The sequence below is a fragment of the Latilactobacillus sp. VITA-14 genome (genome assembly GCF_046580785.1).
GTDB lineage: Bacteria > Bacillota > Bacilli > Lactobacillales > Lactobacillaceae > Latilactobacillus > Latilactobacillus curvatus.
This window is the reverse complement of sequence record NZ_JBJKTM010000001.1, coordinates 171,622-212,533: the sequence shown is the minus strand read 5'-3', so window position 1 is coordinate 212,533 and position 40,912 is coordinate 171,622. Positions and strand designations below refer to the sequence as shown.

Here is a 40,912-nt window from a genome sequence, read left to right as displayed (position 1 = left end):
TGCTAGTGCGCCACGTTGAAAACGTGATAAAGTAGATGTACCCAAAGTAATCACTCCCTATATTGGTTGGAATTAGCTACTACCATTGTAAGTGATTGCTTTGGGCTTTTTAATTTCTGTTCGGATTAATTATAGAATTTGCCAAATTAAATTGAAATACAAAATTGATATCTATCAATAAAGGCTGAGCAATAGTGCTCGCCTTTTTATTTGGTTTCAACATTTGATAATCTCCATTTCCGTGGTAGTCTGTATATAAAGCATTATCAGATGGAGGTTAGGCAAACGTGGAAAATGGACGACTTAGACGTGCTAGTCAGTTTAATAAGACACGGTTTCGCTTTGTGGGCAAAGGGTTATTAGTTGGGGCGTTCACTGGATTGGTGGTCAGTTTATTTCGCTTAGCGATTGAAAAAGGACTGGCCTTTGTTATCACTATCTATCAAGGGTTAAATGCACACCCGTGGTATTGGGTGCCATTGGTTGGTGCCAATTTATTGATTGGCCTGCTTGTGGCACAATTATTAAAAAAGGAACCGAATATAAGTGGTTCGGGGATTCCACAAGTTGAAGGACAATTGGAAGGTGAGTTTGATTTCAATTGGTGGTCAATCCTGTGGCGTAAATTTGTTGGGGGCATTTTAAGTATTGCACCTGGCTTATTCTTGGGACGAGAAGGCCCATCGATTCAGCTGGGGGCTGCCGTTGGACAGGGGGTCGCCGCTAAGTTGTTAAATCGCGGTGCTGATCGTCGGATTTTAATCGCTAGTGGGGCTGCCGCGGGCTTATCGGCTGCGTTTAATGCACCAATTGCCGGGACCTTTTTCGTACTAGAAGAAATCTACCATAACTTTTCACCGTTAGTTTGGGTGACGTCGCTTGCTAGCGCAATTGCAGCGAACTTCATTTCATTAAATTTTTTTGGTTTGACACCGACATTACATATTACGTACTCCCAAAGTTTGCCAATTAATCAGTATTGGCATTTGTTGATACTTGGTGTCGTATTAGGACTGTTGGGATACGTTTATCAGAAGGTATTATTGTGGTTACCACAATTTTATGCGAAGCTCCCGCTGCCAAAAGCGTATACCGGATTAGTGCCATTATTATGTGTTTTGCCGATTGGTTATTTCTGGCCCGAAATTTTGGGTGGTGGCAATGGATTGATTGCACACCTTGGACAAAATTTACCGACAATCAGTGTGGTGGCCGGTCTATTCCTATTACGGTTTGTTTTTTCAATGATTTCATACGGTTCAGGATTACCTGGTGGGATTTTTCTACCGATTTTATCACTAGGAGCTTTAATCGGTGCCCTTTATGGACTCATAATGGTTCAACTTGGTTGGTTAGCACCAGTTTATGTTCCCAACTTAATTATTTTTGCGATGGGTGGTTACTTTGCCGGAATCGGGAAGGCGCCATTTACGGCCATTCTACTAGTGACCGAGATGGTAGGTTCGCTCGTGCACTTGATGCCATTAGCAATTTTATCGTTGGTGGCCTACATCGTCGTTGACTTAATGGGGGGCGCGCCAATTTACGCATCATTATTGCAACGCGCACTTGGCAAACCACATCGTAAGTTAGCAACATTCTCTGATCGCTTGGAGGTACCAGTGTTTGCGGGCGCACCGTTAGAGGATCGCCAAGTCCGTGAAGTGGACTGGCCAAAGACATGTTTGTTAATCGCGATTGTTCGTGGCGAATCCGAACTGATTCCGCATGGTGATACGTTGATCCGTGCTGGTGACACGTTGATTGTGTTAACGGATCATCAGCTACGGGCGACGGTGCGGCGGCAAATTGAAGACGCTGCCCAAGCCTTGCGAAATACGGATGAGAATCTCGTGAAATAATCGATAAAAAAGTGGTGATTAACTACTTTTTATGCTAAAGTATTAAAAGACAGTGTAGATAGAAAGGTAGGGAATTAGGTTGGAAAATCTTATCCTGAACTTATTATTAATCGATTCAATCTTGATTGTGATCGCAGTCATGATGCAACCAAGTAAACAACAGGATGCTTTGAGTGCGTTATCAGGTGGTTCTGGTGATTTATTCGGCAAGCAAAAGGCCCGTGGTTTCGAAGCTTTCATGCAGAAAGTAACCGTTGTTTTAGGGGCTTTATTCTTCGTCTTTGCATTAGCTTTAGTGTACTTATCATCACACTAATACATGTGAGACGGGTCGAATTCTAATAAGAACGTTGATGCGGTCTCCTGTTGAATGGCAGGAGACCTTTTTAAATGAATTCAAGCAGTAAGGACTTTGGGGGTGAGCGCGTGTCTTATCGGTTGCCGCAACCGTTTTATTTTGACGGTGGTTCAGTCGGGGTTGTGTTGTTACATGCTTATACAGGTAGTGCTAATGATGTCCGTATGATGGGCCGCTTTTTGGAGAAAAATCAGCTGGCGGTTAGTGCACCACAGTTTGCAGGGCATGCAACGGCTGATCCAACCGAGATTTTAACGCGCGGTTCTGTCGATGCATGGTGGGCCGATACGGTGGCTGCGATTGAGCAGTTATCCGCGGCTAACAAACAACCGTTATTTGTTTTCGGATTGTCATTAGGCGGATTGTTTGCCATGCGGGCATTAGAAGAACTATCACAAGTTTGTGGTGGTGGGATTTTTAGTGCGCCAGTACTCGAAGGACCGACTGCTAAATTGACGCCGCTCTTTGGCCAATATGCTAATCGAATTATGCAGTTAATGGGCGTCCCAGCTGCGCAACAGACAGCACGTTTGGCGACTATTAATCAGCAATTACCACAACAACTTGCATCAATTGATATTTTCAGTCGACAAGTTGTGGCTGACTTGAAGCAAATCGGAGATAAACCGGTCTTCATCGGCCAAGGCGGACAAGATCAAGTTATTGATCCAACGCAAGCCCAAGTCTTACATCAGCAATTAACGCAACAAAACATAACAGTTGATTATCATTGGTATCCACAAGCCGGCCACGTCATTACGGTCGATAGTGCGCATCACCAATTAGAAACAGATGTCCTAGAATTTATAAACCGTTTTAAGAAATGAGAAAGAGGTGTTGATGTGACACAAGTTGAACAGATGAAAGCAGCTATTCTTGCAATTTTTGAAGCAGATGCAACGCAACAATTAAACGTATCCGAAATTAGTGAACGAATCGGCGTTGCCGGTTCACAAGGGTTCAAAGACCTAGTGAAAGTATTAGCAGAATTAGAAGGGGATAAGACATTGAATATGGACGATGCCGGTAAGTTCAGATTACCAGCCAGCAACCGCCTTGTTGAAGGGGTCTTCCATGCTAACGATCGTGGCTTTGGCTTCGTTTCAATCGTTGATAAGGAACCCAATGATCCAGATATCTTTATCGCCCCACCCAATACGAATTTTGCGATGAATGGTGACACGGTTGAAGTGGCCATCATTAAAGAAGCCGAAGAAAACAGCCGCCGCGGTCCTGAAGGAAAAGTGGCGAAAGTGATTACGCGGGGGATTGAAGAAATCGTCGGCGAATTCATGCCTTATTCAGATATCCAAAAAGGAAAAACAGGCTGGATTGGATACATCCAAAGTCATGCCAAAAAATTAAGTAATTACCGAATTTATTTAACGGATAATGGGTTACATCCACAAAAGGGTGACATGGTCCAAGTTGACGTTACCGGTTACCCAAGTGTTGAGGCGCCAGGTCAAATGCTGGGGATTGCCAAACAAGTACTTGGTAACAAGAATGATCCCGGCGTTGACGTTTTATCAATCGTGTATCAACATGATATTAAGACGGACTTCCCAGAAGAAGTTCGGCTTCAATCAGAAGCGATTCCAGATACGGTTTTAGAATCTGATAAACTAGGTCGTAAAGATTTAACGGATCAAGACGTTGTGACAATTGACGGCGACGATTCTAAAGATTTTGATGATGCAGTTAACGTTAAAAAGTTGGCAAACGGCAACTACTACTTAGGGGTCCACATTGCTGACGTGAGTTACTACGTCACTGAAGGTTCACCATTAGACGTTGAAGCCTTAGAACGTGGGACTAGTACTTATTTAACTGATCGTGTGATTCCAATGTTGCCATTCCGCTTATCAAACGGGATTTGCTCATTAAATCCAGACGTTGAACGCCTTGCTTTAACGTGTGAAATGGAAATCAATGAACACGGCGTGGTAGTGGATCACAAGATTTTCCCAAGTGTGATTAAGTCAACAGCGCGGATGACATACAAAAACGTCAATAAGATCTTAACAGATCAAGATGCTGACTTACGGGCGCAATACGAACGGCTCGTGCCAATGTTTGAAACGATGTCAGAATTACATGCAATTCTCTTGAAGAAGCGTCATAACCGTGGTGCAATTGATTTCGAAGAAGACGAAGCTAAGATTATCGTTGATGAAAATGGCAAGGCCATCGACATCGAATTACGCCAACGCGGTCTTTCAGAACGCATGATTGAATCATTTATGTTGGCTGCTAATGAAACGGTTGCAGAACATTACAGTACTGCTAATGCACCTTTCTTATACCGGATTCATGAAACACCAGATGCTGATAAGATGAAGAATTTCTTTGAATTTATCACGGCTTATGGGATTCAAGCACACGGTTCAAGTAAGAAAGTGACGCCAATGATGCTCCAAGAAGTCTTGACGCAAATTGAAGGTCAACCTGAACAACCGATTATTACAACGATGTTATTAAGAAGTATGCAACAAGCACATTATTCTGATGAATCCCTTGGTCACTTTGGTTTGGGTGCGGAATTCTACACGCATTTCACGTCTCCAATCCGTCGTTACCCTGATTTGATGGTTCATCGTTTGGTTCATAGTTATGCCACAAATGGGATGACGATTGAAGAAAAAGAAAAATGGGCACCTAAGTTACAACCAATCGCAGAACAAACATCCCTTGAAGAACGTCGCTCAATCGATACTGAACGGGAAGTCGTTGATCTTAAAAAGGCTGAATACATGCTTGATAAGGTCGGTAATGAATACGACGCTGTGATTAGTTCTGTTACCAGCTTTGGGATGTTTATCGCATTACCAAGCACGGTTGAAGGCCTCGTCCACATCTCACAGATGAAAGATGACTACTATAGCTTTGTTGAAAGCCAATTAGCCCTTGTCGGTGAAAGAACGCATAAGATGTTCCGCATTGGCCAACCAGTACGGGTCAAGGTCGCGAATGTTGATTTAGATGCCCACTCAGTGGACTTTGAATTATTAGCCGGTGAAGAAGTGCCATTGGCTTCGGCTGAAATCTTAAGCAAGATTGAAGCACGACCAAAGCGTCCAGCACGCCCACGTGATCATGAAAAAGGCGGTCAACGTCGTGGTGATCAAAAGAAAAATAATCATCCAAGACGCCCAGCTGCGAACAAGGACTCACAAAAACGTACTTTTAAAAAGTAGGTGATTGAATGGCAAAGAAACATCCTCAAAAACCAGCAAATTTAATTGCACAGAATAAAAAAGCTGGTCACGATTATAATATTTTGGAAACATTCGAAGCAGGCTTAGTGCTCACCGGTACCGAGATTAAATCGGTCCGTAAGGGCAAAATCAACTTACGTGATGGGTTCGCCCGCGTCCGTAAAGGAGAAGCCTATCTCGAAAATGTCCATATTAGCCCTTATGAACAAGGCAACCAGTTTAATCATGACCCATTGCGCAACCGGAAGCTATTGTTGCACAAGAAGGAAATTACCAAGATTGGTGCTTTAACGAAGAATAAGGGGATTACGATTGTGCCGTTACGGGTTTATTTGAAACACGGCTTTGCCAAAGTTTTAATCGGCGTTGGTGAAGGGAAACGGGAATACGATAAGCGCGAAACACTGAAACGAAAAGAACAAGATCGTGAAATGGCCCGCGCAGTTCGGATTAAAGGTTAGTCCTTTAATTAAAATCTAAGTATAAAGTCAAAAAGCTATCACAAAATTTACTTTTGTGGTAGCTTTTTCTATTGGAAGTATTTGGTTTGTTGGCGGTTACAAGTGGGTTTTTATTACGCAAAAATTATAAATGTCTTCAAACTGTAATATAACGTCATTAATCTGCAATCTTCTTGCGGGGATTGTTGCGTATAATCAAGTTTGAGTTATGAATGGAGGAGTTTAACAAGATGCGATTTAGAAAACTAGCGTTAGCTGTTGTTACCTGTTTAGTTGCAATGGTTACGATGGGCACATCTGTTAGTGCTGCCAGTTTGAGCGAATTACAAGCCCAAGAAAGCAGTACCCAAAAAAGTATTGATGATACAAATTCGAAGATTCAAGCCACTTTAACGAGCGTGAATGCGAAGTATCAAGAAATTAATGCCTTAAAGGAAAAGATTAAGGATAACGAAAAAAATATCGAACAAGCACAAACGCTTTTGAAAAAGCAACAAGCCACTTTAGCAAAACGTAAAAGCTATGCTAAGGAACGCTTGCAATCACTTCAACGAACAGCCGATGACCGCAACGTTGTCAACTCACTATTGTCAGCTGATTCTTTGAGTGATTTCTTCAACCGGGCTTACACATTGACGGTTCTTCAAAGTGCTGACAACCATAATATGGATGAATTAGCACAAAGTTACCGTGATACACAAGCCATTCAAGATAAGTTACAAGCTAGCAAGACAGAACTTGATGAACAACGAAGCAGTTTGGATCAACAATCTGTCGAACTGGAACAACAAGTGGCTGGCTTAAAGAATAATTTAAGTCAAAGCCAAGCGGATCTTGCAAAAATTGCTAAAGAAAAAGCAGAAGAACAAGCACGTGAAGAAGCTGAAGCCAAAGCGGCTGAAGCAGCTAAAAAAGCGGCCGACGAAGCAGCACAAGCGCCAATTGCACCAGTTGTGGACACAAATGCCCAGCAAGCCGATTTAGCAAGCGCTGCTGATGGCAAGGCCGGACAAGCGATTCAAGTGCAAGCAACGGCTTATTCAACTGCCGAACCTGGTTTGAGCCATTTTAGTGCAACTGGAATTGAGTTAACTAAAAACCCAAATTGTATCGCCGTTGATCCTAGTGTCATTCCATTAGGCTCACTTGTTTTGGTACCTGGTTACGGGTATGCAATTGCTGGTGACACGGGTAGCGCGATTAAAGGTCACATTATTGATGTTCATTTTCCAACTGTTGCGGCATGTAAGAGTTGGGGTCGTCGTCATATTACAATCACAATTATTAAGTAATTTTAAATACAGCCTTTTTTGAGGCTGTATTTTTTACTTCGTGGATTGTTTTTGTAAAATAAATAATAAATTACCTTTAATAAAGGTTGTCAGGGCAACTCATAATGAACGTTGTTGATGATTATTAGTGAAAGTTAGTTGAAATATATAATTTAATACTATAGACTATTTGTATTGCTTTAAATCGAAGCACGGTTAAGATTAGCTGACTAAGTATTATTTAGATCGGCTATCTTAGAAAACGGAAGAATTGAAGTACTGAATAGTGTGAGTATGAAACTTATCGATGGTTAACTATTGATACTGAAAGTTTCAGCATGTAGGAGGAATAGAAATGGATATGAGTAATAACACCGATTTACTCGGTAGCACATCAGCAGATTTTATGGAATTCGCAGGTTTATACCGGTGGTTGATTAACAATCTTAGCGAATCAATGAGTCGTGAAAGCCAAAAATACGGTTTATCTTTCGACCAATTTTTAGTGATGCACGAGATTCAAAATGCGAATAATGAAACAACTAACAGTGCATTGGCAGATAAGATGCAAGTGAGTCGTTCAGCGATTTCACGTCAATGTCGTTCATTACGTAAGATGGCTTTTATCGCAGAACAATCTGATGAAAATGACCAACGCATTCGTCGTGTTCATTTGACGGAAAAGGGTTTGGAAGTTTATCGTCATCTCTTGTTCTATTACGTAGACTTGTACAAAGATTTACAAAATGAAATCGGCCAAGATACTGTTGGCGCAACAATCGACCAAAGCAAAAAAATCTTTGGTCGCATGGCATCAATGAACATGGATCGCCCAGAAGCAAAATAAACGTTAAAAAAGGCCGCAACCATTTGTTGCGGCCTTTTTTTGTGCGATTAGCAACGGTCGCGCATAATGACGCGCGTCACTTTCTTTGTTAGAATAGAGCTAGTCACTTTACGAATGTAGGAGGAACAACATGGGTTCTCAAAAAAAATTATTATTAGTCGACGGCAATAGTGTTGCATTTCGTGCTTTTTTTGCAATGCACCAAGCTTTAGACCATTTCACCAATCAGGCAGGACTGCACACTAATGCGATTTATGCTTTCAAGAATATGTTGGATATTATTCTGAAAAAGATTGAACCAACACACGTGTTAGTTGCTTTTGATGCGGGCAAAACCACTTTTAGAACCGAACAATTTGCCGACTACAAAGGGGGCCGTTCAAAAACGCCACCTGAATTAACGGAACAATTTCCTTATATTAGAGAACTCTTAACAGCATATGGTATTCAGTCTTATGAACTCGCTAATTTCGAAGCGGACGATATCATTGGTACACTTGCTAAACAAGCAGAAGCTGATGGTTTCACGGTCGATATCGTCACTGGTGATCGCGATTTAACTCAATTGACGACTAGTCAGACAACCGTTAACATCACTGTTAAAGGGGTCAATGAAATTGAAGCGTATACCCCTGAACACGTTCAAGAAAAACTCGGTTTAGAACCAAGCCAAATTATCGATTTAAAAGGATTGATGGGCGATACCTCTGATAATTATCCCGGGGTGACAAAGGTCGGGGAAAAGACTGCGCTTAAATTGATTACGGAATTTGGAAACATTGAAGGTGTTTATGAACATGTCGATGAAATGAAAAAGAGTAAATTGAAAGAACATTTGATTGAAGATCGCGACCTAGCTTTCACGAGTAAGACACTGGCAACCATTAAACGTGACGCGCCAATTACGATTGGCTTAGACGATGTGGTGTACAACGGACCTGATATGGCAGCTTTGGTTGCTTTTTACCAAGAAATGAACTTCAAGTCGTTTCTAAATCAATTAGATGTTGCACCAGTTGAACCCACGGCTACTGAAGACTATCAATTTACAGTATTAACCCTTGATAACATCGCCGATGTCGTGACAACCACTGAAAACGTTGCGTTTGGCATCGAAATGTTAACCGACAATTACCATACAGCAGACTTGATTGGCTTTTACATTGGCCGACCAGACCACTGGTATGTCAGCGACGACGTAACACTCTTGACAGAATCGGTTTTAAAAACGTGGTTAGAAGATGCTAAACGTCCGAAAGCAGTTTTTGACGTGAAACGCAATCAGGTTGCGGTGAATCGCTTAGGGATTCACTTAGCGGGGGTTCAATTTGACTTACTATTAGCGTCTTATTTGTTGAATACAACGAATAACAGTAATGATCTTGGAACGGTTGCAAATTTACATCAGTATCAAAATGTCCAAACAGATGAAGCTGTTTATGGCAAGGGGGCTAAACGCGCAGTCCCTGTCGATCCAACCGTGCTTTATCAACATCTGATTCAAAAAGCAGCAGCTATTTACAAATTAGCACCACAATTGACAGAACAATTAAAAAAACATCAACAATTCGATTTATTCACGGATATGGAATTGCCATTAGCGCTAGTTTTAGCGGATATGGAAATCACCGGGATTCGAGTTGATGCAAGTCGCCTACAACAAATGGGGGGCGAGTTCAGTCAAACGCTGAAGATTTTGGAAGAAAAGATTTATGCGGAAGCTGGCGAAACGTTTAACATCAATTCGCCTAAGCAACTGGGCGTCATTCTATTCGAAAAGATGGGGTTACCAGTGATTAAGAAGACCAAGACCGGCTATTCAACGGCGGTGGATGTCTTGGAACAACTTAAAAAAGACGCACCAATTGTCCAAACCATCTTGGATTATCGCCAAATCGCTAAGATTCAGTCAACGTATGTCGAAGGATTATTGAAGTCAATTCATCAAGATAATAAGGTGCATACGCGTTACTTGCAAACCTTAACGCAGACTGGTCGCTTGTCATCGGTTGATCCCAACTTACAAAATATTCCAGTCCGTCTAGCGGAAGGCCGTAAGATTCGCCAAGCGTTTGTTCCAAGTCAACCGGGTTGGCAGATGTTTGCTTCTGATTACTCCCAAATTGAATTACGAGTTTTAGCCCACATTTCGGGGGATGCCAATATGCAAGAGGCATTCAAGGAAGACCGCGATATCCATGCGAATACTGCGATGAAGATTTTTGGCTTATCGAGCGCTGATGAAGTGACACCAGATATGCGGCGCCAAGCGAAAGCAACTAATTTCGGGATTGTTTACGGGATTAGTGACTATGGCTTATCACAAAATATTGGGATCACAAGGGCTGAAGCTAAACGCTTTATTGAAGCGTATTTTGAACAGTATCCAGGTGTTCATCAATTCATGCAAGATATCGTGAAGAAGGCGCGCGAAGAAGGCTACGTTGAAACGCTCTTCCATCGGCGTCGCTATTTACCAGATATTCACGCTAAAAACTTCAATTTGCGCTCATTTGCAGAACGCACGGCAATGAATACCCCAATTCAAGGGAGTGCCGCTGATATTATTAAGATGGCAATGATCTTGATGCAAGCGGAACTGAAGAAGGCAGGATTACAAGCCAAGATGCTTTTACAAGTACATGATGAATTGATTTTTGAAGCACCAGAATCAGAAATACCAATGTTAGAAAAATTAGTACCAAGTGTCATGGATTCTGCGGTTTCATTAGCGGTGCCGCTGAAAGTTGAAAGTGGCTTTGGACCAACTTGGTACGATATTAAGAAATAAGGGGACACACAATGCCAGAATTACCAGAAGTTGAAAATGTGCGCCGCGGATTGGAACAATTAGTGGTCGGTAAGACGGTTCAAGCAATTGAGATTCGCTGGTCGAAAATTATCAGTAATCCAGACGATGTTTTTGTTGAAGGTCTTGTTGGACGCCAAATTATCGGTGTTGATCGACGCGGTAAGTATTTATTGATTCGTTTCGATCAAAACTTAACTGTTGTGAGTCATTTGCGGATGGAAGGCAAATACGAAGTTGATGATCAATCTGTACCAATGACTAAGCACACGCATGTGATTTGGACATTTACAGATGGACAACAGTTACGTTATCTTGATTCACGTAAGTTTGGCCGAATGTTATTAATTGAAACGGGTCAAGAAAACACTGTTTCTGGATTGAAGGACTTAGGGGTTGAACCAACCCCAACAACGTTTAAGAAAACCGCCTTCTATCAGGCGTTACAGAAACATAAAAAAGCGATTAAACCACTGTTGCTGGATCAAAAAATTGTAACGGGTCTTGGGAATATCTATGTGGACGAAACGTTGTGGTTGAGCCAGATTCACCCAGAAACACCGGCGAATTTATTGACGAAAGCTGAAACAGATCGTTTGCATGATGAAATCATCACAGAGTTAGAACTGGCAACCAATAACGGTGGGACAACAGTCAATACGTTCTTAAACGCGGCGGGTCACGCTGGGGCCTTTCAGGATATGTTGCACGTCTATGGTAAGAAAGGGCAACCGTGTGATCGGTGCCAGACTCCGATTGAGAAAATTAAAGTAGCACAGCGTGGCACGCATTTCTGTCCGCGGTGTCAGATTAAGAGAGAAGCGGTTCAATGACGTATTTTCTAGGTTTAACGGGTGGCATTGCCAGTGGGAAGTCGACTGTTGCGGCATTGTTTAAAGAACAGGGAATCCCGGTGATTGATGCTGATCAAGTTGCTCATCAGGTATTAGCGACTAATAAATCGGTACAGGCACAATTGCAAGCAGCCTTTGGCGAAGCAGTTGTCAAAAATGGTCAAGTTGATCGGCCTATGTTGGGCCAGCAAGTCTTCGGTAACCTAGAGGCTTTGACTCAGTTAAATGCGATTACTGGGCCCGCTATTTTGACAGCCATTAAACAACAGATGCAAGCAGCAGATGCACCGCTGGTTGTGTTGGATGTGCCACTGTTATATGAACAACACTACGAGCAATATTGCGATGGTGTTGCAGTTGTCTACGTTGAACGTAAAACACAATTGCAACGTTTGATGGCACGTAACCAATTGACTATAGAACAGGCAAATGCGCGAATTGATAGTCAAAGTGATTTGGCGACCAAAAAAGCGCGAGCGGATTTCGTGATTGATAATCAAGGCACACCTGCAATGTTGCGGCAACGTGTTTTGGCGTTGTTACAACAGTTGTGTCATAACAAGTAATACAAGCGGTCGAACAGATTATTCTGTTCGACCGCTTTTTTGTTTGGAAAAGGCGAAATGCCTTGAGACTGATACATTTTTTGTTTAGCCTGCTTGCCTGGCATGTTATACTACTGTTATACTAATTGTTTTAAAATTGGATTGAATTTGAAACGAATTAATCAAAAGATAAGAAGGTGTCATTATGCTATGTCCACATTGTCATCAGAATAGTTCGCGGGTAATTGATAGTCGTCCCACGGATGAAGGGCGAGTGATTCGTCGTCGCCGTGAGTGTGAGAATTGTCGTTTCCGGTTTACAACGTTCGAACGAGTGGAACAAACCCCATTGTTGGTAATCAAGAAAAACGGAACGCGCGAAGAATTCAACCGTGATAAATTATTGCGCGGGCTAATTCGTGCTGCTGAAAAACGCCCCGTTACAATGGAGCAAATGACTGAAGTAGTTGATGAAGTTGAGAATAAGATTCGCTCATTGGGTGAAAACGAAGTCTCTTCACAAGCCGTCGGAGAATATGTGATGCGCTTGTTACCAGATATTGATCAGATTGCCTACATTCGCTTTGCCAGTGTTTATCGCGAATTCAAGGATATGAATGTCTTTATGAGTGAATTACAAGAAATGATGAATAAAGAAAAGACGAAGAAATCGAATTAAGGAAGAGGGGTTAGCCGATGTCAGATGCATTTGATTTTTTGAGTCCAAAAGACGGCTTTTCAGTGACAAAAGCTAACTATTTGACCGATTTCGATCAAACAGTCGTCACTTACTTATATCAACCATTGATGGGGGCTGTTGCTTACAGTCTCTATCTTTTGTTATGGAGTCAAACCAAGAAAGAAACGGAACAACATTTTCAAACACATGCGACTTTGTTAAATCTGTTGAGTGTTGATTTACCTGCTTTTTATGACAGCCGCAGCAAATTGGAAGCACTTGGTTTAATGCGGACGTATCAAAAAAATGAGGGAACTGGCCGCAAGTTGGTGTATGAACTGTATGCGCCATTGCAACCACAAGCTTTTTTTAACGATGATTTGTTAAGTGTGGCATTGTTCGAAGCGGTCCGCGAAACACGGTTTGTGGAACTCCGTGACTATTTCAAGCTACGACCGGTTTACGCCAAGGATTATCAAGAGGTCACTAAGAATTTCTTGACCGTTTTCCATGTGCAAAACGATTTATTGACGACCGCGCCAAGCAGTGTGGCTGAAACTAAGGCAATGTATCAACAAAAAGCAGCTAGCACACCGCAGTTTACCTCGGTTGAGTTGCGGACTTTTGATTGGGACCTATTACAAGATGCAACGGCGCAATACCAGATTGATACGGATCAAATTCTCAAAAATGAACAGGGCTTGTTTAATCTCCATTATTTCTATGGTCTAGATGAGATGGACTTAGCGCGTTTGATTGGCTTGACGATGAATGTTGCTGACAGTACGATTAATATGGCAGCGCTCGAACAGAACGTCTTGAACAATTACACACGACGTCAGAGTAACCGGCAAACGCCAGCTGCTACAACAACGCAAAAACCGTTAGCCGAGTTACAAAAAGAATGGCAAAAAGCCGGCTTTAACGAACAGGAATTGCAGTGGCTAACAGAAAGTCAGGGCTACTTGCCAGTTGATTATCTCGAATACTTGAAACAAAAGAACCACGGCTTTGTCGCTAAAAATGAAATCCGGGCGTTAAAGGACTTGCAAAACCGCTATATCTTTAACAATGATGTGCTCAATATTTTGGTCGTTTATATCATTACGCAATATGATGGGCTCACTCAGGCGCTAGTCGATCGGATTGCGAACCAGTGGGCTCAACAAGGGGTTAAGACGGCAGCGGATGCGATTTTGCAGATTCGCGATTTCCAAACCAAACAGACGGCAAAGGTGCAAAACAATCGCCAAACGCGTTATCAGAACAAAACTAAAAAAGAACCAGTACCTAAATGGGCTAAACCAGATTATCAAGCGCCAAAAGAAACAACCACACCTGAGCATCAGCATGAACTAGAAGTGGCGTTGAAAAAAATTCGTGAGGGGCGGGAATCGTAATGGAAAATATGGGTAAAGATTTGACGGATTACATGAATCGGCAAAAGTTAAACCAACAGTTTAATAAATTGGTCGAAGATGCCTTGAACGATTCCGATGTCCAAGCATTTATACAAGCTAACAAAGACCGCTTATCACAAGAAACGGTCACGCGTAGTGCCGCTAAAATTTACGAATACGTCATCGAAAAGAAGAAGTTAGCTAATGGGCAAACCACTTTGGCACCAGGTTATGCGCCAAAGTTAGTCTTAAATAACCATTTTATCGATGTCAGTTATGAGCCTACGGCAAGTTTATTACAAGAGCGCGAACAAGCTGCCTTGCATGCACGAGTGAAGTCAATTAATATGCCGCGCGATATTGAACAGGCCAAGATTGATTCATACGATCCAACCAATCGATTTGACGCATTGATCAAAGCTACCGCGTTTATCGGGGCTTATCGGCAAGCACCCCATGATTTTCACCAAGCCTTGTACCTTAGCGGGCAATTCGGGGTTGGCAAGACTTACTTGTTAGGTGCGATTGCCAACGAACTGGCGTTATCCGGGTTTGAAACCACGTTGATTCATTTCCCGACATTTGCAGTGGAGATGAAGAATGCAATTGGGCAAAACAATGTGTTAGAAAAGGTTAACGTGATAAAAAAAGCACCGATTCTGATGATTGATGATATCGGTGCTGATGCAATGAGTGCGTGGGTTCGGGATGAAGTACTTGGCATTATTTTGCAATATCGAATGCAAGAACAACTCGCCACCTTCTTCAGTTCAAACTTCACAATGACTGAATTAGAGACGCATTTGACAACTAGCAACCAAGGAGACGAACCGGTTAAAGCGGCCCGCATCATGCAACGTGTGCGCTATTTAGCGCAAGAAATTGAAGTTGGTGGTCAAAATCGCCGCTTACAACCTTAGTAATTTAGGCTTGCTAAAAAAGCAATTAAGTGTTTTAATAGAATCAATCAATGATGAAAGACACCTTTTAAATGAACCATCGCAGAGAGAAAAACATAGCTGAAAGTTTTTCACCCCCATTTAATTGACCACTTTCAAAGGCAATACAACTGATCGGGTCGTTTCCGTTATAGACGCTTAAAGTTGGAGAACCAAATGTTGGGGTCTCAATCTGGGTGGAACCGCGAAATTAATTCGTCCCTGAGCTGCACAATTCGTGCGTCTCAGGGACTTTTTTTATTGTTGATGACAAATTAGAAGGAGTGAATAGTAATGGCAGAGATTCAATTAACTTTTCCAGATGGTGCCCAAAAGGCATTTGAACAAGCAACAAGTCTTTTAGATGTTGCTAAATCAATTAGTACAAGCTTAGCTAAAAAGGCAATTGCCGGTAAATTGAACGGTGAATTAGTTGATTTACAGCAACCAATTTTAGAAGATGGGGCAATTGAAATCATCACTAAAGACGACAAAGCAACCGATTTGATGGCAATTTGGAATACGGCAGCCTTTGTTTTAGCTGCAACGTTGAACCGTGCTTATCCCGAGATGCAATTCGGCGAAGTACATGCAACTGAAGATGGCTTCTTCTATGATACCGAAAACGAAGCTGGTCAAGTAGCTGTGACCGACTTACCAGACATTGAAAAAGCAATGAGCAAGTTAATCCAAGCTGGCGGGGCAATCGAACGTGTCAGCTTAGACAAAGCTGCTGCTAAAACACTATTTGCTGGGCAAACTTACAAATTAGCATTATTAGATGAAATGGAAACAGACCAAGTCTTAGTTTACAAATTAGGCGATTTTGCTGATTTTGGGTTAGCACCAATGCTAGCTAAAGTGAGCGACGTTAAGGTCTTTGAACTCTTATCGGTTGCCGGCGCTTATTGGCAAGGTAAATCAAGTAATAAGATGTTACAACGGATTTACGGAACAGCTTACAACAAACAAGCTGACTTAGATGCTGACTTACAGCGTCGTCAAGAAGCTAAAGAACGTGATCACCGTGTGATTGGGAACCAATTAGACTTATTCTTTGTTGATCCTAAGGTTGGTGCGGGCTTGCCTTATTGGTTGCCAAATGGTGCTACCATCCGACGTTCAATCGAACGGTACATCATTGATAAAGAAGTTGCCAATGGTTATGAACATGTTTACACACCAATTCTAGCGAACTTAGATTTGTACAAACAATCAGGTCACTGGGATCACTACCGTGAGGACATGTTCCCACCAATGGATATGGGTGATGGCGAAATGCTTGAATTACGCCCAATGAACTGCCCATCACATATCCAAGTTTACAAACACCACCCACGTTCATATCGTGAATTACCAATTCGGTTAGCTGAACTAGGGATGATGCACCGCTATGAAAAATCAGGTGCGCTTTCAGGGTTACAACGGGTGCGTGAAATGACTTTAAATGATGGACATACATTCGTTCGTCCTGACCAAATTCAAGATGAATTCAAGTCAATTTTGAAATTAATGATTGAAGTGTACTCAGACTTCAATATCAACGATTATACATTCCGTTTGAGCTACCGCGATCCTGCTAATACCGAAAAGTACTATGCTGATGATGAAATGTGGAACAAAGCACAAACGATGTTAAAAGGTGCTATGGATGATCTTGGTTTAGATTACGTTGAAGCTGAAGGCGAAGCTGCTTTCTACGGTCCTAAGTTGGATGTTCAAACGAAGACAGCTATGGGCAATGAAGAAACACTTTCAACAATCCAATTAGACTTCATGTTGCCAGAACGGTTTGAATTACAATATGTTGGCGAAGATGGCGAAATGCACCGTCCAGTTATGATTCACCGTGGTTTAGTATCAACGATGGAACGTTTCACAGCTTACTTAACAGAAATCTACAAGGGCGCTTTCCCAACATGGTTAGCACCAACTCAAGCTGTGATTATTCCCGTTAAGAATGAATTACATTATGATTATGCAAAGAACGTCAAAGATGCGATGATCAAACATGGTTTACGTGTGCGCATTGATGATCGTAATGAAAAGATGGGTTATAAGATTCGTGAAGCCCAAACAAGCAAGATTCCTTATACATTAGTTGTTGGGGATCAAGAAGTTGCTGACGCAACGGTTTCTGTCCGTAAATACGGTGAAGAAAACGCTGCTGAAGAAGCTTCAGATATGTTTGTAGGTGCAATCGTTGCTGAAGTTGGTAACTACAGTCGCGATGGTAAAGATCACAAAACAATCAACCTATAAGCGGTTATTAAAACGTCCGAAATGTTATTTTGACATTTCGGACGTTTTTTTGTTTTTTTAATTGCGCACAACTAAAAAAGCGGTATAATAAATATGTAAACGATTCCAATCGTTGATTAATGGGAGGCGTTATTATGACGACAGAAAAATATCAAGCAGGTTCAGCAGAGCAACCATTGGACATTATTAACCTCTATGACTTGGAAAAAGAAGCCGGCGAAGTTGTTCCCAAGGGTGGCTTTGGGTATATTTACAGTGGCGCGGGTGATCTTTATACCATTAACGAAAATATTACGGCATTTAATCACAAATACATCGCACCACGGGTTTTACAAGATATCGAAAATCCAGATACAACTACCGAAATCTTTGGCGATCACTTAACATCACCAATCATTATGGCACCTGTTGCAGCTCATAAGTTAGTGAATACTAAAGGGGAAGCGGCAACCGCTAAAGGCGTGGCTGATTACGGTTCAATCTTAACCATGAGTTCATTTGCGTCAGCAAGTATCGATGATATGGCAACCGCAGCAGATGGCGCACCGCAATGGTTCCAACTCTATATGAGTAAGGACAACGATATCAATCGTAAGATTTTAGACGAAGCGATGGCGCATAACGTTAAAGCGATTGTCTTAACAGCTGATGCCACAGTTGGTGGTAACCGCGAAACCGATAAACGCAATCATTTTACATTCCCAGTCGGGTTACCAATCGTTGAAGCTTACCAAACAGGTGTGGGCCAAACAATGGATGCCGTCTACAAATCAGCTAAACAACGTTTGAACCCTAAAGATGTTGAATTCATTTCTGAATACACACATTTACCAGTCTTTGTTAAAGGGATTCAAACAGCAGAAGACGTTGAAATTGCACTTCAAGCCGGTGCTAAAGGGATTTGGGTATCCAACCACGGTGGTCGTCAATTAGACGGTGGCCCTGCAGCCTTTGATTCATTACACGTCGTTGCTAAGGCAGTTAATAAACGGGTACCAATCGTCTTTGATAGTGGTGTGCGTCGTGGTCAACACGTCTTTAAAGCATTGGCTGAAGGGGCAGACATCGTTGCAATTGGGCGCCCAGTCATTTACGGATTAGCACTTGGCGGTGCACAAGGGGTACAAAGTGTCTTTAACTACTTGCAAAAAGAATTAGAATTAGTCATGCAATTAGCTGGTACACACAACATTGACGAAGTAAAAGCCACGCACTTAGTGGACAATCATTACGGCAACTAAGTACACGTAAATTTAAATGCGGGATTTCCTTGACTTTAAATTCCTAACCGAGTATACTTATTTTCGTTGAGAAATAAAGCAGAAGTTCCCGCTTCTCGCCTTAGTAGACACTTGATGTCTCTGGGCTGATAGTTTCTAATTCGGACGAACTAAGTAACCGAACAAGCGGGCCTTTCTGTTATGAGAGGGCCGCTTTTTTTATTACTTAGCTGCATTTTCTCTCTAAACTTTATGGAGGTGAAGAGTCATAGCAAAAGATTTGATGGTTAACGATGGTATTCGTGCACGAGAATTGCGTTTGATTGCTCAAGATGGCGAACAACTTGGTATTAAGAGTACTCAAGATGCAATTGCATTAGCTGATCAAGCTAATATGGATGTTGTTTTGGTTTCACCAAACGCAAAACCACCCGTTGCTCGTATTATGGACTATGGTAAGTACCGTTTCGAGCTTCAAAAGAAACAACGTGACGCTCGTAAGAAGCAGAAAACCATTAACCTCAAAGAGGTTCGTCTTAGTCCCACAATTGAACAAAATGATTTTAATACTAAGTTGAACAATGCACGTAAGTTCCTTGGCAAAGGCGATAAAGTGAAAGCTTCTATTCGTTTCAAGGGGCGCGCAATTACGCATAAAGAAATTGGGCAACGTGTATTGGAAAGACTTGCTAAAGAAACAGAGGACATCGCTAAAGTTACAGCACGTCCTAAAATGGATGGCCGTAGCATGTTCTTAATGTTAGAACCGCTAAAGGACCAAAAATAAAAAGTCTGTTTCTGATTTATTAGGAGGAAATATCATGCCAAAATTTAAGACACACCGTGCTTCAGCAAAACGTTTTAAACGTACAGGTAATGGCGGCCTAAAACGCAGCCACGCCTACACAAGTCACCGTTTCCACGGCAAGACTAAGAAACAACGTCGTCAATTAAGAAAATCTGGAATGGTTTCAAATAGCGATATGAGACGTATCCGTCAAATGTTATCAGGCCTTAAATAAGCCATAGCATTTTCGGATTCAAGCAAAAATTAGATCAGTACAGCAACGCTTTGACGTTGTTTGTTATTCAAGGAGGAAATTCTTATGCCACGTGTTAAAGGTGGAACAGTGACGCGCAAACGTCGTAAAAAGATTTTAAAATTAGCCAAGGGTTATCGCGGCGCTAAACATTTATTATTCAAATCAGCAAATACTCAAGTAATGGTTTCATACCGTTATGCATTCCGTGATCGTCGTCAACGTAAACGTGACTTCCGTAAGTTATGGATTGCTCGTATCAATGCTGCTGCTCGTATGAACAACATCTCATACAGCCAATTAATGCACGGTTTAAGAGTCGCTGAAATCGACATGAACCGTAAGATGTTAGCTGACTTAGCTGTTAACGATGCTGCTGCATTTACATCAGTTGTTGAAGCTGCTAAAGATGCATTAAACAAATAATTAAAGATCAAAAAAAGAGTCTGGGACAAAACTTCGTTTTGTTCTAGACTCTTTCTTTTATCATTATAAAATTAGTGGCTAATAACAATCTTACCTGGGGCATGATGACTCTCAAGGAGCTTGTGGCCTTCAATAATGCCTTCCAAAGTAAATGGGAGCGTCTTGAAGACGGTATTGTGTAGTAAACCTTGATCGATCAATTCATTTAAATCTTGTAAGGCGGTTAAATCTGCATAATCCTTACGCGGATAGACAGATTGGTAATTGATGTCAGCGCGTTGTTGATCGTCTGTTGGTAAGATGGTCGTTGAAGTGAATGTGCCACCTGGTGCAACTAAGTTATTGAGGCGTTCAGTTGATTCTGGATCGCGACTTAAGTTGATACCGATTTTAGCGGTCTGCGCAAGTCGTTCGAAGTCAGATGGCTGATCATAAGCAATTACTTCTTGGACACCGAATGAGCGCAGATAGTCTAGGTTAGCACTATTGGCAATTGCAATCACGTTTAAATGAGCTGCTAAGCTTAATTGAACGAGTAAACTACCAACGGCACCACTGGCACCCATAATAGCGATTGTATCGCCGTGTTTAAAGTTTGTGAAGTGCATCAGCGTATTGTAAGCAGTGATGCCGGCACTGGGTAAACCGGCTGCTTCAGCGATACTCATGCTGGCTGGCTTACGGAGAATCTTCGCAGTACTAGCCGTTACGTATTCGCTATAAGCACCCATTGATCGGTGATTGATGACGATTTCGCCAACGCGGTAATCATCGACGTCAGCACCAAGTTCAACGATTTCACCAACCACATCTGTACCAGGAAAGATTGGGAAGGGTAATGGGCGCACTGAATCTTGTGAACCATTCCGTAGTGCAACATCGTATGGATTCAATCCAGCAGCGAGCACTTTAATGAGGACTTGGTTGTCCTTTGGAGTTGGTTGAGGCTGATCGAAACGTTCGAAAACGTCAGGGCCGCCAAAGTGATTAAAACCGAATTTTTCCATAACAAACACATCCTCTCAATTTCTTTAAACGTACCAGAGTTGGGGCTAAAAGTCGATTAGTTTGACTTATGGATTTAAATGGATTAGGAATTAGTTGGAAATTATGGAAATTAACCGCGTAAAGGTGCAATTTGGTGTCAAATACCCTATAATTAATCAGTGACTAGATTAAAAAGAAGTGCGTCAGTAGACGGTTATATTTCGAGGACTAGCCTAGTCTGGCGAATGACCAACTTGTTGGTCGTTTGACGGACGTCGCTAGCCGCAGAAATATGCCTACTGAGACACGTTAGAAAAGAAGTGCGTTCAAACCTGGTATACTCCGAGCACTAGCCTAACAAGGCGAATGGCTGCTGCAAGCAATCGTTTGACTTGTGTCGCTAGGCACAGGAATATGGTTTGAAAAGCACGTTAAAGAAAAGAAGTGCGTCATCCACGGTTAGCTTCCGAGCATTTGCCTAACTTAGCGAGTTGGCGCTGCAAGCGCCGATCTGATAAGTGTAGCAAAGCGCAAGAAGCTGTTGATGAAAGCACATTAAAGTCGAGGGGACAGTACATGCTAAAGAATTTCAAGCCAACTTGGATGGTCAATGCCATCTACGACTTAACACCAGAACAACTTAAGGCAAAAGGGATTAAGGCCGTTTTAACAGATTTAGATAATACGTTAATTGCGTGGAATAACCCCGATGGCACACCACAGTTAAAAGCTTGGTTAGCACAGATGCAAGCTGCCGAAATCACCGTGATGGTTGTTTCAAATAACAACCATGATCGCGTGCAACGCGCGCTCAGTGAATTGCAATTACCATTCATTGCTCGGGCGAACAAGCCATTGGCAACTGGGATTACCAAAGCGAAGAAGCAGCTTGGCCTTTCGCGACATGAAGTGGTGATGGTTGGCGATCAATTGATTACCGATATGCATGCCGGTAATGTGGCTGGCGTCCGGACGATATTGGTCAAACCCATTATTGACAGTGATGCCTGGAATACATCGATTAATCGATTCTTTGAAAAATATATTATGCAACAACTACTAAAAAAACACGCAGATTTAACTTGGCGGGAGGATTTAAATGACTGAAACACAACAAACTGAGGAAGAACTATTTTGTATTGGCTGTGGCGCTCGCATCCAAACAACGGACAAAGAAGCACTCGGCTATACGCCCAATTCAGCGCTTAAAAAAGGCTTGGAAACGGGTCAATTGTATTGCCAACGTTGTTTTAGATTACGACACTACAACGAAATCAGTGATATCAAATTAAATGATGATGATTTCTTAGCCTTATTGAACCAAATTGGCGACAGTGACGCGTTGATCGTAAACGTCGTCGATATCTTCGATTTTAATGGGAGTTTAATTCCAGGGTTACATCGTTTTATCGGCGATAACCCCGTGATTTTAGTGGGGAATAAGGTTGATATCTTACCATCTGCTCTTAACCCAAATAAAGTGATCAATTGGATTCAAAAAGAAGCGAAAGAACATGGCTTACATCCGGTTGAAACGATGTTGGTCAGTGCTAAAAAAGGGAATTCAGTTGATGAATTATTGGCCGTGATTGAACGCGAACGTAAAGGCCGCGATGTCTATGTTGTTGGGGTGACGAACGTTGGTAAATCAACGTTGATTAACCGCATTATCAAGCAAACTGGGATTTTAGATAGCGACGTGATTACGACGTCACAATTCCCAGGAACGACTTTAGATCGCATCGATATTCCATTGTATGAAGATGATCATGCATTGATTGATACACCAGGGATTATGCATGCCCAACAAATGGCGCATTATTTACATGATAAAGACTTACGGTTGATTGCGCCGCAAAAGCGGATTAAACCAAAAGTATACCAATTAAATGAACAACAAACATTGTTCTTGGGTGGGTTAGCTCGTTTTGATTTCATTCAAGGTGCACGGCATGGCTTTGTCGGTTATTTTGACAATGAACTTTACATTCACCGGACTAAACTTGAAAATGCAGATCAATTCTACGCTAAGCAATTAGGGGACATGCTACAGCCACCACATCCAGAAGATTTAGCTGATTTTCCAGAACTCCAACGGTATGAATTCTCAACAAAGCAAAAGAGTGATTTAGTGTTTGCTGGGTTAGGCTGGATTACGTTACCAGAAAATGTCGTGGTTGCGGGATATGCGCCTAAAGGTGTCTCAGTCATGATTCGGAAAGCATTAATTTAATTAGGGAAGGAAGTATCGCACGTGTTAACAGGCAAACAAAAACATTACTTACGCGGTTTAGCGCAAACCACTAAACCACTTTTTCAACTAGGCAAAAACGGCTTAAGCCAAACTTATTTCGAACAAATTGAAGAGGCCATCGAAAAACGAGAACTCGTTAAGATTAACTTGTTACAAACAACAGAAGTGACCGTTGATGAATTAGCCAACTTCTTAAAACAACATGACAGTCGCATCGAAATTGCGCAAAAAATTGGACGAACATTGGTGATTTATAAAGCTTCACGGAAAGAAAAATACCAAAAGATTTCAACGATTGTTACTAAGCTCGGACGCTAATAAGGCGGTGATCAGATGCAAAGTGCAACGCTAAAGCAGACAAATCATGTGACTGAACCGGACGTGTTGGTTGTAGAAGATGGCCATCGCTTGCAAGTCGGCATTATGGGGGGCACATTTAACCCGCCACACATCGGTCATTTAGTGATGGCAGAACAAGTTCGTAGCCAACTCGGTCTCGATAAAATTTTGTTTATGCCAGATGCCAATCCACCGCACGTTGATGAGAAAAAAACATTACTAGCAAAACACCGTGTTGCAATGGTAGAACGTGCCATCGCTGACAATTCGCATTTTGAACTCGATTTAACGGAGATTGAACGTGGCGGTGTCAGTTACACCTACGATACGATCGTGGCATTAAAACAACAACACCCTGAAATCGATTATTATTTCATCATTGGCGGTGATATGGTCGACTACTTGCCTACTTGGTATCGAATTGATGATTTAGTGCAGTTAGTCCAATTTGTTGGTGTTAAACGAACAGGGTATGCTCAACAAACGCCGTATCCAGTCTTATGGGTGGACGCACCGGTAATTGATGTCAGTTCAACGCAAATTCGCAATAAGATTCAACAAGGCTGTTCAGTGCGGTACTTGTTACCGGACCCAGTCTTTGAATACATTCAAAAAGAGGGCCTCTATCATGAGTGATTTTGTTTATCAAGAAAACATCGTGCCGTATACACGGGCTGAGTTAGTGGCTAAAGTTGCCGCTAACTTATCTGAAAGCCGATTTGAACATTGTTTGCGTGTGGAAGCCACCGCGATTCAATTAGCACAAAAAAATGGCGCAGATGTTGAACGCGCGGCAATTGCTGGTTTAGTGCATGACTATGCTAAGCAATTACCAGATGAAACGTTCATTGAAGCGATTAAAACGCAAGGCTTTGATCCAGAACTACTCAATTACGGTAATGCCATCTGGCACGGTGTTGTTGGTGCTTATTTCATTGAACGTGATTTAGAAATCCATGATGAAACGATTTTAAATGCTGTGCGTCGTCATACGATTGGTGCGCCAGAAATGACCTTGATTGATCAGATTTTATTTGTGGCGGATTTTGTCGAACCTGGGCGCAATTTTCCGGGCGCAGAAGCTGCTCGTGAGACAGCAATGGCTGATTTAGCAGCCGGCGTGCGGTATGAAATCTTAAATACATTGACCTTTTTAATTCAGGGCAAGAAGCAGATTTATCCGAAAACAATCGACACATACAATGCTTGGGTACCGACTCAAGCCAAATAAAGGAGAACTTTAGTGAAAAGTTTAGATATTTTAAAAATTGCTGTGCAAGCAGCTGATAGCAAACGAGCAGAAGACATCGTCGCAATGAACATGGAAGGCATCAGTTTATTAGCTGATTACTTCGTGATGTTAACTGGGACGTCAGAACGTCAATTAGGCGCAATTATTGACGCCATTGAAGACGCAGAAGAAGAAAATGGCGTTTTCGTAAAACACATCGAAGGTAAAAAGGGTTCACGTTGGATCTTGATGGACTTTGGCGATATCGTTATCAATGCCTTCATGCCAGAAGAACGTGCCTTATACAACCTTGAAAAACTTTGGGATCAAGCACCACTTGTTGATGTTTCCGAATGGTTGGATGAAGAATGATTTACCAAAGCTTTGCAACCGTCTATGACCGTTTGATGGATCATTCATTATATGGTCAATGGCGGGATTACACGTTGCAGACGTTACAAAATAAACATCGAGTCCTAGAACTAGCTTGTGGGGCTGGTGATTTAGCCATCTTGCTAAAACAAGCAGGGCTAGAGGTTGTCGGCTTAGATTTATCGGCCGAGATGTTGAGTATCGCTTCTGAAAAGGCGTCTGAAGCCGAGGTCGAGTTACCTTTATTACAAGGCGACATGCTTGACTTAGGCGAAATTGGGACGTTTGAAGCGGTCACTTGTTTTGACGACTCGATCTGTTACATGCCAGATTTAGCGCATGTCCAACAAGTTTTTGAACAAGTTTATCGAACTTTAGAGCCAGGTGGTCAATTTCTATTTGATGCCCATTCACTTTATCAAATGGATGAGCTTTTCCCAGGTTTTATGTATAACGATAAGACGGCAGAAACGGCCTTCATGTGGACGAGTTACGCAGGTGAAGTACCACATTCAGTTGAACATGATCTCAGCTTTTTTATCTGGGATGACGAGATTGACGGTTATCAAGAACTTAATGAATTACACCATGAACGAACTTATCCGGTGGTAGATTATGTTGCAGCATTAGAAGCTGCTGGGTTCAAGAATGTATCAGTCAGTGCTGATTTTGGCCAAGAAGCCGTTCAAGAAGATAGTGTGCGTTGGTTCTTTAGCGCAGTGAAATAGGCGGAGGACGCATGAGAATTACGGGGATTATTGCGGAATATAATCCGCTACATAATGGACATCGGTATCAATTGCAACAGGCGCGGGCAGCTTCGCACGCAGATTTAGTGATTGTCTGCATGAGCGGTAACTATGTGCAAAGAGGTGAACCCGCGATTTTGGACAAATGGACGCGCGCACAACTTGCTTTGAGCAATGGTGCTGATATGGTCGTCGAATTGCCATTTGCCAGTGCTGTCCAACCTGCAGACCGTTTTGCTGATGGGGCCGTCAAGTTATTGGCGGCGCTTGGTTGTCAGACCTTAGCGTTTGGCAGTGAATATCCAACGTTTGACTATCAGCAAGTCGGGCAACAGATTTTAGCTTTAAAGGCCAAGTCACAGACGTTTATTGATTATCAAAAAACTTATGCGACGCAGCTCAATGAGTTTTATCAAGCAGAATTAAATTTAAATTTAGATCAACCCAATCACCTCTTAGGGGTCAGTTATGCGGTTGCCAACGCGCAACTTGAAGTGCCAATGCAGTTGCTTGCGATTAAGCGTGAGCAGGCACAACACGGCGATCAAACGATTGGCGCGGGACAATTTGCTAGTGCCAGTGCTATCCGACAGGCGGCAACAAAGGGTGATGACTGGGCACAGTTAGCCCCAGTGATGCCGCATTCGACTTTAACAGCGCTCCAGACTCAATCGCATCTGGATTGGGACCAACTATGGCCGCTATTGAAATACCGAATTGAAAGTACACCCCTTGCCCAACTTCGGCAGATTTATCAGATGTCAGAGGGCTTGGAGTACCGTTTCAAAAGGGTGATTCATTCAGTCAATCGGTATGCCGAGTTGTTACAGGCACTTAAAACAAAGCGATATACTTATGCACGCTTGAAACGGGTTTGTTTATACGTCCTGTTGAATATTCAACAAACGGATATTGAACAATCATTAGCGCAGCGGCCCATCCATTTGCTTGGCTTTAACCAAGTCGGCCAGGCGCATTTGCACACGTTGAAAAAAACGCTCGATCAACCACTTATCAGTAAGGTCTCAGCTAAATTGGGTGCCGAAGAGGGCCCACTGGGGTTAGAGGTGCGAGTTGATCGATTACAAGAACAGTTTGGCTGGCAATCACAGAATTTTGCCCGCCAACCGATTTTTAACCAAAGAAAGGATGACGAGCATTGTTAAAATGGACAGTCCAATCATTATTAAAACATCGTGATCATCCATTGATGTTTAAAGAAACATTGATGTTAAAAGAAAGTTTACAAAAAAGAGAAGCTGATGTCCTAGATGCTACACCATTTGTAGTAGACGGTGAATTAACGGTTGACCAGCGCGCTGTAATTGCACGCGTACATGTGGTCGGGACATTAACAGTGCCTTCAACGCGGAGTTTAGATCCAGTAGCCTTGCCAATGGATTTTGAATTCACTGAAATCTACGTTGATCCAGAAGACGAGCAGTTGGGACGATTTACGGACGAAGATATTTTGTTCCCAATCGAAGGCGAAGCCCTAGAGCTACAGGTAGCTGTTGAAGATCACATTCTCTTGCACATTCCAAGTCACATCCTAACACCAGAAGAAGAACAAGATGATGTGATGCCAGCCGGACAGTCGTGGTCAGTCATTTCTGAAGAAGCCTATGCTAAGCAACAGGCTGAAGAAGAAACGGCACCCAATCCTGAATTTGCTAAGCTTAAACAATTATTAGAAGAACAAAACAATGACGCCGACTAAGTTTGGCGTTTTTTTATACCCAATTTGTTAAATGGACCGGACCAAATTAGTTAAAATGCTTTTATTTAAAGCGTAATTCTGCTAACATAAACACAGTAGACGCGTTGTCGTTTTGATAGTCAACAACGCTTAAATTTAGAAATCATTTAGGAGGCCTTTTACATGAGTCAACCACAAATCGGTGTCATCGGGATGGCAGTTATGGGCAAGAACTTAGCATTAAACATTGAAAGTCGCGGTTACACCGTTGCGATTTATAACCGAACAGGTGCTAAGACAGAAGCAGTGATGCAAGATCACAGCGAAAAGAAATTGGTACCAAGCTATACAATTGAAGAATTTGTTCAATCATTAGAAAAACCACGGCGAATCATCTTAATGGTTAAAGCCGGCGCTGGTACAGATGCTGTCATCAACGAATTGTTACCTTTATTAGATAAAGGTGATATTTTAATCGATGGCGGGAACACCTTCTTTGGCGATACAATTCGTCGGAATGCTGAACTAGATAAGTCAGGCATTAACTTTATCGGAATGGGTGTTTCTGGTGGTGAATTAGGCGCATTAGAAGGCCCTTCAATGATGCCAGGCGGTCAAAAAGAAGCTTATGAATTAGTTGCACCAATCTTAGAACAAATGTCAGCAAAGGCTGAAGATGGCCAACCATGTGTCACATACATCGGGCCAAACGGTGCTGGTCACTATGTTAAGATGGTCCACAACGGGATCGAATATGGTGATATGGAACTCATCTCAGAAAGTTATAATTTATTGAGAAACGTTGTTGGTTTATCTGTTGAAGAAATCGCTGATGTCTTCAAAGAATGGAACCACGGCGAATTAGACAGTTATTTAATGGAAATCACAGCGGACATCTTAACGCGAAAAGATGATTTAGAAACGGATAAACCAATTGTCGACGTCATCTTAGATGCTGCTGGTAACAAAGGAACTGGTAAGTGGAGTTCACAAAGCGCCCTTGAATTGGGTGTGCCACAATCATTGATTACAGAATCTGTTTATGCACGTTATATTTCAGCAATGAAAGACGAACGGGTGGCTGCAAGCAAGATTTTACCAGCCCCAACCGTTGCTAAATTAACAGAAGATAAAAAAGAATTAATCGAAAAGATTCGCCAAGCATTGTACTTCAGCAAGATCATGAGCTATGCGCAAGGCTTTGAACAAATGCGGGTTGCTTCAGATCAATATGACTGGTCATTAAACTATGGCGAAATCGCTAAGATCTGGCGTGAAGGCTGTATCATTCGGGCCCGTTTCTTACAAAAGATTACGGATGCCTTTGATAAAAAAGCTGATTTAAACAACTTATTGTTGGATGATTACTTCTTAGATATTACAAAGAATTATCAAGGCGCTGTTCGTGACGTAGCTGCAATGGCCATCCAACAAGGTGTGCCAGCACCTGGTTTCTCAGCTGCTATCACATATTTTGATTCATATCGTTCAGAAGTATTACCAGCAAACTTAATCCAAGCACAACGCGATTACTTTGGTGCGCACACATACCAAAGAACAGACCGCGAAGGCACATTCCATTATACTTGGTATAAAGAACAATAGAGTGCGCAAGTAGACGGGGATGCGCTGAGGATTAGTGGAATATCGTAAATGAGCGGTGAAACCGATCGTTTGCGGTATGTAACTAACCGGAAGCGGATGTCTACTGGAGCACGTTTTAGTACAAGAGTGCTGACTATTGCATTTAGTCATTGAGCATTAATAAAAAATTGCCATTAATCCCGGTTTTAGGATTAATGGCAATTTTAGATTAAGCGGAAATGGCTTCGACGGGATGCGCGTTTTAAAATAGAGTGATGAGTCGAACGTTTTTGGCTTTGAGGATTAACAGAAAAATGATGCTTATGGTGGTTCTTAGCCATAAGCATCATTTTACGGTTAACCGGAAAAGACAGTTCGAGGAAGCACGTTTCTCTAAACACCCGAGCCGATTATTAAGGCGCAGGTGTTTTTTCGATTATTACCAAATTGCCATCAGATGAGAGTCAGATTAATTAGTTATTTAATTGGAACTATGCTAGAATGGAAAGGTAAGCCGATTTTGGCGCTTGAGGTTTCTTAGAGAATTCTTATCATTGATTAGAATTTAGAGAGTCCATTAAAAATTCTTTTTTGGGGAGTGACTAAATGAGTCGCATATTGATTATTGAAGATGAGAAAAATTTAGCTCGATTTGTGGAACTTGAATTAAAGCATGAGGGTTATGAGACAGAGGTCCATTTCAATGGGCGTACTGGTTTAGAAGCTGCCTTGAATGAAGAATGGGACGCGATTTTATTAGACTTGATGTTACCTGAATTAAACGGGTTAGAAGTCTGCCGTCGGGTCCGCCAAGTTAAGAATACGCCAATCATTATGATGACGGCTCGTGATTCAGTGATTGACCGTGTTTCTGGGTTAGATCATGGCGCAGACGATTATATCGTTAAGCCTTTTGCCATTGAAGAATTATTAGCGCGTTTACGGGCATTGCTACGGCGAATTGATATCGAAGGCGAACATAACGCTGCTAAACAAACGACGGTTACTTACCGTGATTTAACGGTTGAAAAAGAAAACCGAGTTGTTCGGCGTGGTGATGATGTGATTGAACTAACGAAACGTGAATATGAATTATTATTAACATTGATGGAAAACGTCAACGTTGTTTTGGCACGCGATGTCTTACTCAGCAAAGTTTGGGGTTACGATTCGGATGTTGAAACCAATGTTGTCGATGTTTATATCCGTTACTTACGAAATAAAATTGATCGTTCTGGCGAACAAAGTTACATTCAAACGGTTCGTGGAATGGGTTATGTGATGCGCTCGTGATGCAGGACGAAACGGTAGCATCGACAACAAATAAGGGTCGTAAAATATCGTTAAAGGTGAAATGGGCAGCTGCGGTTGGGTTGGCCATTTTTATCACCTTTGCGATTTTTTCAATTGTGATCTTTAGTAGTATCTCTAATATCTTGCTACACAGAGAAGTCGATAATGTACACGATACGGTGACCGTCGTACAAGCGAGATTGTCCAGCAATGGGCCACATCTTACAGAAGGCTTTGTCACCAATCAATTGGATCCGAACCGTCACAGCCCTAAAGCCATCTATCAAGATGCGGTTTTAACGCGGTTAGCACAACAGGATGTTACAGTTAAGATTTATGATGCAAACAAGAAGGGTTTGTTTGCATCGCGCGGGGCGATTGGTCCGTTTCCAAAAGGCGATACGGATACATTAAAACGCAAAGCTATTTTTGGTAAGATGCGGCTGATTGGCATTAGTCCGATTAAGACAAGTCAAAACCGTGTAATTGGTTATGTAGAGGTGGTCAATAACGTCCGTGATTATAACCACGCTATGACTGAATTAAGAATTGTGTTAGTTGTGGTTGTCTTTTTTGCTATGTTATTTAGTGCATTGATTGGCTATTTATTAGCCAACCAATTCTTGCGACCAATCGAAGTTATTAAAAAAACGATAGAAGCCATTAATTCAGAGCCTAATTCAGATGTCCGAATTCCTGAGACTGGGCATAGTCAAGATGAATTATCTGATCTGGTCAGTGCGTTTAATGGTATGTTGAATCGAATTCAGCATTATTTCGAACAGCAAGACCAGTTCGTCAGTGATGTTTCGCATGAGTTGCGGACACCAGTTGCGATTATTGAAGGGCATCTACAACTGCTCAATCGATGGGGGAAAGATGATCCAGAGGTACTGGAAGAATCTTTAGCGGCTTCGTTACAAGAAATCTTGCGGATGAAAAATTTAATTCAAGAAATGCTTGATTTAACACGGGCAGATAAAGTCGTGACTGAAGGAACGACTGAAGTGACCGATGTCGGGGAAGTTGTTCTTCAGAATTACCATAACTTCGAGATGTTATATCCAGAATTTAATTTTATGCTCGACAATGATTTGCACCAACCAGCGCTAGTGCATGTTAATCGAAATCACTTAGAACAAATTATGATTATTCTGTTGGATAATGCGATTAAATATTCAACGATACGTAAAGAAGTTCATATTGCCGTCGCTAGTGATGAGCGGTATGCGCAAGTGGCCGTGCAAGACTTTGGTGAAGGTATTTCGGAAGAAGATAAGAAGAAAGTCTTTCACCGGTTCTATCGCGTTGACAAAGCACGGAGTCGGGAAAAAGGTGGCAATGGATTGGGATTAGCAATTGCCCAACAACTCGTTGAAGGCTATGACGGGAATGTGTCGCTAGAAAGTAGCGTTGGCTACGGTTCTGTTTTTAGAGTTGAGTTACCACTGATTCGTGAAGTAGAACCAAAATCAGAAGAACCAGTTAATACGGATTAAAAAAGCGGTGCGCTTCAATCATCTAATTGATTGAGGCGCACCGCTTTTTTTGTTGGTTAAGCTTGTGGCTTATGCCGTTGCTTACCTGAGTTGCGTTTGCCAGCTACTTTAGGTGTAGCGACAGTTGGGTTGCTTGTTTCTGTTGGTGTTTCTGTGACGTCGGCAGCTGGTTTGACTGCTGCTTTTTGAGTGAACATTTCTTTTGTGACAACCGTGACGATTGGTTTTTCCTTAATTTCTTGATCGATCCGTTTTTTAACACGAGGCATGATGATGAATGTCGTGATTAATTGTTGAATCACCATGATAATCCCACCGGCTAAGAAATAAAGTGCTAAACCGGCTGGTGCAAATAACGAAATGAAGAATGTAATCGCAGGACTCATTAGGACGGTTGTTTGCATTTGTTTCTTTTGTTCAGCAGGCATCCCGACTAATGAAAGTGCACTTTGACCGACATATAAGAGGGTCGCAATCACAGTAATGATAATGTTTGGGCTCCCAAGACCGATCCCAAAGAAGTGGCTACTTGAAATTTCAGGTGAGTATTGGATGGCTTGATACAAACCAGAGAAGATTGGTAATTGAATTAATAAGGTTAAACAACCAAGACTTGGCATCATGCTTGAATCATTTTCCTTATAAACCTTCATCATCAACTGGCTAAGTTCAGCCTTTTCTTCAGGGGTTGTTGCCGCTTTTTGTTGTTCTTGGATAATATCTAATTGCGGTTTCAAGCGACGGGTCTTTTCTTGTTGGGCCGTCATCTTATTCGATTGGTTCAACATTAATGGGAGTAAAATCATCCGCACAACGAATGTGATGATGATAATTGCCCAGCCGTAACCATTGATGCCACCGAAAACATCAGCAATGCGTTCCATAATATGTTGGAGCGGCACGGCGATGTATTTATAGGATGAACCATAGATTAAGCCGGTTGGGACTTTGGGATGGCTGCTCATTTTTTGTGGAACACAGCCAGCGAGAAAGAATGTAACGGTCATTGTAAGCATCGCGAGTGTCGCGAAGCGTTTAGAATTTTTCATAAATTTAGCCCTTTCAAGATAAGTTTCAACAAGTGTAACTATACTTGAAGGGGCTAGGTTTTTCAACTGACAACCGAAAATTTATGACACGCTGACACATTTTCGAGCGGTGTTTGAATGACACGGTCGACGCGCCCACTAGGGGTGGGAGAAGCTTTGACAGCACCGATAAATTTTTCGAGTGCGTCTGCTGGGCCCATCGCAATAATTTTAACGGAGCCGTCGTCACGATTGGCAACGGTACCTGTGATATGGAGTTTATCGGCGACCAATTTGGTCATCCAGCGAAATCCGACGCCTTGCACGCGGCCATAGACTTCAAGTTGAATTGCATTTTGCATTGTCATCACCTCCTCTTCATTGTAAGCTGTTCAACCCGATTTGGCGATTAAAAAGCGACCCTTGATAGAATTTACCCACTAAGTCGCGTATAATAGAAAGTACTAAATAGACTGGAGCACAACATGGAATACATTCAATCGAATCAAAACACTAAAATTAAGGCGGCTAAGAAATTAACCGTTAAGAAAAACCAACGTAAAGAAAATACGTATCTACTAGAGGGCTGGCATTTAGTCCAAGAAGCAATCCAAAATAAGGCCGTCATCCGCCAAGTTTTCGCCACTGAAAAATATGTGGACGAACGCGCATTGCGCGGTCTTTACGATGAAACTTTTGAAATTGCACCAGAAGTGGCGCAACACTTGAGTGAAACTAAAGCACCCCAAGGCATTTTTGCCGTTGTTGAAATGTCTGAAACATCGGTACCAGAAAAATTAACGGGTCGTTACTTATTATTAGATGCTGTTCAAGATCCTGGTAATATCGGCACAATGATTCGGACAGCCGACGCAGCAGACTTTGCCGGCGTTGTTTTAGGCAATGGCAGTGTTGACTTGTATAATCCAAAACTCTTGCGGTCAATGCAAGGCAGTCACTTCCATTTACCAATTTATCAAGGTAACTTGATGGACTGGATGAAGAAATTCAATTCGCAAGACGTCCCAGTTTATGGAACGGAATTAAATCCAGAGGCCATCAGTTATCAAGATGTGCCTAAAGCAAATGACATGGCCTTGATTCTAGGTAATGAAGGGAACGGCGTGAATGAAAACGTCTTAGCAGCCACAACGCAAAATATTTACATCCCAATTCCAGGGAATGCTGAATCATTAAACGTGGCAGTCGCAGCTGGGATTTTAATGTTCAAGTTGATTGAAGCTTAATTCTTAATTTTTTCTAACAAACGTAACTTTTTAAGGCGTTTAACTTCTTTTTTGAACGAAAAGCTGTTATCCTTGTGGCAGAATTTGAATTTAAAAAATGTCAGGAGTCTTTGAATGAATTCAACAGCAAAATGGTACGATGACGCGGATTACATGGCTCTAATTGCCGATTTATTAGCTAAAGATGAAGTCCAAAAATTAGCGAACTATACGCAACATCATCATTCAGATCGTTTGGAACATTCGCTAAGCGTCTCTTATCGCAGTTATGAACTTGCCAAGAAGTGGCATCTTGATACGCGAGCAATTGCACGCGCGGGCTTATTACATGATTTATTCTATTATGACTGGCGTGATACGAAGTTCGATTTAGGCACACATGCTTATATCCATCCGCGCATTGCGCTTCGGAATGCCGAAAAATTAACAGAACTCTCACCTAAAGAAAAAGACATCATCGTTAAACACATGTGGGGCGCAACTGTTAGTCGTCCGAAATATAAGGAAAGTTACATTGTATCGATAGTCGATGATTATTGTGCTGTGACGGAATTTTGTACACCAATGTGGACGAAATTTAAACAAAAAGTTCTCCGCCAAACACCGGCAATTAACAAGTAAAGATGCTTCAAGCTGATAGGTTGCTTTTTGCAGCCTTTTTCAGTACACTTCTTATTAATAAGTGTGAGGTGAAAATAATGGTGATTGTAAAAGAAAACGCAAATGCTGACTGTTAAGAGGCCTTCCAACTGTGTCCTAAATTTGAAAAGACTTTTTCAATTTTAGGTAAGAAGTGGAACGGCCTGATTATCGATGTCCTATTAGAAAACGGGGCACAACGGTTTAAAAACTTAGTGCACAGTGTGCCTAAGTGCAGTGATCGCGTATTGGTTGAACGATTGAAGGAACTAGAACAAGAAGGCATTGTTGCGCGGATTACCAGTGATGATTCTGCGTTGATTGAATATCGATTGACCACTAAAGGTGAAGAATTAGCGCCAGTAATGGCTGCTATTCACGATTGGTCAAACGACTGGTATGCGACAGAAGCCTAGTTGCTAATTGCGGTTATTTACGTTAAAATACAATTATTAAACAAAGACGAAAAAGAGTAACCTAATCATTAGTTTTCAGGGAGAATAATCAGTTGACTGCAAGTTATTCAACTAAGTTTAGGTGAAGTTCACTTTCTGAGTTGACCATTGGTCCGGTATTGCCCGTTAGCGCAAACTTGAGTGTATGACTGGAATGGTCGTAAACTAGGGTGGTACCGCGAAGCTTCGTCCCTTTTTGAGGGACGGGCTTTTTTTGTTGAAAAAAATAAGGAGGAATTGCAATGTCATTAAAGGAACAATTAGAAAACTTACAGCAAAAGAGTCTGCAAGAAATTCAAAGAGTTGTTGATTTAGAGGCGTTAAATCAAATTCGAGTGGAAGTGCTCGGTAAAAAAGGACCGATTACAGAAGTTTTACGCGGCATGCGTGATTTAAGTAATGAAGAACGACCTAAGGTGGGGGCATTTGCTAATGAAATCAAGAGTGATTTGGCAGAAGCAATCGAAACCCGGAAGGCAGAATTAGAAGCCAAGAAGGCAGCAGCCCAACTGGCTCACGAAACATTAGATGTTACATTACCTGGCCAACCGGTCAAAAAAGGGACCCCGCATGTCTTAACTCAAGTGATTGATGATTTAGAAGATTTATTTATCGGAATGGGTTATCAAGTCGTTGCTGGCTATGAAGTGGAAGATGAAAAACATAACTTTGAAATGTTAAACATGCCAGCTAATCATCCAGCCCGTGATATGCAAGATACGTTCTATATTACTAATGATTTATTGATGCGCACGCACATGTCACCCAATGAAGCACGTGACTTGGAAAACCATGACTTTGCTAATGGTCCCATTAAGATGATTAGTCCCGGCCGTGTTTACCGCCGTGATACAGATGATGCAACGCATTCGCATCAATTCTATCAAATGGAAGGCCAAGTGATTGATAAAAACATTACAATGGCAGACTTAAAGGGAACCTTAGAATACACGATTCACCATATTTTTGGTGAAGACCGTGATTTACGTTTCCGGCCAAGTTACTTTCCATTCACGGAACCATCTGTTGAAGTGGATATTTCTTGTTTCCGTTGTGATGGTAAAGGCTGTAATGTCTGCAAGCAAACTGGCTGGATTGAAGTTTTAGGGGCTGGGATGACACATCCGAACGTCTTAAAAGCCGGCGGTGTCGACTCAGATGTCTATGGTGGATTCGCCTTTGGGCTCGGGGTTGATCGCTTTGCAATGTTGAAATATGGTGTGGATGATATCCGGAACTTCTACTTAAATGACGTTCGATTCTTAAATCAATTCACACAGGAGGGCTAGACCATGAAAGTTTCTTACAACTGGTTAAAAGATTATTTAGATTTGACAACTGCCCCAGAGGCATTGGCTGAAAAAATTACCCGAACAGGGATTGAAGTGGCTGATGTCGCGCAAAAGAGCGCGGGCTTGAAAAAAATTGTGGTGGGACATATTTTAAGTTGTGAACCCCATCCGGATTCTGATCACTTGAATGTTTGCCAAGTGGATGTTGGTGAAGATGAACCCTTCCAAATTGTTTGTGGTGCACCCAATGTCGCTGCTGGCCAATATGTAGTCGTTGCATTACCTAATTCTCGGATTGCTGACAACGTTAAGATTAAAAAAGGCAAGATGCGCGGCGTGGTTTCAATGGGGATGATTTGTGGCTTACAAGAAATTGGCTTTGCCGATAGCGTTGTGCCTAAGGAATATGTTGATGGCATCTTTGTCTTCCCAGAAGCAATTGAACCTGGGACAGAAGTTTATGAAGCACTTGGGATGACTGATTACATTATCGATCTTGACCTCACCGCTAACCGAGCCGATGCGCTTGGCATCCACGGTGTGGCCCATGAAGTGGCCGCCATTGAATCATTGACACCTCATTTTGAAGATATCGTAGTGACTGAAAGCAACGTTCAAACAGCTGATCAATTGACTGCTCAAGTTGCTGATGAACAATTAGCACCAAGTTATCACTTGCGTATGTTGCAAAACGTGACCGTCCAACCAAGTCCAATGTGGCTACAGACGCGTTTATGGAATGCTGGCATCCGCCCCATTAATAACCTTGTTGATGTGACGAACTACATGATGTTAACGTATGGGCAACCTTTACACGCGTTTGATGCGGATGCTCTAACGGGTGATCACAAACAAATCGAAGTTCGTTTAGCCAAGACGGGCGAAAAATTAACGACCCTTGATGAAGGCAAACATGACTTAACAAATGAAGATATCGTCATTACAGATGGTCATCAACCAATTGCGCTAGCAGGGGTCATGGGTGGTTTGAACTCACAAATTACTGCTGATACGAAAAATGTGATTATCGAAGCCGCAGTTTTTGCACCAACTGCAGTTCGTAAAACGGCTCAACGCCATAACTTGCGTTCAGATGCGTCATCACGGTTTGAAAAAGGCGTGAATGTTGCTGATGTTCAAACAGCCTTAGATGCTGCTGCTATGATGATGGCAGACCTTGGTAATGGGCAAGTGACTGCTGGTACAGTTAGCCCAACTAACTTAGTGCCAACTGACAAAGTGATTGAAATCGAAGCTGACCGGATTAATCGCGTCTTAGGCACAGAGATTGCAACGCAAACAATTGTTGAATTATTAGAACGATTTGGTTTTAGTGTGGTCAATACTGATAATCATTTAACAGTAACGATTCCATCACGGCGTTGGGATATTGAAATCCAAGCGGATATCATTGAAGAAGTCGCTCGTTTATACGGTTACGATAACTTACCAAGCACATTGCCAACTGGCGATATGACAACCGGGGCATTAACGACTGAACAAAAGGCACTCCGTAAAACCCGGCATACACTTGAAGGTGCTGGTTTAACGCAAGCAATTAGTTATGCATTAACGACCCCTGAAAAAGCGCGTCAATTTACGCTTGTTGATTCGGCGCTGACAGCACTTGATTGGCCAATGACGCAAGATCATGCGCACTTACGCATGAACTTGATTACTGGTTTATTGGACGATGCTGCTTACAATGTGGCACGTAAACAAACTGATCTTGCACTATACGAACAAGGACGGGTATTTTTAAAACAAGCAGACGACCAAGTTCGGCCAACAGAAATTGAATATGTGGCTGGCTTAATGAGTGGCAATCGCCAAATGAAGACTTGGCAAGCTGCCGCAGCACCAGTTGATTTCTACACAATCAAAGGTGTGGTTGAAATGTTGATGGCAAGTTACAACTTAGCGGATGCAATCAGTTATCAACCAACACAAGCTTATCCAGAAATGCATCCTGGCCGAACGGCAGCCATTTACGTTGGTGAACAACTGGTTGGATTTGTTGGTCAAATTCATCCAGCAGTTGCGAAAGCTAATCATTTAAAAGAAACTTATGTTTTCCAATTAGATTTAGCACAAATCCTAGCCTTGCCAACCCAAACAGTGATTGCTAAACCAGCACCTAAATTCCCTGAAGTAACGCGGGATATTGCAATTCAGGTGTCTGATCAAGTTTCAAATGCCGCAATTGTTGAAGCCATCAAAGCAAAGGGTGGCGCCCACTTAGTTTCAGTTGAACTTTTCGATGTTTACGCAGGGAGTCATATTGAGGCTGGTGAGAAGTCAATGGCTTACACCTTAACGTACCTCAATGAGGCAGCTACTTTAACAGAAGAAGAAGTTAACGCTGCTTTTGAAAAAGTAGTCGCTGAATTAGTTGCTACTTTTGATGCCAAAATCCGTTAATCTCGAATCTTTAATGCAATTTTTGAATAATTTGGTATAATGTTTTAAGGATTGTATTTAAAAGAGCAATTAGGAGGTCATCCTTTGAAGAAAGTTGATCAAAAGGAGCCAGTAAATCAAGAAAAAGCGGCACAATCATTGTACGAAGAACGCCGTGCAGAAAAAAAAGCAGCAAATAAAATTGTCTATTGGATTATCGGTATTCTATTAGCGCTTGTTGTCATTATTGGATTCATGGGATATCGCTACGTACAAGCATCTCTTAAACCATACGACACCAAAGCAAAACAAGAAATTACCGTGCGCATTCCCAACGGCTCAACGAATAAACAAATCGCTGCTATTTTGCAGGATAAAAAATTAATTCGAAGCGCGCCAGTCTTTAATTATTATGTGAAGACTCATAATTTCTCGGATTTCCAAGCCGGTTATCATGTGTTGAAACAATCAATGGGGTTAGATAAGATCATCTCTAACTTACAAAAAGAAGGCACACCAACCCGTCCTCGCGATGTGAAGGGCAAATTGTTAGTTAAAGAAGGGGTCACTTTAGAAGAAATTGCGGCCGAAGTTGGTAAACAAACAAAATTCTCTAAAGCAGCCTTCATCAAACAAGCGAATGATAAGCAATTCTTAGCAAGTTTAGAGAAGAAATACCCTGCATTATTGTCATCAACAATGGCTCAAAAGGATGTCCGCTATCACTTAGAAGGGTACCTTTTCCCAGCCACTTACGAAGTTTATAAAGATAGTACATTAAAAGAAATTATCACCGAAATGGTTTCAACGATGGATCAAAAAATGCAACCTTATTATGCAACCATTAAGGATAAGAAGTTAACCGTTCAACAAACGTTAACGCTAGCTTCATTGGTTGAACGTGAAGGGGTCACAGCCGTCGATCGCCAAAAGATTGCCGGTGTCTTCTTTAACCGTTTAGACATCGATATGCCAATTCAATCTGATATTTCAGTAATGTATGCATTAAATACCCACAAGACACACCTTTATAACAAAGATACTAAAGTCGATTCACCATATAACTTATATATCAATAAAGGTTATGGCCCAGGACCGTTTAACTCACCTAGTTTACAGTCTGTCACAGCCGTCTTGAATCCAGCTGATCGTGATCAAAATTATCTCTACTTTGTTGCTAACTTGAAGACAGGTAAAGTATATTACTCAAGAACCTTCGAACAACATAACGATACAACAGATTCGATTGAAGATTAGGTTCATTTAGGATTATCGAAGTCGACCGCCATTGGAGGTCGACTTCTGTTTGCCCAAAAAGAAGTTGAGAATAAAAGGAGCGTCCCATGTCCAGTCAAAAAAAAGCACCCATCATTATCGGCGTTACAGGCGGGTCCGGTAGCGGGAAAACAACCGTTAGCCAGGCTATCGCCCAAAAATTTGCGAATCACTCAGTGATGTTATTACCACAAGATGCGTATTACAAACGGCAAGATGTTCCGTTTGAACAACGCCAACAAACGAATTATGATCATCCAGATGCTTTTGACAACGATTTATTAATCGAACAAGCATCAATGTTAAAAAATCATCAAGCCATTGAACAACCGGTCTATGATTATAAAATTCATAATCGGACGGAGGAAATTCAACGGGT

The 40,912-nt window shown here is 41.9% G+C and carries 40 protein-coding genes and 2 other annotated features (1 of these 42 cut by a window edge); of the genes, 37 read left to right on the top strand and 3 right to left on the bottom strand.

Annotated features, from left to right (window positions below):
* Positions 1-287: 287 nt before the first annotated feature.
* The 18 genes from ACF1X7_RS01080 to rplT all read left to right on the top strand — a co-directional run bounded on the left by ACF1X7_RS01080 (position 288) and on the right by rplT (position 20,190).
* Entirely contained in the window at positions 288-1,862 is a 1,575-nt protein-coding gene (locus ACF1X7_RS01080) for a ClC family H(+)/Cl(-) exchange transporter (protein ID WP_039099397.1), read from the top strand.
* 79 nt (positions 1,863-1,941) lie between these two features.
* A complete protein-coding gene (secG, locus tag ACF1X7_RS01075) occupies positions 1,942-2,178 on the top strand; it encodes a preprotein translocase subunit SecG (RefSeq protein ID WP_004265318.1) in 237 nt (78 codons plus the stop codon).
* Between the two features lie 110 nt (positions 2,179-2,288).
* Positions 2,289-3,047, top strand: a complete 759-nt coding sequence (locus ACF1X7_RS01070; RefSeq protein WP_039099398.1) for an alpha/beta hydrolase — start codon at positions 2,289-2,291, stop codon at positions 3,045-3,047.
* Positions 3,048-3,062: 15 nt separating this feature from the next.
* Positions 3,063-5,417: a ribonuclease R gene (rnr, locus tag ACF1X7_RS01065; protein WP_039099396.1), complete on the top strand. Its 2,355-nt coding sequence runs from the start codon at positions 3,063-3,065 to the stop codon at positions 5,415-5,417.
* Between the two features lie 8 nt (positions 5,418-5,425).
* Positions 5,426-5,899 (top strand): SsrA-binding protein SmpB, encoded by a 474-nt coding sequence (gene smpB / locus ACF1X7_RS01060; RefSeq protein ID WP_004265281.1) that lies wholly within the window; start codon positions 5,426-5,428, stop codon positions 5,897-5,899.
* A gap of 230 nt (positions 5,900-6,129) precedes the next feature.
* The gene (locus ACF1X7_RS01055; protein WP_411162352.1) at positions 6,130-7,191 is read left to right on the top strand and encodes a 3D domain-containing protein; all 1,062 of its coding nucleotides are present in this window, start codon (positions 6,130-6,132) and stop codon (positions 7,189-7,191) included.
* A 334-nt stretch (positions 7,192-7,525) separates the two neighbouring features.
* Positions 7,526-8,017, top strand: a complete 492-nt coding sequence (locus tag ACF1X7_RS01050; RefSeq protein WP_004265346.1) for a transcriptional regulator, SarA/Rot family — start codon at positions 7,526-7,528, stop codon at positions 8,015-8,017.
* 130 nt (positions 8,018-8,147) lie between these two features.
* Positions 8,148-10,808 (top strand): DNA polymerase I, encoded by a 2,661-nt coding sequence (polA, locus tag ACF1X7_RS01045; RefSeq protein WP_039099394.1) that lies wholly within the window; start codon positions 8,148-8,150, stop codon positions 10,806-10,808.
* 11 nt (positions 10,809-10,819) lie between these two features.
* The gene (gene mutM / locus ACF1X7_RS01040; protein ID WP_004265356.1) at positions 10,820-11,659 is read left to right on the top strand and encodes a DNA-formamidopyrimidine glycosylase; all 840 of its coding nucleotides are present in this window, start codon (positions 10,820-10,822) and stop codon (positions 11,657-11,659) included.
* Complete coding sequence (coaE, locus tag ACF1X7_RS01035; RefSeq protein ID WP_039099393.1) at positions 11,656-12,246, top strand: dephospho-CoA kinase; 591 nt, start codon at positions 11,656-11,658, stop codon at positions 12,244-12,246. Before mutM ends, coaE begins: the two co-directional genes overlap by 4 nt.
* A gap of 184 nt (positions 12,247-12,430) precedes the next feature.
* Positions 12,431-12,904, top strand: a complete 474-nt coding sequence (nrdR, locus tag ACF1X7_RS01030; protein WP_039099004.1) for a transcriptional regulator NrdR — start codon at positions 12,431-12,433, stop codon at positions 12,902-12,904.
* Between the two features lie 17 nt (positions 12,905-12,921).
* A complete protein-coding gene (locus ACF1X7_RS01025) occupies positions 12,922-14,304 on the top strand; it encodes a replication initiation and membrane attachment family protein (RefSeq protein WP_004265267.1) in 1,383 nt (460 codons plus the stop codon).
* Positions 14,304-15,224 (top strand): primosomal protein DnaI, encoded by a 921-nt coding sequence (dnaI, locus tag ACF1X7_RS01020; RefSeq protein ID WP_004265316.1) that lies wholly within the window; start codon positions 14,304-14,306, stop codon positions 15,222-15,224. Before ACF1X7_RS01025 ends, dnaI begins: the two co-directional genes overlap by 1 nt.
* A 312-nt stretch (positions 15,225-15,536) precedes the next feature.
* Positions 15,537-17,504 (top strand): threonine--tRNA ligase, encoded by a 1,968-nt coding sequence (gene thrS / locus ACF1X7_RS01015; RefSeq protein ID WP_146954954.1) that lies wholly within the window; start codon positions 15,537-15,539, stop codon positions 17,502-17,504.
* A 134-nt stretch (positions 17,505-17,638) separates the two neighbouring features.
* A complete protein-coding gene (locus ACF1X7_RS01010) occupies positions 17,639-18,745 on the top strand; it encodes a lactate oxidase (RefSeq protein ID WP_065825451.1) in 1,107 nt (368 codons plus the stop codon).
* Between the two features lie 70 nt (positions 18,746-18,815).
* Positions 18,816-18,952, top strand: a sequence feature (ribosomal protein L20 leader region).
* A 55-nt stretch (positions 18,953-19,007) separates the two neighbouring features.
* Positions 19,008-19,511, top strand: coding sequence for a translation initiation factor IF-3 (gene infC, locus ACF1X7_RS01005; RefSeq protein WP_004265288.1), 504 nt, complete (start codon positions 19,008-19,010; stop codon positions 19,509-19,511).
* A 34-nt stretch (positions 19,512-19,545) separates the two neighbouring features.
* Positions 19,546-19,746 (top strand): 50S ribosomal protein L35, encoded by a 201-nt coding sequence (gene rpmI / locus ACF1X7_RS01000; RefSeq protein ID WP_004265303.1) that lies wholly within the window; start codon positions 19,546-19,548, stop codon positions 19,744-19,746.
* An 84-nt stretch (positions 19,747-19,830) separates the two neighbouring features.
* A complete protein-coding gene (gene rplT / locus ACF1X7_RS00995; RefSeq protein WP_039099011.1) occupies positions 19,831-20,190 on the top strand; it encodes a 50S ribosomal protein L20 in 360 nt (119 codons plus the stop codon).
* Positions 20,191-20,261: 71 nt separating this feature from the next.
* Here rplT and ACF1X7_RS00990 read toward each other — a convergent pair whose 3' ends face one another.
* Positions 20,262-21,197 carry an NADP-dependent oxidoreductase gene (locus ACF1X7_RS00990; RefSeq protein WP_035185948.1) on the bottom strand — a complete coding sequence of 312 codons (936 nt, stop codon included), beginning with the start codon at positions 21,195-21,197 and terminating at the stop codon, positions 20,262-20,264.
* A gap of 556 nt (positions 21,198-21,753) precedes the next feature.
* On the opposite strand from ACF1X7_RS00990, the gene ACF1X7_RS00985 reads away from it, so the two are divergent.
* The 12 genes from ACF1X7_RS00985 (at position 21,754) to ACF1X7_RS00930 (ending at position 32,197) form a co-directional block, all read left to right on the top strand.
* Positions 21,754-22,284: a YqeG family HAD IIIA-type phosphatase gene (locus ACF1X7_RS00985; RefSeq protein WP_039099012.1), complete on the top strand. Its 531-nt coding sequence runs from the start codon at positions 21,754-21,756 to the stop codon at positions 22,282-22,284.
* The gene (gene yqeH, locus ACF1X7_RS00980) at positions 22,277-23,410 is read left to right on the top strand and encodes a ribosome biogenesis GTPase YqeH (RefSeq protein WP_039099013.1); all 1,134 of its coding nucleotides are present in this window, start codon (positions 22,277-22,279) and stop codon (positions 23,408-23,410) included. Before ACF1X7_RS00985 ends, yqeH begins: the two co-directional genes overlap by 8 nt.
* 21 nt (positions 23,411-23,431) lie before the next feature.
* On the top strand, positions 23,432-23,749 hold the full coding sequence (locus tag ACF1X7_RS00975) for a YhbY family RNA-binding protein (protein ID WP_004265227.1): 318 nt from the start codon (positions 23,432-23,434) through the stop codon (positions 23,747-23,749).
* A 15-nt stretch (positions 23,750-23,764) separates the two neighbouring features.
* Positions 23,765-24,406 (top strand): nicotinate-nucleotide adenylyltransferase, encoded by a 642-nt coding sequence (locus tag ACF1X7_RS00970; RefSeq protein ID WP_064777352.1) that lies wholly within the window; start codon positions 23,765-23,767, stop codon positions 24,404-24,406.
* Positions 24,399-25,001 carry a bis(5'-nucleosyl)-tetraphosphatase (symmetrical) YqeK gene (yqeK, locus tag ACF1X7_RS00965; protein WP_004265192.1) on the top strand — a complete coding sequence of 201 codons (603 nt, stop codon included), beginning with the start codon at positions 24,399-24,401 and terminating at the stop codon, positions 24,999-25,001. Before ACF1X7_RS00970 ends, yqeK begins: the two co-directional genes overlap by 8 nt.
* 12 nt (positions 25,002-25,013) lie before the next feature.
* Positions 25,014-25,373 carry a ribosome silencing factor gene (gene rsfS / locus ACF1X7_RS00960; RefSeq protein WP_411162351.1) on the top strand — a complete coding sequence of 120 codons (360 nt, stop codon included), beginning with the start codon at positions 25,014-25,016 and terminating at the stop codon, positions 25,371-25,373.
* Positions 25,370-26,101, top strand: a complete 732-nt coding sequence (locus ACF1X7_RS00955; protein ID WP_004265190.1) for a class I SAM-dependent DNA methyltransferase — start codon at positions 25,370-25,372, stop codon at positions 26,099-26,101. Before rsfS ends, ACF1X7_RS00955 begins: the two co-directional genes overlap by 4 nt.
* 11 nt (positions 26,102-26,112) lie before the next feature.
* On the top strand, positions 26,113-27,288 hold the full coding sequence (locus ACF1X7_RS00950) for a nucleotidyltransferase (RefSeq protein ID WP_411162350.1): 1,176 nt from the start codon (positions 26,113-26,115) through the stop codon (positions 27,286-27,288).
* On the top strand, positions 27,282-27,842 hold the full coding sequence (locus tag ACF1X7_RS00945) for a DUF177 domain-containing protein (RefSeq protein WP_004265358.1): 561 nt from the start codon (positions 27,282-27,284) through the stop codon (positions 27,840-27,842). The genes ACF1X7_RS00950 and ACF1X7_RS00945 overlap by 7 nt, the downstream gene beginning before the upstream one ends.
* A gap of 162 nt (positions 27,843-28,004) precedes the next feature.
* Positions 28,005-29,426, top strand: a complete 1,422-nt coding sequence (gene gndA, locus ACF1X7_RS00940; RefSeq protein WP_056966059.1) for an NADP-dependent phosphogluconate dehydrogenase — start codon at positions 28,005-28,007, stop codon at positions 29,424-29,426.
* Positions 29,427-30,011: 585 nt separating this feature from the next.
* Positions 30,012-30,698, top strand: coding sequence for a response regulator transcription factor (locus ACF1X7_RS00935; protein ID WP_035185953.1), 687 nt, complete (start codon positions 30,012-30,014; stop codon positions 30,696-30,698).
* Complete coding sequence (locus ACF1X7_RS00930; protein ID WP_064777350.1) at positions 30,698-32,197, top strand: HAMP domain-containing histidine kinase; 1,500 nt, start codon at positions 30,698-30,700, stop codon at positions 32,195-32,197. Before ACF1X7_RS00935 ends, ACF1X7_RS00930 begins: the two co-directional genes overlap by 1 nt.
* A gap of 56 nt (positions 32,198-32,253) precedes the next feature.
* Here ACF1X7_RS00930 and yidC read toward each other — a convergent pair whose 3' ends face one another.
* Entirely contained in the window at positions 32,254-33,246 is a 993-nt protein-coding gene (gene yidC / locus ACF1X7_RS00925) for a membrane protein insertase YidC (protein ID WP_004265351.1), read from the bottom strand.
* A gap of 62 nt (positions 33,247-33,308) precedes the next feature.
* Positions 33,309-33,587, bottom strand: a complete 279-nt coding sequence (locus ACF1X7_RS00920) for an acylphosphatase (RefSeq protein WP_054644053.1) — start codon at positions 33,585-33,587, stop codon at positions 33,309-33,311.
* A 123-nt stretch (positions 33,588-33,710) separates the two neighbouring features.
* Between ACF1X7_RS00920 and ACF1X7_RS00915 the strand changes: the two genes are divergently transcribed.
* From ACF1X7_RS00915 to udk, 7 genes are all read left to right on the top strand, one after another.
* Complete coding sequence (locus ACF1X7_RS00915) at positions 33,711-34,472, top strand: TrmH family RNA methyltransferase (RefSeq protein ID WP_064777348.1); 762 nt, start codon at positions 33,711-33,713, stop codon at positions 34,470-34,472.
* Between the two features lie 114 nt (positions 34,473-34,586).
* A complete protein-coding gene (locus tag ACF1X7_RS00910; protein ID WP_004265191.1) occupies positions 34,587-35,093 on the top strand; it encodes an HD domain-containing protein in 507 nt (168 codons plus the stop codon).
* Positions 35,094-35,221: 128 nt separating this feature from the next.
* Positions 35,222-35,527, top strand: a complete 306-nt coding sequence (locus tag ACF1X7_RS00905; protein WP_411162354.1) for a winged helix-turn-helix transcriptional regulator — start codon at positions 35,222-35,224, stop codon at positions 35,525-35,527.
* A gap of 34 nt (positions 35,528-35,561) precedes the next feature.
* Positions 35,562-35,763: a binding site (T-box leader), on the top strand.
* 45 nt (positions 35,764-35,808) lie between these two features.
* Positions 35,809-36,855: a phenylalanine--tRNA ligase subunit alpha gene (gene pheS, locus ACF1X7_RS00900; RefSeq protein ID WP_004265294.1), complete on the top strand. Its 1,047-nt coding sequence runs from the start codon at positions 35,809-35,811 to the stop codon at positions 36,853-36,855.
* A 3-nt stretch (positions 36,856-36,858) separates the two neighbouring features.
* Positions 36,859-39,279, top strand: a complete 2,421-nt coding sequence (gene pheT, locus ACF1X7_RS00895) for a phenylalanine--tRNA ligase subunit beta (RefSeq protein ID WP_069468003.1) — start codon at positions 36,859-36,861, stop codon at positions 39,277-39,279.
* Between the two features lie 84 nt (positions 39,280-39,363).
* On the top strand, positions 39,364-40,515 hold the full coding sequence (gene mltG / locus ACF1X7_RS00890; protein WP_081038309.1) for an endolytic transglycosylase MltG: 1,152 nt from the start codon (positions 39,364-39,366) through the stop codon (positions 40,513-40,515).
* A gap of 86 nt (positions 40,516-40,601) precedes the next feature.
* On the top strand, positions 40,602-40,912 hold the 5' portion of the coding sequence (udk, locus tag ACF1X7_RS00885; protein ID WP_039099029.1) for a uridine kinase. The gene runs 322 nt beyond the window's last position; only the first 311 of its 633 coding nucleotides appear in the window; its start codon is at positions 40,602-40,604; its stop codon lies off the right edge, out of view.

What these genes read in the sequence shown, in the direction of transcription:
- thrS (WP_146954954.1), top strand. Translation starts at nt 15,537, where the DNA reads ATGGCAGAGATTCAATTAACTTTTCCAGATGGTGCCCAAAAGGCATTT.
- yqeH (WP_039099013.1), top strand. Translation starts at nt 22,277, where the DNA reads ATGACTGAAACACAACAAACTGAGGAAGAACTATTTTGTATTGGCTGT.
- dnaI (WP_004265316.1), top strand. Translation starts at nt 14,304, where the DNA reads ATGGAAAATATGGGTAAAGATTTGACGGATTACATGAATCGGCAAAAG.
- yqeK (WP_004265192.1), top strand. Translation starts at nt 24,399, where the DNA reads ATGAGTGATTTTGTTTATCAAGAAAACATCGTGCCGTATACACGGGCT.
- infC (WP_004265288.1), top strand. Translation starts at nt 19,008, where the DNA reads ATGGTTAACGATGGTATTCGTGCACGAGAATTGCGTTTGATTGCTCAA.
- ACF1X7_RS00915 (WP_064777348.1), top strand. Translation starts at nt 33,711, where the DNA reads ATGGAATACATTCAATCGAATCAAAACACTAAAATTAAGGCGGCTAAG.
- ACF1X7_RS00935 (WP_035185953.1), top strand. Translation starts at nt 30,012, where the DNA reads ATGAGTCGCATATTGATTATTGAAGATGAGAAAAATTTAGCTCGATTT.
- ACF1X7_RS01010 (WP_065825451.1), top strand. Translation starts at nt 17,639, where the DNA reads ATGACGACAGAAAAATATCAAGCAGGTTCAGCAGAGCAACCATTGGAC.
- rpmI (WP_004265303.1), top strand. Translation starts at nt 19,546, where the DNA reads ATGCCAAAATTTAAGACACACCGTGCTTCAGCAAAACGTTTTAAACGT.
- ACF1X7_RS00990 (WP_035185948.1), bottom strand. Translation starts at nt 21,197, where the DNA reads ATGGAAAAATTCGGTTTTAATCACTTTGGCGGCCCTGACGTTTTCGAA.
- ACF1X7_RS00910 (WP_004265191.1), top strand. Translation starts at nt 34,587, where the DNA reads ATGAATTCAACAGCAAAATGGTACGATGACGCGGATTACATGGCTCTA.
- ACF1X7_RS00970 (WP_064777352.1), top strand. Translation starts at nt 23,765, where the DNA reads ATGCAAAGTGCAACGCTAAAGCAGACAAATCATGTGACTGAACCGGAC.
- ACF1X7_RS00955 (WP_004265190.1), top strand. Translation starts at nt 25,370, where the DNA reads ATGATTTACCAAAGCTTTGCAACCGTCTATGACCGTTTGATGGATCAT.
- rplT (WP_039099011.1), top strand. Translation starts at nt 19,831, where the DNA reads ATGCCACGTGTTAAAGGTGGAACAGTGACGCGCAAACGTCGTAAAAAG.
- ACF1X7_RS01050 (WP_004265346.1), top strand. Translation starts at nt 7,526, where the DNA reads ATGGATATGAGTAATAACACCGATTTACTCGGTAGCACATCAGCAGAT.
- ACF1X7_RS00985 (WP_039099012.1), top strand. Translation starts at nt 21,754, where the DNA reads ATGCTAAAGAATTTCAAGCCAACTTGGATGGTCAATGCCATCTACGAC.
- ACF1X7_RS00930 (WP_064777350.1), top strand. Translation starts at nt 30,698, where the DNA reads ATGCAGGACGAAACGGTAGCATCGACAACAAATAAGGGTCGTAAAATA.
- ACF1X7_RS00920 (WP_054644053.1), bottom strand. Translation starts at nt 33,587, where the DNA reads ATGCAAAATGCAATTCAACTTGAAGTCTATGGCCGCGTGCAAGGCGTC.
- polA (WP_039099394.1), top strand. Translation starts at nt 8,148, where the DNA reads ATGGGTTCTCAAAAAAAATTATTATTAGTCGACGGCAATAGTGTTGCA.
- coaE (WP_039099393.1), top strand. Translation starts at nt 11,656, where the DNA reads ATGACGTATTTTCTAGGTTTAACGGGTGGCATTGCCAGTGGGAAGTCG.
- mutM (WP_004265356.1), top strand. Translation starts at nt 10,820, where the DNA reads ATGCCAGAATTACCAGAAGTTGAAAATGTGCGCCGCGGATTGGAACAA.
- ACF1X7_RS01055 (WP_411162352.1), top strand. Translation starts at nt 6,130, where the DNA reads ATGCGATTTAGAAAACTAGCGTTAGCTGTTGTTACCTGTTTAGTTGCA.
- pheT (WP_069468003.1), top strand. Translation starts at nt 36,859, where the DNA reads ATGAAAGTTTCTTACAACTGGTTAAAAGATTATTTAGATTTGACAACT.
- pheS (WP_004265294.1), top strand. Translation starts at nt 35,809, where the DNA reads ATGTCATTAAAGGAACAATTAGAAAACTTACAGCAAAAGAGTCTGCAA.
- yidC (WP_004265351.1), bottom strand. Translation starts at nt 33,246, where the DNA reads ATGAAAAATTCTAAACGCTTCGCGACACTCGCGATGCTTACAATGACC.
- nrdR (WP_039099004.1), top strand. Translation starts at nt 12,431, where the DNA reads ATGCTATGTCCACATTGTCATCAGAATAGTTCGCGGGTAATTGATAGT.
- smpB (WP_004265281.1), top strand. Translation starts at nt 5,426, where the DNA reads ATGGCAAAGAAACATCCTCAAAAACCAGCAAATTTAATTGCACAGAAT.
- ACF1X7_RS00950 (WP_411162350.1), top strand. Translation starts at nt 26,113, where the DNA reads ATGAGAATTACGGGGATTATTGCGGAATATAATCCGCTACATAATGGA.
- ACF1X7_RS01025 (WP_004265267.1), top strand. Translation starts at nt 12,922, where the DNA reads ATGTCAGATGCATTTGATTTTTTGAGTCCAAAAGACGGCTTTTCAGTG.
- gndA (WP_056966059.1), top strand. Translation starts at nt 28,005, where the DNA reads ATGAGTCAACCACAAATCGGTGTCATCGGGATGGCAGTTATGGGCAAG.